Raw genomic sequence first — 55,880 nt, 5'->3', positions numbered from 1 at the left:
CGCCCTGTGCATCGACGGTGATCTTCTGCGACAGGTCGCCGCGGGCCACGGCGGTGGCGACCTGCGCGATGTTGCGGACCTGGGCGGTGAGGTTGGAGGCCATGAAGTTGACGTTGTCGGTGAGGTCCCGCCACGTGCCGGCGACGCCACGCACCTGCGCCTGGCCACCGAGCTTGCCTTCGGTGCCGACCTCACGGGCCACACGGGTCACCTCGTCGGCGAACGACGACAGCTGGTCCACCATCGTGTTGACCGTCGACTTCAGCTCCAGGATCTCGCCCCGGGCATCGACCGTGATCTTCTGCGACAGGTCACCCCGCGCCACCGCCGTCGCGACCTGCGCGATGTTCCGCACCTGCGACGTCAGGTTCGACGCCATGAAGTTCACGTTGTCCGTCAGGTCCCGCCACGTGCCGGCAACACCCGTCACCTGCGCCTGACCACCGAGCTTCCCCTCAGTGCCGACCTCACGGGCCACACGCGTCACCTCGTCGGCGAACGACGACAGCTGGTCCACCATCGTGTTGACCGTCGACTTCAGCTCCAGGATCTCGCCCCGGGCATCGACCGTGATCTTCTGCGACAGGTCACCCCGCGCCACCGCCGTCGCGACCTGCGCGATGTTCCGCACCTGCGACGTCAGGTTCGACGCCATGAAGTTCACGTTGTCCGTCAGGTCCCGCCACGTGCCGGCAACACCCGTCACCTGCGCCTGACCACCGAGCTTCCCCTCAGTGCCGACCTCACGGGCCACACGCGTCACCTCGTCGGCGAACGACGACAGCTGGTCCACCATCGTGTTGACGGTGTCCTTGAGCTCCAGGATCTCGCCCTGCGCGACAACGGTGATCTTCTGCGACAGGTCGCCCCGCGCCACGGCGGTGGCGACCTGGGCGATGTTGCGGACCTGGCCGGTGAGGCTGGACGCCATCGAGTTGACGTTGTCGGTGAGGTCCTTCCAGGTGCCGGCCACGCCCGGCACGTCGGCCTGGCCGCCGAGCTTGCCCTCCGTGCCGACCTCGCGGGCCACCCGGGTCACCTGCTCGGCGAAGATCCGCAGCGTGTCGACGAGCGAGTTGATCGTCTCGGCGAGCTCGGCGACCTCGCCCTTGGCCGTCACCGTGATCTTCTGCGACAGGTCGCCGCGGGCCAGCGCCGTCGCCGCGGTGGAGATCGACCGGACCTGGCCGGTGAGGTTGGCGGCCATCGAGTTGACCGAGTCGGTGAGGTCGCGCCAGGTGCCGGCGACGCCGGTGACCTGCGCCTGGCCGCCGAGCTTGCCCTCCGTGCCGACCTCGCGGGCCACCCGGGTGACCTCGTCGGCGAACGACGACAGCTGGTCGACCATCGTGTTGACGGTGCGGCCGATGGTGAGGAACTCACCGCGCAGCGGGCGGCCGTCGATCTCCAGCGCCAGCTGCTGCGACAGGTCGCCCTCGGCGACGGCGACGATGACCCGGGCGATCTCCGTGGTGGGCCGGCCCAGGTCGTCGATGAGGCTGTTGACCGCGTGGATGCGGTCCAGCCACGCCCCCTCGAAGCCCTCCTCGTCGAGGCGCTCGGTCATGCGGCCCTCGCGGCCGACGACCCGGCTGATCCGCATCACTTCGCGGGTGTGCCGCAGCTTGAGCTCGGCGAGCCGGTTGAAGCGCTCGACCACCTCGCCGGGCAGCCCGTCGCGGCGGCTCAGCCGAAACTTGAGGTCGCCGGACGCCAACCGGTCCAGACCGGCGGACAGCTCCTCGAGCAGCAGCGTCTCGGGACTCTTCTGGGTGACTTCTTCGACTGTGGTCATAGCGTCTCCACCGGTCTCGGGGGCAGGCGGTGTCCACCCATCGTCGTCTCCAGGTTGGATTGTTACCACCGTTCGGTAGAGACTGCGAGGTGTGAACGCCCCGACCGTCCGGAGGATCCGACTCCCGGCCGACCATAGCTCTCCTGGGCTGGCCCGCGAAGCGATCCGGACGATCGTGCACGAACGGGACCTGGGCGCGATCCTCGACGAGGCGCTGCTGCTCGTGACCGAGCTGACCACCAACAGCGTCGTGCACGCCCGCACCGAGGTCGACGTCGAGATGACCGCCATCGACACCTCGCTGACGGTCACGGTCCTGGACTTCAAGCCGGGCACCGTGACGCCCAACATCCCCGTGCCCGGCGCCACCGTCACGGATCTGGACGAGCGCGGGCGCGGGCTGCTGCTGGTCAACCAGCTGGCGTCCTCCTGGGGCACGCTGCACTTCGGCGGTGGCAAGGGCGTCTGGTTCCGGCTCGACAAGCCGGGCGCGCCTTTCGGGAAAAGCGACATCGCGCCACCCGCCTTCGAGGCACCCGTCGCGCCGGCCCCGGAGGCGCTCGGCGCGCTGGGCTGGTCCGGCACCGGCACTTCCCTGACCGAGGTCGCCGAGGAGCTGCTGCAGCGGCTCGTCGGCGTGATCAACGCGTCCGGCGCCGCGCTGACCCTCGACGAGGGTGCCGGCCCGCACACGGTCGCCGCCGTCGGCCGGCTCACCGGCACCGTCGACAGCGGACGGCGCGTCCCGCTGCGGGTCACCAAGCCGTGGCGGGCGGAGCTGCTCGTCGCCGGCGGTGGCGGCAACCCCTACGCGCGCCCACTGACCTCCCTCGCCGCCGACCGGCTGATGCTGCTGGTCGAGAACCACCGGCTGCGCCGCGCCGACTCGGAGCGGCGCACCTGGCTGACGTTCCTCGCCGACGCCAGCGAGCTGCTCGCCCAGTCCCTCGACGTCGAGCTGACCCTGGCGCTGATCCCGCGCCTGGTGGTGCCCCGGCTCGGCACCTGGTGCGCGATCCACGCCGCCGACGCCGGCGGTGAGCTGCGGCTGGCCGCAGCCGCGCACGCCGACGAGGCGATGCTCACCGAGCTGCTCGACACGCTCGCGGAGGCGGGCCCGCAGCTGAAGGAGGCGATGGGCACCGACGCGGTGGTGCCGCTCGGCCCTCCGCTGGAGGGTTATGTCGTCGCGCTCATCGCCCGCGGGCAGCACCTGGGCACGCTGACCGTCGGCGGCGGCCGGGACACGTGGCAGCGCAGCGAGGAGGTCGCCGTCGTCGAGGACGTGGCCCGGCGCGCCGCGCTCGCGATCGACAACGCGAACATCCACGCCGAGCGGCGCAGCATCGCCCAGGAGCTGCAGCGCTCGCTGCTACCGCCGCAGCTGCCGAAGGCCGACGGCGTGGAGTTCGGCGCCGAATACGTGCCGACCGGCGAAGGGGTCGACGTCGGCGGCGACTTCTATGACGTGGTGCCGCTGTCCGGCCGCCGGTGGCTGGTCGTCGTCGGCGACGTGTCGGGCAAGGGCGTGCAGGCGGCGACGGTGACAGGGTTGGTACGAGACGTGACCCGCGTCCTGGTGCGCGACGGCCGGCCGATGCCCGAGACGCTCAAGCGGATCAACGAGACGCTGCTGGAGCGCGGGGCCGGCCGCTTCTGCACCCTCTGCCTGGCGGAGATCCTGCGCCGGCCCGACGGCACGCTCGACGTGGCCCTGCACCTGGCCGGGCACGACCAGCCGGTGCTGCTGCGGGCCGACGGCAGCACCGAGCTGGCCGGCAAGTGCGGCACCGCCCTGGGTCTGCTCGACAGGATCAGCACCCCGCGCACGCAGATCACGCTGCGGCCCGGCGACACGCTGATCTTCTACACCGACGGCGTCACCGAGCGCCGCCGCGGCACGGAGCTGTTCGGCGTCGACCGGCTGCGTGAGGAGGCGGCGCTGCTGGCCGGCTTCCCCGCCGACGTGGTGGTGGCCCGCCTGCGCGCGACGACGCTGGGCTTCTCCCCGGAGTCCCCCCGCGACGACATCGCCATCTTCGCCGTCCGCAACGACACCTAGAAACCGCGCAGCCGTAGCAGCTCTTCGTAGACGTCGGCGGGGTGCGCGTTGAGGTCGTACCGGCTGAGCAGGAACAAATGCTCGCCCGCGTCGATTTCGAGGAGCTCGCTGCGCATGCCGCCCCGGGAGCGGGCGTCGACCCGCATCCGCTCCACCTGCGCCCAGTCGAGCCGGCGGCGCCCCGCGTAGCCGCTGACGACGGTGATCCCTTCGAGGTCCGCGGCGAGCCGGACGGGCGCGACGACGTCACGCAGCGCATAGACGGCGAGGATGACCGCGGCGATCAGCGCGGCGGCGAACGCCCGGCGGTCGCCTGCGGCGAAGAAGCCCGCGAGCAGCAGGCCGATCGCCGCGCAGCCTTTCAGCGCCGTGAACCCCTTCGACACCCGCCACCGCAGGTCGGTGCCGGCCTCGGCCGGCCGCGGTGTCGAGCCGGAGAAGGCGCCGCTGCGGATGTCCATGCCACCAGCATGCGCTATTTCGTCTTCGTGATCGAGGTGGCGGTGACCGTACCGTCGGCGTTCTGGCCGACGATCGTCACGCTGGAGCCGGCGGTGAGGTCCTTCAGCGCGCCGGGCGCCGAGACGGTGGTCGTGCCGCTGGTCTTCACGATCAGCGTCTGACCGTCGGCGGTCTCCACATAGACGGTGGTGCCGTCGACGAGCTTGACGGTGCCCGTGATCCCGCCGCCGCGGGCCCCGGTCTGCGTGCCGGTGCCGGCCTGCCCCCCGTTGTTGAACCCGCCGCGGCCCGCGAACTGGCTGGCCAGGGCGGCCGGGTTGGCGCCGCCGGGCACACCGGTCGCGGCCGGCGCGGTCCCGTAGCTCTTCTGCACCTGCGCGCCGCCGACGAAGCCCGCGACCAGCAGCGCCAGCCCGGCCAGGACGAAGGTTGCGCGGTTGGCCAGCCGGCGCGGCGCCGCCTTGGTGATCCGCTCGTTCAGGTCGTCGTCGAGCGGCTGCGCGAGAAGGTCGTCCGACTCCTCGAAGAGCACCGGTTCAAGGATCTCCGTGTCCGAATTGTCGATCTCGTCGATCGAGGCGGACGCGTTCGGCCGGCGAAAGGCGTGGCTCACAGGAATCTCCTCGTCGACTGCCGTGCGGAGCGGACCGGGTTGCGATGCCCGCGAGGGGTCAGGCACCACAACCCGGACCGGCCCGCACGGACGGACCTACTCATAGCGAAGTGCTTCGATGGGGCGCAGGCCGGCGGCGCGGCTGGCCGGGTAGCTGCCGAAGAACAGCCCGATCGCGACCGAGAACCCCAGCGCCAGGAAGACCGAGCTGGGCACGATGACAGGCTGGATGCTGACAATGGTGAAGCGGCTGCCGATCACCGCGGCGGCGACGCCCAGCAGCCCGCCTATCAGGCTGAGCACGGTCGCCTCGACCAGGAACTGGGTGAGGATCGTGCGCTTCGGCGCGCCGAGCGCCTTACGGATGCCGATCTCCCGGGTCCGCTCGGTGACGGTGACCATCATGATGTTGGTGATGCCGATCCCGCCGACCAGCAGGCTGATCCCGGCGACGGCGCCGAGCAGTAGGGTGAAGGTCTCCGCGGTGTTCGCCCGGGTCTCCAGCAGCTGCGAGGCGTTCTGGATGCGGTATGCGCTGGTGCTCGACCCGGTGATGTTGAGCTTGGCGTTGAGGATCGCGGTCACCTCGCTCTGCGCGTCGGTGACGTCCTCCGGCGAGGTGGCCTGGATCAGCAGCTGGTTCAGCGAGCCGTAGCCGGTCAGCGACTCCTGCACCGCGCTGACGGGCGCGACCGCGACGTCGTTGGGGTCGGTGAAGCCCGTGCCGCCCTTGTCGGCGAGGACCCCGACGACGGTGAAGAGCTTGCCGGCGACGGTGACCTGCTTCGACAGCGGGTCGACGGTGCCGAAGAGCTCCTCGGCGACGGTCTTGCCGATCACGACGACCTTGCGGGAGTCCTTGACGTCCTCGTCGGTGAAGAGCGAACCCTTGGCGACCTTGAAGTTCGAGGCCGCGACCCAGCCCGGGTACGTGCCGACGAACTGCGCGATCGTGTGGTCGGTGCCCTCGTAGGTGGCCGACTGGGAGCCGGTGACGACCGGCGAGACGCTGCGCACATGCGGCGCCTCGGCCTTGTCCTCCAGTGCCGGCACCAGGTCCATGTTGAGCGCGGTGCTCGTCGTCGAGGCCGCGCCGCGGGCGCCACCGCCACCGCCGGCGGTGACCGTCAGCGTGTTGGTGCCGAGCGCCTCGATCTGCCGCTGGACCGCCTGCGCGGAGCCGTTGCCGACCGCGACGAGCAGGATGACCGCGGCGACGCCGATGAGGATGCCCAGCACGGTGAGGCTGGAGCGCAGCTTGTTGGCGGTGATCGCGCGCAGCGCGAAGCGGATCGTCTCGAAGAGGTTCACTTCAGCCGCTCATCCTGGACGATGTGTCCGTCGACGAGCCGGATCAGTCGCTTCGCCCGCTCGGCGACGTCCGGCTCGTGGGTGATCAGCACGATCGTCCGGCCCGACGCGCTGAGCCGGTCGAAAACGGCGAGGACGTCGTTGGTGGACTGCGTGTCGAGGTTGCCGGTGGGCTCGTCGGCGAGGACGAGCGCCGGCGCGGTGACCAGCGCCCTGGCGACCGCGACCCGCTGCTGCTGGCCGCCGGAGAGCTGGTTGGGCTCGTGGTCGGCGCGGTCGGCGAGCCCGACCATGGCGAGCGCGAGGTTGGCCCGTCGGCGGCGCTCGGCGCCCTTGACCCCCGCGTAGGCGAGCGGCAGCTCGACGTTGGCGAGCGCGGTGGTCCGGGCGATGAGGTTGAACGCCTGGAACACGAAGCCGATCCGCCGGTTGCGCACGAGCGCGAGCTGCCGGTCGTTGAGCCGGCTCACGTCGACGCCGTCGAGGAGATACCTGCCGGTCGTCGGGATGTCGAGGCAGCCGAGGATGTTCATCAGCGTCGACTTGCCGGACCCCGACGAGCCCATGATCGCCACGTAGTCGCCGCGCTCGACGGTGAGCGACACCCCGCGCAGGGCCTGGACCTCGGTCTCGCCCTGTCCGTAGATCTTTCGGACGTGCTGCACGTCGAGCACCGGGCTCGGGCCCGTGCCCTGCGACGCCGCCGTCTCGTGCACCGGAACGCCCATGTCCACGGCTCCCATCAGTTGCCCGGGCGGGCGCCGCCGCCACCGCCGGTGAAGCCGCCTCCGCCGCCGGGGAAGTTGCCACCGCCGGGGAACTGGTTGGTGGTGCCGGTCGTGGAGTTCGTCGTGGTCGTGGTGATCACGACCTGTTCACCGGCGGTGAGGCCGGACCTGATCTCCACGAACGAGCCGCCGGTGATGCCGACCTCGACGGTCCGGGTCTCCACCTGGCCGTTGACCTGCACCTCGACCGTGCGCTGGCCGCCGGCCGTGCGGAGGGCCGCGGTCGGGATGCGCACCGCGTTCTGCGCCTCGGCGATCGTCACGACCGCGGTGGTGCTCTGTCCGAGCCGCACCCCCTCCGGCAGCGTGTCCAGCCCGATGACCACCGCGTAGGAGTTGACGTTGTTGGTGGTCGTGGCGGTCGGCGAGATCGCGCTGACCTTGCCGGTCGCGCGGGTGCCGCTCAGCGCGCTCCAGCTGATCTCCGCGGTCTGCCCGGCCTTGAGCTTCGTCGCGTCGGCCTCGGCGAAGCCGGCGTTGATCTGCAGCTTCGTGAGGTCGGCGAGCTGGATGAAGCCGGAGGAGGACGTCGAGGTGGTGCCGCCGGTGGTGGCGCCGCCGCCACCCGACGAAGAGCCCGACGAGGAGGAGGTCGAGCCGACCGCGCCGTTGACCGCGGTGACCGTGCCCGCGATCGGGGCGGTCAGGACCGTGCCGTTGACCGTCGTCTGCGCCGAGGTGACACTGGCCTGCGCGGTGGCGACCTGCGCCTCGGCGGACGCGATCGTGGCGTCGTCGGCGTTGTTGTTCTCCGCCCGCGTGAGCGCCGCCTTCGCCGCGGTCAGGTTGGCCTTCGCCGTGTTCAGCGACGCGTTCGCGGCCGTCGGGTCGACCTTGGCGAGGACCTGACCCTTGGTGACCACGTCGCCGACCTTCACGTCGACCTCGGTGACGGTGCCCGAGGCGGCGAAGTTGGCGCTGGCGGTCGCGGAGCTGGCCACTGATCCGGACGCCGACACCGTCTGCGACACCGTGCCCTGCGTCGCCGCGACGACCCGGGTCCGGGTGTTGGTCTGCGAGGCCTGAGCCTCGGCCGGACCGGAGACGATCTGGTAGGCCCAGAACCCACCGCCGACCGCGGCGACCGCGAGCGCGGCGTTGATCAGGCCCACGGAGTTGAGCCGTGGCAGAGACGGCAGCGACAAACGCATGAAGGGAATCGTGGAGGGTGCCGCTCGGAGCGACCCTCAGCTTCCCTCGGAGTTACCTCGGAATCTACTTTCCTCGGCTTCGTCGGAAAAGTCCTCGCTGAAGTCGGGTTCGTCCGTCGCCGGGAGCAGCACGCGGAAGCGCGCGCCCTCGCCGGGTGCCGTCCACAGCTCGACCCGACCGCCGTGCGCCTGCACGATCGCCGCCACGATGGCCAGGCCGAGCCCGGCACCGCCGTGCCTGCGCGAGCGGGAGCCTTCCGCGCGGTACAGGCGCTCGAACACGCGGACGGCATCGTCCTGCTTCATGCCGGGTCCCGTGTCGCTGACCTCGATCGCGGCGAGCGGCACCCCGTCCGGCGGCGCGCCGATGGTGGCGGTCGGCGGTGGCCCGCCGGGGGTGGCCCGCCCGACCCGCACGACCACCCGGGTGTCCTCCGGCGTGTGCTGCAACGCGTTGCTGACCAGGTTGGCGACGACCTGCCGGATGCGCGCCTCGTCGCCCTCCACCGTCACCGGCTCGAACGTCACCGACCGGTCGTCGAGCGCCGAGAGCTGCACGAAGCGCGTCGGCACCCGCACGTGCGCGTCCCTGACGGAGTCGGCGGCGACGGCGAGCAGGTCGACGGGGTGCAGTTGCAGCGCTCGCTCCTCGTCCATCCGGGCCAGCGTCAGCAGGTCGTTGACGAGCAGCCGCATCCTGCTCACCTCGGCCTCGATGCACTCCATCGCCTCGTCGAGCGCCGGTCCGGGCGGGGCGCCGCCGCGGCGGTACAACTCGGCGAAACCCTGCACCGAGGTCAGTGGCGTCCTCAGCTCGTGCGCGGCGTCGGCGAGGAACTGGCGCAGCCTGCGCTCCGAGTCGGCGCTGTCGTCGACGGCCTCCTCGATCCGGGTCAGCATCGTGTTCAGCGCGATGCCGAGCCGCCCTGACTCGGTGTGCGGGTCGGCGTCCACGATCCGGCTCGACAGGTTGCCGTCCGCGATCTCGACCGCGGTCTCCTCCATGCGGGTCAGCGGGCTCAGGCCGACCCGGACCAGGGTCGCGGTCGCCAGCCCGACGAAGCCCAGCAGGATCAGGCTGACCAGCAGCGAGTACTGCAGCATCCGGTCCCGGGTGTCCTGGACGTCGACCAGGGCGACCGCGTTGGCGCCGTAGCCGCCGTTGCCCTGGAAGTTGGCGGGGAACACGATGACCCGCCAGTCCTCGCCGGCGGGCGTGGTGACGGTGAAGGGCGTCGGCTGCGCGGCCCGCTGCTTCAGGTCCCCGAACAGCGCGGGATCCAGGACGACCGGCTCGGGGTTCTGCAGCTTGCCGGTGCTGTCGAAGCGGTAGATCTGATACAGCGGGCCGGGGAAGAACTCACCGCGCTCCCGCGGATAGCCGTCGCGGCGCACGCCCGCGCTCGGGCTCACGCTGGGGTTGACCGAAGGGGTCGCGAACGGGTTGGGGTTCGCGGTGCGGTTCGGGTTGACGAAGCCCGGCGGCCGGGCCGAGTGCTCCAGCTGGTCGTCGATGCGTTGCATCAGGTACCAGTTGAGCAGTCCGACGCCGATCGCGTTCGCGGCGATGAGCGCGACCCCGGCCAGGGCCACCACGGAGACGACGATCCTGGTCCGGACCGCCCACTGCCGCCAGGGCCTCATTTCTGTGGCAGGCGCAGCGCGTAGCCGACCCCGCGGACCGTGTGGATCAGCGGCGGGTCCCACTTGTCGACCTTGCGGCGCAGGTAGTAGACGTACGACTCGACGATGCGCCCGTCGCCGCCGAAGTCGTAGTTCCAGACGCGGTCGAGGATCTGCGCCTTGCTGACCACCCGGCCCGCGTTCGTCAGCAGGTACCGCAGCAGGTTGAACTCGGTCGGGGACAGGTCGACCCGGTGGCCGCCGCGGCGCACCTCGTGGGCGTCCTCGTCCATCTCCAGGTCCGCGTAGCGCAGCACCCCGCCGTCGACGAGCTGCTGCTGCTCGCCCAGGCTGCGCCGCAGGATCGCCCGGATCCGCAGCACGACCTCCTCCAGGCTGAACGGCTTCGCCACGTAGTCGTCGGCGCCGACCGTCAGGCCCGAGATCCGGTCCTCCACCGAGTCGCGGGCGGTCAGGAACAGCACCGGCACGGGCCGGTTGCCGCCGCGCAGCCGCCGCGCCACCTCGAAGCCGTCCAGGTCCGGCATCATCACGTCGAGCACGACCAGGTCGGGGGCGAAGTCGGCGGCGGCCGTGAGGGCCTCCCGCCCGCCCGTGGCGACCTTGACGTCGAAGCCCGTGAGCCGCAGCGTCGCCGACAGCAGGGCGCGGATGCTCGCCTCGTCGTCCACGACGAGGACCTTCGGCAGCGGCTGGCCGCTCGGCAGTTGTGCGGTCATCGGCTCCATCGTCACTGGCCCGCTGTCAGGATTTCGTCGCCTTCGGCAAGCCCGCTCTTGATCTCGGTGTTGACGTCGCCGCGCAGACCCGTCTCGACGGCGCGCGCCTCGTCCCGCCCGTTGACCCTCACCACGACTTTGCCGTCGTGCACAGCGGTGGAGGGCACCGACAGCACGCCGTCCGCGGATGCGGTGACCACTGCGACAGTAGCGCTCTGGCCGTACAGCAGCGTGTCCGGCACCTTGTCGAAGGAGATCAGCGCCGCGTAGCGCACCAGCCGGTTGGACACGGTGCCCGCCGGGTCGATCTGGATGACCTTGCCTTGGTACTTGGCGCTCGCGTTGTCCGGCAGCGTGATCCGCGCGACCTGGTCGAGCTTCAGGTGCGCCACCTCCGCCTCGGTGAACTGCGCCTTGACGACGACGTCGCCGGTGCCGGCGAGCGTGATGACACTCGAACCGGCGTTGGAGCCGACCGTGCCGTTCACCGCGAGGATCTTCCCGGCCACCGGAGCGGTGATCACCGTTCCGGCGAGTTTGGCGTTGGCCTGGGTCAGGGTCAGCTTGGCGTTGTTCAGCCGCTGCTGCGCGGACAGGAGGTTGTCGGAAGCGTTCTGCACGGCGTTGCCGCTGTTGGCGCCTTGCTGCTGCTGCCCACCACCCCCGGGTGCCCGGCTCGCCGACGCGGATGCCGACGGGGTACTGGTCGCGCTCGCCTGCGCGGTCTGGGCGCGGTCGAGGGCGTCCGCGGCGCTGTCGACGCTCTCCTGCGCGGCGTCCACCGACTCCTGCGCCGAGGTCGCGTCGATGCGGGCCAGGACCACGCCGGCGGCGACCTCGTCGCCGGGCTTCACGGTGAGCTCGGTCAGCGTGCCGCTGCTGGAGAACCCGAGCGTGCGGCTCTGCTGCGCCTGCACCGTCCCCGAGGCCGAGATCGTCGTGGTGACCGACCCGCGGGTCACCTTGGACGTGCTCACCTTCGCCGGCGCGGCCTTCTCGCCGCCGGTCAACATGACACCCACGACAACCGCGACCGCGAGCACGGCGGCCCCTCCGGCCAGCCACCAGACCTTCATGCCTGCAAGTGGACCGGTCCCGGCTCCCCGTCAGCTCGACCGGACCTCAAAGTTCCCTGGGAAGGCGTTATTACCGAATTTTGAGGTTCAGCCCACGCGCCGTCGAGGTTGGGGCCGTTCCATGGCGCGAGTGATGAACAAGCGGATCGGCGGCGTCGCGCTCGCGTTCGCCGTGGTGGCGGTCTTCGCCACGGCGTGCGGGTCGTCGGACCCCGCGGCGCCCGCAGCGGTCGCCTCGGGCGGCACCGACTATGCGTCGTGCCTGCGCAACAACGGCGTCAACCTGCCGCAGATGAACGGCTCGGGTCGCCCGACCGCCCGGCCGGACGGCAACGCTTCCGGTCGCCCGACGGCGTTCCCTTCAGGGCAGCCGCGGCCGTCCGGCAGCGGTGGCTTCCGTGGGGGTGGCGGTGGCTTCTTCGGCACCGCGGCGCCCGAGGGCGTCGACCAGCAGACCTGGGAGAAGGCGCAGAAGGCGTGCGAGTCGCTGCGCCCGACCGCGTTCCCCAGCGGCGGGTTCGGCGGCAACGGTAACGGCGGGGGTGGCGGCCGCGACGCCGCGTACCGCAACTGCCTGACCGAGCACGGCGTCACTGTCAGCGGCCCGGTCGACCAGCTCGACACCGCCGACGCGAAGGTCGCCGCCGCCGTGACCGCCTGCGCGCCGCTCAAGCCCAGCCCTCGCCCGTCCACGTCGTAACACCGGACAGGGTGTGCGCCGGTCTTGCGGTCGTGGTGGTGGCAAAAGGGACACTGTGGGAGCGTCCCGGCACTACGCCCGCAAGATCGGCGCTGAATCGGGTCGGCGACGCGTGTCGCTGAGCGCGAACCCTCGTTGCCTTCGGTATGGAGACGCTGGACACCTTCTCGTGCACCTTCCTGCCGGCCACGGCACTGGCGAGCCTGTCCGCCGCAACCATCCGCCGCCACGTGCAGGTGCTGCGTGGCTGCGCCGGCGACCGCGATTCGGTCGCCGTCGTCGCCCGCTGCACGTCCCGCGCCACCCGCCGCGGCGTGCTGATGCTGACCCGCAACCGGCTCGTGATCACCACCGAGTCGCCGCTGCTGCGCCGGGTCTCGCTGCACCTCAACGCCGACCTGCACCAGCTCGCCGACGTCACCTGGACGCCGGAGCCCGACCGCACCGGCATCCAGCTCGGCGTGACCGCCATCGACGGCGTCCGCGAGAACGTGTGGGTCCGGCTGCCGGACAAGGTCGAGATGTGGCGCCTCGACGAAGCCCTCAAGCAGGCCTTCCGCACTCCGTTCGGCGTGATCGCGGCGGCTTCGACCCAGCGGGTCCCCGCCCTGGCCCGAGCGGTCCTGCGCTTCGCCTAGCACCGAGGTCGGTCCACCCCATGCGGGCGCTGGCGTGCCGCAGGGGTGGACCGATCGATGTTCTTGTATCCGTCTGATCGCAGATCCAAACATCACCCGAACACCGCGGGGGCCGTGACGGCGGCAGAATGGGGCGGTGGATCAGGGCAAAGGGCTGGTGCTGGTCGTCGAGGACGAGCGGCCGATCGCCGATCTGCTGCGCATGTATCTGGCGCGCGACGGCTTCGGGGTGCACGTCGAGCACGACGGCACCGCCGGGCTGGCCGCGGCGCGGAAGCTGCGGCCGGTCGCGTGTGTGCTCGACATCGCGCTGCCCGGCCTCGACGGCACCGAGATCTGCCGGCGGCTGCGGGAGGCCGGCGACTGGACGCCGGTGCTGTTCCTGACCGCACGGGACGACGAGGTCGACCGGATCCTGGGCCTGGAGCTCGGCGGCGACGACTACGTGACCAAGCCCTTCAGCCCGCGGGAGCTGGTGTCGCGGGTCAAGGCGGTGCTGCGCCGCACGCAGGGGCCGCCGGACGTCGAGCAGGTCCGCACCGTCGGGCCGGTGACGCTCGACCCGGCCCGGCGGGAATGCCGGGTGGACGGCGAGCTCGTGGTGCTGACGTCGACGGAGTTCGCGCTGCTGGCGCACCTGATGAACCGGCCCGGCCGGGTGTTCACCAGGGAGGAGCTGCTCGGCTCGGTGTGGGGATACGCCGCGCACTCGGGGACGCGGACGGTGGACGTGCACGTGGCACAGGTGCGCGGCAAGCTCGGCGACGCGGCGAACGTGCTCAGGACGGTGCGGGGTGTCGGGTACACCGCGGGTGCTTAGGTCCATCGTCGGGCGCAGCGCGCTGGTGACCTGCGCGGTCGCCGTCATCTCGGTGCTGGTCACCGCGCTCGTCGGGGCGCCGCTGGCCATCCAGGAGGCGAACACGTCGGCGCGGACCCGGCTCGCCGACGAGGCGACGCTGACCGCGGAGCTGCTGCGACCGCGGTTCAACACCGCCAAGAGCGCCGACGAGCAGGTGATCGTGAAGCGGCTGCGGGCGCGCGGGATCGAGGTCTACCTGATCCGGGCGGGCCAGCCGGATCGGGCGGGCCTCCCCGACGGGGTGGTCAGGACGGTCGGGGCCGGACGCCAGGTGCCGGTCCGCCGGGCGATGGTCGACAAGAAGGTCCAGCTGGTGGTGGGCCGGCCGATCGGCAACGCCGGCAACGGGGTCGTGCTGACCGAGGAGCCGCCGTCGAGGACACTGGCCCGCCTGTGGGGGCAGTTGTGGATCGCCCTGCTGGCCGGGTTGGCGGCCGGACTGCTCGCCGGGGTGCTGCTGGCACGAAAGATCGCGCGTCCCATCCGTACCGTGGCAGCGGCCGCGAACAGGCTCAGCGCCGGAGACCGGTCCGTCACCCTCGACGCCCGCGGCCCGACGGAGGTCGCGGACCTGGCGCACGCGGTCAACGCGCTGACGGCGGCCCTGACCACGAGCGAGGGGCGGGAGCGGGAGTTCCTGCTGTCGGTGTCGCACGAGCTGCGGACCCCGCTGACGACGATCCGTGGCTACGCGGAGGCGCTCGCGGACGGCGTGGTCGGTCCCGACGGCGCTCAGCGGGCCGGGCAGACGGTGCTCGACGAGGCGGAGCGGCTGGACCGGCTGATCGCCGACCTGCTGGTGCTGGCCCGCCTGCAGGCCGCGGACCTGCCGATCGAGGTGGTCGACGTGGACCTGACCCAGCTGGTGGCGACGACGGCCGAGGCGTGGGGCGGACGGCTCGCGGCGGCCGGACTGCCGCTGCGCACGGAGCTGCCACCGATGCCGGTGCCGGCGCGCACCGATCCGGGCCGGATCCGGCAGATCGTCGACGGGCTGCTGGAGAACGCGCTGCGGGTCGTGCCGTCGGGGGCGCCGGTCGTGCTGGCGCTGGTGTGGCGGGCCGGCGCCGCCTCGATCGAGATCCGGGACGGCGGGCCGGGATTCACCGACGACGACCTGGCGGTGGCGTTCGAGCGTGGGGCGCTGTCGCGGCGGTACCAGGGCGAAAGGAAGGTCGGCAGCGGGCTGGGACTGGCGCTCGCGGCGCGGATGTCACGGCGGCTCGGCGGCGGCATCGAGGCCGGCCACGCCCCCGAGGGCGGGGCACGCTTCACGGTGACGATCCCGTTGTGACGCACGGTTTGGGCCTGGGCGATCGGAGGTAGTGCACCCGTCGGCCCAGTTCGAGGAGGTTCCCCCCCGATGCGACGCTCACGGGTAGGCCTGCTGGTCAGCGCGGTGATCCTGGTGGTCTTGGGCTCCCTGCCAGGGATCGCCCTGGCGGATCCGACGCCGTCGGGTCAGACCAGCCAGCACGACATGCTCTCGAGCGTGCTGCACGGTGAAGGCACCGTGCAGACGAAGAAGGGCCCGGTCAGGGTCGCCATGCAGAAGGGCACGGCGACCGCGGCCACGAGCAGGTCGCTGACGGTCCGGTCGGCGGACGGCTACACGAAGACGTGGGCCCTGGACAAGAACGTCAAGGTGCTCGACAAGCGCAAGGGTCCGCAGCCCGAGGCGTTGCAGGCGGGCAGCGACGTGGTGGTCGGCGGCCCGATCACGACGAGCGGCGGCACGGCGAAGCCCAGCACGATCTACACGGCGCAGATCGTGCTGGTGCAGTCTTCGCCCAGCGCCCCGGCCGGGTCGCCGTCTTAGACCCGCAACTCCGCGATACAGCACTTCACGCTGCCGCCGCCCTTCTTGAGTTCGGTCAGTTCCACCGGGACCGGCACGTAGCCGGCCTGGCGGAGCTTCGCCGCGAGGGCGGTGGCTTCGCTGTTGAGGACCACGCTGCGGCCGTCGGAGACGAGGTTGAGCCCGAAGGACAGCGCGTCCTCCTCGTCGGCGACGACCGCGTCCGGGAAGAGCTGCGCGAGCACCCGCTGCGACGCGGTGGAGAACGCGCCCGGGTAGTAGACGATCGTGCGGTCGTCCAGCGACGCCAGCGCCACGTCCAGGTGGTAGAAGCGCGGGTCGACCAGGCGCAGCGAGATCACCGGCCGGCCGAGCGTCTCCTGCGCCTCCGAGTGCGCGGCCGCTTCGGTCCGGAAGCCGTGCCCGGCAAGGATCACGCCGCCGCCGAGAGCGTCGGGCAGGTAGGCGAAGTCACCCTCGCCCTCGTTGGTCTCCACGGGCGCGACGAACTTCCAGCCGTGGTTGTCGTAGAACCGCCGGTGCGCGGCCGCCTCGGCGATGCGCTGCGGGTATTTGAACCGCGCGCCGTAGACGACGCCGTCGACGCTGAACGCGCCGTTGGCCGCGTAGACCATGTCCGGCAGGCCGATCTCCGGTGGGAGCACGTGCACCTGGTGGCCGAGCCGGACGAGGGTCTCGCGCAGGCCCTCCCACTGCTTCAGGGCGAGCTCGGTGTCGACCGGCGTGGACACGTCCATCCACGGGTTGATCGCGTATTCCACCACGAAGTGCTCGGGTGGCGACATCAGGTAGGTGCGCTCTCGCGGCAGCCGCTCGACGTGGGTCACGAGATCAAACGGTAGATTTGCGGGGTTGTACAAAACAGCTAAAAAACTTGCTTTCGAGGAGGGAATCGTTGCGCCTCGACCCGATCGACCAGCAGATCATTGCGTTGCTCCAGGAGGACGCCCGCTCATCGTATGCAGACATCGGATCCCAGGTGGCGCTGTCCGCGCCGGCCGTCAAGCGACGTGTCGACCGCCTTCGATCGACGGGAGTGATCCGGGGCTATACGGCGCTCGTCGACCCCGACGCGCTGGGCTGGACGACGGAGGCGTTCGTCGAGCTGTTCTGCACCGGGCGCACCTCGCCGCAGCAGTTGCGGGACGCCGCGAAGCGGCACTCGGCGGTCGTCGGCGCGTACACGATCTCCGGTGAGGCCGACGCGCTCGTGCACCTGCGGGCGGTCGACATGGCGGGCCTCGAGGAGGCGCTCGAGCGGCTGCGTGCCGAGCCCTTCGTGACGTCGACCCGCAGCATGATCGTGCTGTCCAGGCTGGTCGAGCGGCTCGCGCCGAAAGTCGTCACCGGGTCGAAAGTCGTCACCGGGCCGGGAACCGGATCGACACCCGCCACGTCCTAGCACGCATGAGACGCTCGCTCGCCGCGTTGAGTGCCCTTTGCCTGGTTGTCGCCGGGTGTACCTCCACCGCGCCGGAACCGGCTTCGCCCGCAGGCTCGACGGTGCCCGGGCCGGCGCCGGCGTTCAAGCTGGTCGCCTTCGACTCGTGCGAAGAGCTGCTGCGGTCGCTGCGGGGCGCCGCGGCGGACGCGGTCGGGCCGTGGGGCTTCGCCGCCATGGGCGGCATGTGGCGCGGCGGCGGGGTCGCGGACAGTCGCGCGGCGATGCAGGGCGACACCAACATGCTCAGCAAGGGCGCGGCGCCGGTGGCCGGGCAGGAGTATTCGGGCACCAACAACCATGAGGCCGGGGTCGAGGAGCCCGATCTCGTGAAGACCGACGGCAAGCGGATCGTGACCCTCGCGCACGGGTCCCTGAAGGTCGTCGACGTGGCGACCCGCGCCGTTTCGGGGTCGCTCGCACTCGGCACCGTCGACGACGCCAGCGGCAAGAGCGCTGTCAACGTCACCGAGCTGCTGCTGGCCGGCGACCGCGCGCTCGTGCTCGGCTACGACTACAAGTCGGACCTCGACGGGGTGCCGGGCGTCGCGGGCGCGCAGATGACGCTCGTCGACCTCGCTGGTGCGCCGAAGGTGGTCGGCCGCTTCACGATCGAGGGCGGCCTGCTCGACGCCCGGCAGGTCGGCGGCACCGCCCGGGTCGTCGTGGCGTCCCGTCCGCAGGTGGCGTTCCCCGACGTGTCGAAGTTCGACAGCGACGAGGCGCGGATCGCGGCGAACCGGTCGGCGGTCAACGCCGCGCCCGTCGACGCGTGGCTGCCGCGGTGGACCGCGACGGATGCCGCCGGCAAGCGCACCGAGGGCCGCGTCGACTGTGGCGCGGTGAGCCGGCCCGCCACCTATTCGGCGACGGCGATGCTGACGGTGCTGACCTTCGACCTGACCGGGGCGGCGCTCGGCGGTGGCGACCCGGTGTCGGTCGTGGCCGACGGCGACACGGTGTATGCCAACGGGCCCAGCCTGTACATCGCCAACGACCAGCGCTGGCGGGTCATGTCATTCAGAAGGACCGCGTCTCCTCCCGCTCCTGTGACGCAGGTCTTCAGGTTCGACATCAGCGGCGCGGGAAAACCGCGGTTCGTGGCGTCGGGTGAGGTGCCGGGCTGGCTGCTCAACCAGTATTCGATGTCCGAGTGGGACGGTCATCTGCGCATCGCGACCACCAACTCGCTGGACAACACGACATCGTCGGCGGTCTACGTGCTGCGGCTGAACGGTGGCCGGCTGACGCAGGTCGGGAAGGTCGACGGCCTCGGCAAGGGTGAGCGGATCTACTCGGTGCGCTTCATCGGCACGGCCGGCTACGTGGTCACGTTCCGGCAGACCGACCCGCTCTACACGCTCGACCTGCGCGATCCTTCGGCACCGAAGGTCGTCGGGGAGCTGAAGATTCCGGGGTACTCCGCATATCTCCATCCGGCCGGCGACGGGCGGCTGCTGGGTCTGGGGCAGGACGCCAGCGCGCAGGGCCGGGTGCAGGGCCTGCAGGTGTCGCTGTTCGACGTGCGGGACCCGGCGCATCCTTCGCGGGTGGCCCAGCACCAGCGGAAGGGCGGCGGCTCGGAGGCCGAATACGATCCGCACGCGTTCCTGTTCTGGCAGCCGCTGGGGCTGCTCGCGGTGCCGGTCTGGAACGATCGGCAGCCGAGCGTGCTGGTACTGAAGGTGAGCGAGACGGCGATCACCGAGGCGGGTGCGATCACCCACCCCGGTCGCTACACGATGATCCGTCGTTCACTGATCGTCGGTGGCACCCTGTGGACGCTGTCTGAGCAGGGCCTGAAGGCGACCGACGCGGCGACCCTGGCCGAACAGGCCTGGATCACGCTATAAACCGATTTTTCGGTTCTGCTCCTTTTACTTGGTCAGCGGGGTGACGACGTGCTGCACGAACGCACGCCACGCTGCCGCTTCGACGAAGATCTCGGGACTGTTCGCGTCCTTCGAGTCGCGGATGCCGACGGCCCTGGGGTCGAGCAGCACCTCGACGCAGCCGCTGGCTCCGCTGCGCGTGCTCTTCCGCCACATAATGCTCATGATCGTTCGTTGTCCCTTCGCGGAAATGCCCGGGCTACTCGTATTCGCGAATGGCCCGCTGAATGTATTCGAGTGTCTCGGCGTGACTCAGTGCCACCGTCCGCAGCGATTCGAACGCCATCAGATAGCGCCGGACCTCCTCCGGCCGGGTGCGGAACACCCCGCCGGTCATACCGTCGCAATAGACGATCGACTGCTCGGTCGCGCCGGCGAACTCGAGAATGGTGAACACACCGTCGATCCCGCGGTGCGCACCTGCCTCGAACGGCACCATCTGCAGCGTCACCGTCGGTCTGTCGGCGATCTCCAGCAGCCTCATGAGCTGCCGTTTCATGACGCTGGTGCCGCCGACGGGCCGCTTGAGGACGGCCTCGTCGAGCACTGCCCAGATCCTCGGCGGTGGGTCCCGGGTCAGGACCGCCTGCCGTGCCATCCGGACACTTACCCGCTGATTCACCACATCGGGCCGCTCCCCGGCGGACACCGAATTGATGATCGCCCCGGCGTATTCCACGGTCTGCAACAATCCGTTGAGAATGACCGCGTCGTAAATGAAGACGTCGGACGCCTCGGATTCGAACCCGATATACGTCTCATAGGCGCCGAGCAGTGCCTCACCATACGCTTCCCACCACGCCCGCTGGCGGGACTGGGCGGCGAGAGCGGTGATCCGGCTCCGATCGGTATCAGAGGTCTTGTAGAGGTCGAACAGCTTCACCAGGTCCGGGTTGCGGACACTGCTGTTGGCGGTCTCGATCCGGCTGACCTTGGATTCGGACCACTTGAGCTCGGCGGCGACCTCGGCCGCCGTCTTCCGGGCAGCCTCACGCAACCGTCGCAGCTCTGCCCCGAGCTGACGACGGAGCAGAGTCGGGCTCGGCTTCGACGACATCATGCACACCGTACCGCATCGACGCACAAAAACTGAGAACTTTCGGCACAGGGTTGCACTTGCATCTCTGGGCCAGTTGATGCGCAATAGATACAGAAGCTTACCGGTGAGACTGCATGATCCGCCTCACCCAGCGACGGCGACGCGAAAGCTTCTCCTGGACGGCGGCCGTCACCGTGGCCGGTTGCCGCCTCCTTTTTCGTCGCGTCGGCGTCCGCGATCCGGACGCCGACACAGCAGCAAGGAGCGCATCCCATGAGTTCCTACGCACCTCAGCGGCCCATCATCCACTTCAACCAGCACGGGATCCTGGTGACCGACCGGATCTTCGCCACTGACAGCGTCCGCTACGAGATCGCTGAACTGACGCGTCCGACGCACGGCACCGGCGCCCTGCACCCGGGGGTCCGGGCCTGCATCGCGGTCGGGATCGCCAACGTCGTAGTCCTCGGCGCGGCGGCGACCACCGGATCGGTCCCTGTCATCCTGGTCGCCCTGTCGGCGTTGCTGATCACCTGGATCGTGGGACTCGTCTACGCGCGCCGCTGGCCCCGGCAGCACATGCTGCTCGCCGACTACCGCGGCACGCGGGTCACCCTGCTGCGCACCCGGGACGCCGACCTCTTCGGGCGGGTGTCCCGGGCGCTGCGCCGCTCGTGCGGTCTCTAGCGTTCCGCTGGTTAGAGATACATCCCCGTGCGCTCGCCCTCGACCTGCTTGGGGGCGTCGTTCTCACCGAAGAAGCGCTTCCCGCCGAACTCGCCCTGCAGGCGGTCGTCGAGCTCGTCCGCGAGCCCGGTCATCACCTGCACGGCGAGCATCAGGTGGGTCGCCTGGAAGTCCCGGCCGAACACGGGCACCGACGCCCACACCGTGTCGTTGGTGCAATACAGCCGGCCGATCGGCATCCGGTTGGTGAGCTCGGACAGCTTCACGTAGAGCCGCTCGGTGGGCTCGATCTCGGTCAGGATCGGCGAGAACACGTCCACCAGCGGCGGGTTGTCCCGCACCCGGACGAACACCATCGCCGACCCCGACCGGATGCCGATGTCCCCGTCGGGGTCGATCGTCAGCTCTTCCGGCGTCGTCTTCATCAGCCGGGCGACGACCGTGATCACCTTGTCGTGCAGCGGCAGATCGTCCTGCTCCTCGCCGACCTGGTTGTGCTTGGCCCGCACCACGGCCACCGGCCCGTCACCGTCGGTCTCGACGATCGACGCGAGCGACCGCGCCACCCCGAGCGACGGCAGCGCCGCCACCAGCCCCTGCGCGTCGTGGGCGAGATAGGTGAGGAACGCGGGATGCGGCGTGCCGTAGATGTCGCGCAACGTCCGCATGATGAGCCGGCTGAGCTGCACGGCGTCGCTCTTCGGCACCCGGATCCCGAAGGCCTCACCCGACCCGGGCACCACACCGGGCGGCGACCACCCCAGCGCCACCGTCTGCGCGATCACGGTCCGGCCCAGCCGATAGGCCGTGGGCAGGTCCGCGTTGCCGACCGCGGTCGCGGCGAGCATGTCGCCGTCCTCACCGGTCACCTGCACCGAATAGATGGCGTCCCCGGTCCCCGACGCCGTCGGGTCGAGCGTCAGATCGAGCGTCGTGCCCGGGTCGAGCTGCCGCAGCGCGTCGACCAGGTGCCGCGCGAAGTCGCGCCAGGCCTCGGCAACCTTCTCCTTGAGGTCCCCGCCGATAGGGTCCTCATCGTCGAACAGCGCTGCCTCGTAGTCCTGATCATCCGCCATGACCGCCTCCAATCCCCCCGGGCCTCACCCTATCCAGACGATGCACTCCCCGTGCCCTCTGGGCCCTTCAGGCGTTTTCCGTCATCGCCACCAGTCGCGCCTGCGTTTCGTGCAGGTCGGCACCGCGCCCGACGGCGACGCCCAGCAGGAACGCCGTCACGGGCGCTCCCGGCCTGGCCACGTTGTGCGCCACGTCCCGCGCGAGGTCGAGGATCGCGGCCTGCGCCCCGGCCTCCAGCGGCTCCAACCCGAGCTCCGCACACGCCCGCACCACCCAGGCTCTGAGGTCCTGCTCCGTCGTGCCCTCACTCATGCGCTTGCTCCTTCTGCCCGGCGCAGGTCTTCGTCGGTGTCGCAGTCGTAGTACGGCGCCGGTCCTGCCCTGCCCCATCCGACCTCCGCCACGACCAGCCCTTCGAACACCGCTCGCATCGACTTTCCTTCGGCCTCTCCAAGCCGCTCAACCGCGCCTCGCAACGCCTCGGCGCGCCACACCCCACACAGCAGCTGCCGCTTCCCCCGCCCGTCGACGAACACCGCCCCGTCCACGCCGTCACTGATCGCGCCGATCAGCACTCCCACGGCCGCCGCGGTCAGGTGCGGCAGATCCGCGGCGAACACCCCGACCAGCTCCGGACCCTCGGGCGGAATGAGCGCGAGCGCAACCGCGGTGGCGGCCGCCGGCCCTGCTCCTGCCGGACTCTCCCTGACGGTGCGCACCCCTTCGGGCAACCCGTCCCTTGGCGGCCCGACCACGATCCGCAGCCCCGCCCCCGCGACCGCCCCGAGCACCGTGTCGAGCATCGCCACCCCGCCGACGAGCAGCGACGGCTTGTCCCTGCCCCCGACCCGCGTGCCACCACCCCCGGCAAGGATCACGGCCGCGAGTTCAGGCCATGCGGTGGCTGCACCCATGCCCAGAACGTACCGTCGACCGGGCAACGACCGGAACCACTCCCCGCTCCCCGGAGGCCCACCCATGGGACGCGTCACGCAACGGCGCACGATCGCCCGGGTCACCCTCACCCCGCACCAGGACGAGCCCCACCCAACGGCTCAAGGTGCGGTGCAGGCCCTCGGCCAGGTCGCGGACCACGCGGCAGGCCACGCTCAGAACCACGCGGCGGCCCCGGCCGGAAACCAGCGCGACCTCCGCGCCGCGCCGCGGGGCGGAGTTGTGGTCAAGGTAGGGCCGGACACACTGGTGGCGGAGGAGCCGCTCGAGATCAGGGTCGGGACGGGCGGCACGCCCAGGCCACCGCTGGCGGTCACCATGCGCACGCCCGGGGACGACCTCGATCTGGCCATCGGCTTCCTCATGACCGAGGGGGTCATCAGGGCGATCGACGACGTCCGGACGGCGCAGCTGTGTGCCGGGGATCAGGAACCCAACACGTACAACGTCGTGGACGTGGTCCTGGCCGCCGGGGTGCCGGCGCCCGAGGTCGATCCGGCCAGGAACTTCTACACCACCTCCTCGTGCGGCGTGTGCGGGAAGGCGAGCATCGACGCGGTGCGGACCCGGTCACGGTTCGACGTGGCTGCGGACCCGGTCACGGTCGAGCCGGTCGTGCTGGCCGCGCTGCCGGACACGCTGCGGGAGGGACAGCGGGCCTTCAAGACGACGGGTGGGCTGCACGCGGCTGGGCTCTTCGACGCGAACGGAACGCTGGTCTGCCTCCGGGAGGACGTGGGGCGGCACAACGCGGTGGACAAGGTCATCGGGTGGGCGGCGCGCCAGGGAAGGCTCCCGCTCGCCGGTCACGTGCTGATGGTGAGCGGTCGGGCCAGCTTCGAGCTGGCCCAGAAGGCGTGGATGGCCGGCATCCCGGTGCTCGCCGCGGTGTCGGCGCCGAGCACGCTCGCCGTGGACCTCGCCGCGGAGGCCGGGCTGACGCTTATCGGCTTCCTGCGCGGGCCGACCTTCAACGTTTACTGCGGCGCACAACGCGTCGCCGGGCTGGAGCAGGTCGCCGGTCCCGTCGCACGATCGGCGGGAGCGACTGCGGCGACAGCCCCCGGTCCAGGATCTCGGCCATGAGCCTGGCGGCGCGATAGCCGGGGTCGGCGTCGAAGGCGCGGTCCAGCGCGATGCGGGAGCGGACCCCGTTGCCGGAGCGCCAGGCCGCGTAGGCGACGAGCATCGCGGCGGGCGCGGCGAAGGCGGGCACGCAGCGGCGCAGCACGTCGGTCCACAGCCGCTCGTGGACCTCGAGAGCGGTGTCGAGGTCACGGTCGATGCGCATCCACGCCTCGTCGCGCAGCGCCAGGTTGTGGATGAGGAGGGCGACCCAGGCGACCTCGTCGTCGGTGAGGCGGTCGCCGGACCGGGTGTGTCGAAGTGCCGCGTCGAGGGCGGTCTCGCCGTCGGCCGGTGCGCCGGCGGAGCGGGCGAGGCGGGTCTGGGCGTGCCGGGTCGCGCGCTCGGCCGTGTCCAGGGCCGGGCCGGTCGGGCCGGCGAGGCTGTCGACGAGGGTGGCGCGGTCGGGCAGCGCGACCATGCCGATCAGCGTGGCGGTCGCCGCGACCGACGATGCGGACACGTCATAGGGCTGGCCCTCCGCCGGGCAGCAGTGCGGCGACTCGCAGATGAACGACCGATAGCGCCCCTCGTGCGCCCAGAGCATCTCGTGCACGGCGATGCCGTGGCGGCGCATCGCCGCGGTGGTCGCGGCGATGAGGGGCTCGACGCGCTCGGGCGGCCCGTAGCCGATGAGGACGACGTGGTCGACGTGCTGGCGCCCGAACATCGCGCCATAGCTCTCGGCGCGGGGCCCGATGTCGTCGCCGGGGTCGGGCAGGTCGTCGCGCATGTGGAAGCACAGCCGCTTGTCGCGCACGCCGAGGGCGACGAGGCTGTCGGCCGGGTGGAACCCGAAGAGGTAAGGCGTGCCGGCGAGGATGTCGGCGGGTGTGCGCAGCCGCAGCCGGGGCTGCGCGAGGGTGGAGGACACGGTCGTCATGCACCCGAGCCTGGCGGTCGCCGCCACGCACGGGAACTAGCGGTTTTCGGCTGTGGACAACGTCCGATTTGATCCACAGTCACGAAGAACCAGTTGACACCTAATACCGGAAGCGCTGCTCGTGCAGGTCGATACCGTCCTGCCAGTCCTGCCCGCCCGGGTGCAGGTCGATGGCGAGCGTGACCCTGGCCAGCGCGTCGTATCCCGCCGCGTGCAGGCACCGGATGGCGTCGAGGTTGCGGGCCGCCGGCGAGATGCTCAGCTGCCCGAGGCCTCGCCGCCGCGCCTGATCGGCGACGTGCGACAGCAGTGCCCGCCCGATGCCTTCCCCGCGCCGGGCCGACGCCACGACCAGCGGCTCGACCTGCCCGCCGCGGCCGTCGAGGATGAGGCCGACCATGCCGACCACCCCGACCCCGAGGATCTCGGCGACCCACATCCCCGACAGGTCGAGCCGGGTGAGGTACTCCTCGAACGCGGCACCCGGATCGCCGCTCGCGGGCGGTGCGGCCGGGTAGAGGTGGTGGTGCTCCTCGGTCAGTTCGGCCCACAGCTGGCGGCACTCTCGATGGTCCGTCGGTCGGTACGCCCGGATCGTCGGCTGCAGCGTCGCGACACTGCCACCCACGCCGTGATCTGCGCGAACAGTCACCATGCATCCATGCTTACTCCGGTGCGAGCCTCCGCGACACCCACATCGCGGTATTGCACCCGGGCTGACCGCCCCCCGACCGTTTCACGCCTTTTGTAGCATCACGCGGATCGCGACCAGAAGGTTATGGATCAGGCCGGTTAGCGATAACATCAGAAACGGCTCGCAGCTACGACGAAGGGACCGCCGGTCGGGGCGGCCCCTTCGCTGTTTGCTCAGACTGGTGGTGAATAAGGCGGACCTACGGCAGGCGGAATTCACCGTCGGTGTCGACCGCGGCGATGAAGGTCTCCCATTCGGCGCGGGTGAAGCGCACCGACCCCGCGTCCGGGGCGTTGGAGTTGCGGACCTCGACGACGCCGTCGACGAACCGTGCTTCGACGCACTGTCCGTTGTTACCGCTTCGGGTGGGCTTGTGCCACCCCTCGTTCAGCGCAGCCATCTGCGCACTCCTTCGTTGTCAGGCCGTCTCAGCACCCACGGACTCGATCAACTTGACCGACTCGAATGGGCTGAGCGCGGCGGCTCGCAGGCTTTCGAACACGTCGTGATACCGCTGGACATCCCCGGCTTCCTGGTAGATGTCCCCTGCCATGGCTTCGGCATACACGACACTTGGTGCACCTTGGAACTTGAGGATCGCGAAGGACCCAGCCATGCCGGCATAGGCCCCTCCGCTGAACGGAAGGATCTGGACCGTCACGTTCCTCGCCCGGCCCATGTCGGCCAGGTGCTTGAGCTGCGACCGCATGACGTCGGGTCCGCCGATGAGGCGCCGGATGACGCTCTCGTCGAGGACCGCGATGAACTGCAATGGATCTTCGGCCTTGGTGAGCAGCTCCTGCCGCTCACGACGGGCGCTGACGTGCGCCTGAACGGCGTCCTCCGACTCGCCCGAGGGGGACGCGGCGGCGAGCAGCGCCCGGGTGTACTCCTCGGTCTGGAGCATGCCCGGCACGACCAGCGCCTCGTAGTCCCGCATCTCGATCGCGTTGGACTCCAGCCCGATGTAGCGGGAGTAGTGGCTCGGCAGGTCGCCGAAGCGGGCGAACCACCCCCGCGTCTTGCCTTCCTTCGCGAGTGCGATCAATGTCTCCGTGAGATCGCGATCATCAACGTCGTAAATCTTGAGCAACTGTTCGAGGGTGCTGCGGCGGATGCCGACCTTCCCGCCTTCCATGCGGCTGATCGTGCTGGGCGAGCAGTCAAGTTGCAGGCCGACGTCCTCGGTGGTGAGCCTTGCCTGCTCACGCAGTCGCCGGAGCTGTTTGCCCAACTGGAAGCGGGGGAACGTGGGGCTGTGCACCTGCGACACCACTCACCTCCATTACTCAGGACGAGTGTGTCCGTTACCGGGTTGTCGCGCAAGCACGTCCGTCAGTGAGCGATTGGGTTGCTCTACTCAACTTTGACGGAACGTATTGCCGGGCGAAACCTGCACATGCATTCTGAGGCGGTCAGAGATGGTTCCTCTGCCGGAGGGAGATCCGTCGTGATCGAAGACGACGTGATCCTGCTCGAAGGCGCTCCACGGCTCTTCGGCATTGTCGCCGATCCCTGCGACGACGACCACCCTCAAGTTGTCGCCTGGGGTCACGAGCTGCCGGATCAGGCCGTGCTCACGTGGCGTCTGGGGAATGGGAAGTCCGAGATCGCCGTTTTCCAGTCCGCGGAGGCCGCGCTCGCGACCGCCCAGCAGCTCTATCCCGCCCGGATCCTGTGGACCGCGCCAGCCGCGCAGGGGTTCTGATGGCCGTCATCTACGACCACGCCGTGACCGACGCACGCCGCCTCGTGGCACGTCACCAGCCGTTGCGGGTCCAGCAGGTCACCCGCTGCGCGGCCGGCTGCGCGCACTGGCCCTGCAAGCCGTTCTCCACCGCCTGGGCAGTGGTGACCCGCAACTCCAACACCCGCGCCGGCCGCTGACCCGCGCGCACAAAATCACCCAACGCTAAACACGGTCCGCCGGATCTGACTGATCGGCCGACCCCGTTCGGGGCCGCTGACCACGGTGCAGTTTCACCGCTTCCTTCTTGCCCTTGAGCTTGCCGTCCCAGCCCGGCCACGCCTTGTTCTGGATCGGATCCCGGGCGGGCGGCGGAGGGGTGGTGGCCGGCGGCGCCTCCGCCTCGGGCGCGGGCGGCGATGGAGCCGGTGCCGGTGCGGCCGGCACCTTGACAGGCGTCTTGCCACCTGTACCGACGGAGAAACCACCACCGGAGCCACCCGAGGCACGCACGCTCGCGCGCGACCTCGAGATGGTCACCGGGGGCTGCGGCGCGGTCGGCTCCGCCGCGAGCGACGGCACGTCCGTGCTGTGCAGCCCACTGCTGGGCGTCGGCGCGAGCACGAGCGGGCCGGGGCGCGGCTCGGCGACGATCGGCGGACGGACGGATGGCGCCGTGTCCAGCGAGGCGCTGCCGGCGGCGACCACGATGAGGGTCGGCACCGAGGTCAGGGCCACGAGCAGGGCGGAAATGAGCAGCGGGCGCCGGTTCGGCGAGAGTATGCGGTGCGTGCGGACGTCGGATTCCAACTCGGTGCGCTCCAGTGTGCGGGGGAAGGCAGTACGAAGCTCATAGGGACAACTGCCGCACGCCGGGCGGGGATCTGCCCGGTCTGGAGGGATTTTTTGACCTTCAACCCCTAGTGAAGGCGGACTCCATGGTGTCGATCGACACGGCTTCTGCGATGCTGGACACACACCGGCAACGGGGCTGAATCGTCCGCATACCCTGCGACTGAGCCTCAGGGCCGGCTCCCGGGCGTGATCCAGTCACACCCACCGCGACGCGCCGGCCTCAACAGGGCAGCCGCGTAGCAGCCACCCCCGCTGCGCGGCACGGTCACCCCCGCTGCCGACGCGAGAGACGACAGGGAGAAACGGATGGCGAAGGGCGAAGCAAAGGCCCGGACGCACACAACACGGGCCGCGCCTGAACCCGCGTTCGTGCAGCTGCTCACCCCTGAGGGAGACCGGGTCGAACACCCCGACTACTCGGTCGACTTCACCGATGAGGAATACCGCTCGCTCTACCACGACCTGGTCGTGGTCCGGAAGCTCGACGCCGAGGCGACCGCCCTGCAGCGCCAGGGCGAGCTGGGCATCTGGGCGAGCCTGCTGGGCCAGGAAGCCGCGCAGGTCGGCTCGGGCCGGGCGCTGCGCAAGCAGGACATGGCGTTCCCCACCTACCGCGAGCACGGTGTGCTCTACACCCGCGGCGTCGACCCGATCGCTCCGCTGACGCTGTTCCGCGGCGTCGACCAGGGCGCCTGGGACCCGAACGAGTTCAACTTCGGTATGTACACGATCGTCATCGGCGCACAGACGCTGCACGCGACCGGATACGCGATGGGCATCACCAAGGACGGCAAGGTCGGCTCCGACGACGGCGAGGCCGTCATCGCCTACTTCGGCGACGGCGCGACCAGCCAGGGCGACGTCAACGAGGCGTTCATCTGGGCCTCGGTCTTCAACGCCCCGATGGTGTTCTTCTGCCAGAACAACCAGTACGCGATCTCCGAGCCGCTCGAGCGGCAGACGCGCGTCCCCCTGTATCACCGGGCCAGCGGCTTCGGCTTCCCCGGCCTGCGGGTCGACGGCAACGACGTCCTCGCCTGCTACGCGGTCACCCGCAAGGCGCTCGACGACGCCCGGCACGGCCAGGGCCCGTCGCTGATCGAGGCGTACACGTACCGGATGGGCGCCCACACGACGTCGGACGACCCGACCCGCTACCGCATCGCCAGCGAGGTCGAGGCGTGGCAGGCGAAGGACCCGATCACGCGGCTGCGCGCGTTCCTGGCCAAGCAGGGCATCTCGGGCGACGACTTCTTCGCCGCGATCGACGAGGAGGCCCGGGTCGCCGCGGCCGACCTGCGCGAGCGCGTCCTCAACATGCCCGACCCCGACCCGCGGACCCTGTTCGACCACGTCTACCCGCACGGCTCGCCGGAGCTCGACCAGCAACGGGAGCAGTTCGACAAGTACCTTTCGTCGTTCGAGGGGAGTGGGCACTGATGGCCGAGACCCTGACGATCGGCAAGGCGCTCAACACCGGCCTGCGCCGGGCGATGGAGCGCGACCCGAAGGTCCTCATCATGGGCGAGGACGTCGGCAAGCTCGGCGGCGTCTTCCGCATCACCGACGGCCTGCAGAAGGACTTCGGCGACGAGCGCGTCATCGACACGCCCCTGGCGGAGTCGGGCATCATCGGCACCGCCGTCGGCCTCGCGATCCGCGGCTACCGGCCGGTGTGCGAGATCCAGTTCGACGGGTTCGTCTACCCGGCCTACGACCAGATCGTGTCGCAGGTCGCGAAGATGCACTACCGCTCCCAGGGCAAGGTCAGCCTGCCCATCGTCATCCGGATCCCCTTCGGTGGCGGCATCGGCGCGGTCGAGCACCACTCCGAGTCACCCGAGGCCTACTTCGCGCACACGGCCGGCCTCAAGGTCGTCTCCTGCTCCAACCCCGACGACGCGTACTGGATGATCCAGCAGTCGATCGAGTCCGACGACCCGATCATCTTCATGGAGCCCAAGCGCCGCTACTGGGAGAAGGGCCAGGTCAACGTCGACACCGCGAGCGCACCGCTGCACGTCTCGCGGACCGTGCGCCCCGGCACCGACGCCACCCTGCTCGCCTATGGCCCGATGGTCCGCACCGCGCTGGACGCCGCGACCGCCGCCGCCGAGGACGGGCGCCAGCTGGAGGTCATCGACCTGCGCACGCTCTCGCCACTGGACATGCGCCCGGTGTACGAGTCGGTGCGGCGCACCGGTCGCGCGATCGTCGTGCACGAGGCGCCCGGCAACCTGGGCCTCGGGTCGGAGATCTCGGCCCGGATCACCGAGGAGTGCTTCTACTCCCTCGAGGCGCCGGTCCTGCGCGTCACCGGCTTCGACACGCCCTACCCGGCGGCCCGCGTCGAGGAAGAGTATCTGCCCGACCTCGACCGGGTGCTCGACGCCGTCGACCGCTCGTTCGGGTTCTAGGGGGACGCGCGGTGACACGGGTCAAAGAGTTCAACCTTCCCGATCTGGGCGAAGGCCTCACCGAGGGCGAAATCCTGAAGTGGCTGGTCAACGTCGGCGACACGATCGAGCTCAACCAGCCGATCGTCGAGGTCGAGACCGCCAAGGCCGCGGTCGAGATCCCCGCCAAGTGGGCCGGCCAGGTCGCCAAGATCTTCCACCCCGAGGGCACGACCGTCGAGGTCGGCGCCCCGATCATCGCGATCGACACCGACCCCGGTGGCGCGCCGGTCGAGTCGGCCGCGATGCCCTCCGCGGCGTCGCTGGCGGCCGTCGAGATCGCCGGTGACCAGCCGGTCGAGCCCGGGATGATCGGCGGTCCCGCACCGGGCGGCCGCACCGCGGTGCTCGTGGGCTACGGCCCGAAGACGGCTGCCGCGAAGCGCCGTCCTCGAGCGGCCGCAGCAGGTGTACAGCCTGCGCCCGCCGCCCCGCCCGTAGCGTCGCCTCCGGTCGAGGCGGAGCGCGTGGCCCCGACGGAGGATCCGGTGCCTACGGTTCAGGCGGAGCCCGTGGGCCGGACCGGGGTTCAGGCGGGACCGGTGCTCGCCAAGCCTCCCGTCCGCAAGCTGGCGAGAGACCTGGGGATCGACCTGGCCGGCATCTCCGGCTCAGGCCCGAACGGCTCGATCACGCGGGACGACGTCATGTCCGTCTCGGCCGCTCCGGCCGCGCCGGCTCCGGCTGTCACGGCGGCGCCCCGGGTCGGCCGCGAGGAGCGGATCCCCGTCAAGGGCGTGCGGAAGCTGACCGCCGAGAACATGGTGGCCAGCGCGTTCACCGCGCCGCACGTCACCGAGTTCCTGACGGTCGACGTCACCCGGTCGATGAAGGCCCTCGAGCGGCTGAAGGGCAAGCGCGACTGGCGCGACGTCCGGGTATCGCCGCTGCTCATGGTCGCCAAGGCGGCCCTGGTCGCGCTCAAGCGCCACCCGATGGTCAACTCGTCGTGGCAGGGCTCTGAAATCGTGGTCAAGCACTACGTCAACCTCGGCATCGCCGCGGCGACGGAGCGCGGCCTGATCGTGCCCAACGTCAAGGACGCCGACGCGCTCACCACACGGGAGCTCGCCGACGCGCTCAACGCCCTGGTCACCACCGCCCGCGAGGGCAAGACGTCCCCGGCGGCGATGAGCGGCGGCACGTTCACGATCACGAGCGTCGGCATGTTCGGCATCGACACGGGCACACCGATCCTGCCCCCGGGCGAGTCGGCGATCCTGGTGTTCGGCGCCGTCCGCGACACCCCCTGGGTCCACAAGGGCAAGATCAAGATCCGGCAGGTGACGACGCTCGGCCTGTCGTTCGACCACCGGATCATCGACGGCGAGCTGGGCTCGAAGTTCCTGCGCGACGTCGGCGCCTTCCTCGAAGACCCCGAGGGATCGCTCCTGGCCTGGAGCTGAGCAGTCCAATTCACGGCAGGTGGCCCGGCGCTTCGGCGCCGGGCCGTTGTCATATGGCCGACGAACTGGGCATTTGCGCAGCCCATGTGCCTACGAATCGTCGGTACGTGCGCCGCATCACCTGCTATTCGCTGGCTATGGATCTTCCGCCGGGCGTGTAATGGATGCGAGGCAAGTTTCGTCCTTACATCCTGAGGAGCCAGCCGTGAGCACCTTCATCGAGCGTTACCGCGCCCGCCGCAGCGCCGCCCGTCGTCTCGACGCGATCGAGCGCGCCATCGCCAAGAACCCGTCCAGCGCCCTGCGCGACGAACTCCACGCCATGCTCAGCAGAAGTTGAGCCTGTTGCGCCGCCCTCTTGCCGCCCTGGTCCGCCCTCCCCGGACCGGGGCGGCTCCTCTTTGTTCACCTATCCTGGGAGCGCAGCTCGTGCGAACCTGAGCCTCCGATCTGCCATGTACGGTTCGGGTCTACTACGGTCGCAAGGGTCTGACCCACAGGAGGCACGATGACGCCCGACCAGCCCCACCCGTCCGAAGCGGACGAGAGTGCGGCGAGCGCGCCGAGCTCACCCCCGCCCGGCACGCCACCGGCGGCCGGCACCGTGCGAGCCACCGCGTCGGTCCCGATGCCTTCCAGGCCCCCCGCCCAGCCGACCTCCCCGGCTGCGCCTCCTGTGCCGGCCACGTATGGCTCTCCCGCCGCCCCTTCGGGTGAAACCGCCGAAGACGACGAGCAACCTGCGCGGCCTGGGCCGTTCCCGCCGGCCGGGCCGTTCGCCCCGCCGGTCAGCCCGCTGCCGGCCCGCGTGCCGCCGCCTGTGCCGGCGGGTCCGGCGGGCAGTTTCCCCGGTTTCACACCCGCTCCGCAGGCCTCTGACACTCCACCGCCACCATCCGCTCCGCCCGCCCCTCCGGCCGACGTCCAGGCTCCGGGCGCACCGGCTGGACCGGCGCTGAGCAGCCCGGCCTCCGGCCCGCCGTTCGGCCCCGCGGCTTCCGGTCCGGCTTTCGGGGTCGCTTCCGGCCCGGTTTCCGATGGTGTTTCCGGTCCGGCTTTTGGTGGTGGTTCCGGTCCGGCTTTTGGTGGTGGTTCCGGCGGTGCGCAGGTGCCCGCGGCCGGCTCCGCACAAGTGACCGGCGGCTACGCCCAGGTCCCCGGTTATCCGACCTCCGGCGGGCCGGGCGGCACCGCCCAGGTCCCCGGCCAGCCGGCCTCCGGCAACAACCCGTCCGGCGGCTACGCGCAGGTCCCCGGCTACCCGGCGTCAGGCGGCCCGGCCGGCTCCGCACAAGTGCCTGTCCAGCCGGCCTCCGGAAACAACCCGTCCGGCGGCTACGCCCAGGTCCCCAGCTACCCGGTCTCCGGCGGGCCGGCGTCGGGTGGGTCGGCTGGCGCCGCTCAGGTGCCCGGCGCGCAGCACGGCAACGCTCCCGTCTCCGCCGCCCCCGTCTCCGGCAGTGCCCGGACCTACGGCACCGCCCAGGTTTCCGGCAGCGCTCAGGTCCCGGGCGCCATCCAGCCGCCGACGTCCGGCGCGCCGCAGACCCCGGGCCAGCCGTCGTCGTACGGCACCGCTCAGGTCCCCGGCTCCGCCGCCCCGCCGACGTCCGCGCCGCCTGCCACGTACGGCACCCCGCCGACGTCCGCCCCTCCGGCGACGTATGGCACGCCGACCCCCGCCGCGTCCGCGTACGGCGCCCCGCCCGCCGCTGCCCCGCCGATGTCCGCACCGCCCGCTTCAGCGCCGCCCGCCGCGTACGGCGCCCCGGCCTACGGCGCCCCGATCTCCGCTCCGCCTGCCGCCGCCTACGGCTCCCCGACCTCCGCGCCGCCGGCCACGTACGGTTCGCCGACGTCCGCGCCGCCCGCGTACGGTTCGCCCACGTCCGCGCCGCCCGCGGCCTACGGCGCCGTTGAGGAGTCCGCCGGAGCGGTCCCGGCACCGCCGAACCTCGGCAAGATCCCGCCGGCGGCGTACGCGGCACGCGCCCAGGTCTCGGTCCCACCCGCGAGCGGCCCCCCGGCGGCCGGTCCGACCTCGGCACCGCCCGCGACCGGCATCTACCAGGCCGCCCCTCCCCCGGCGACCGGCGTGTATCAGGCCTCCGTGCCGACCGCGCCGGCCGGGCCGCACTACAGCGACCTCGTCACCATGCCCGGTGACCCACCGCCGCCGCAGGCAGCGCAGCCGGCGGGCGGGGATCCGGTCGTACCGACGCCGCCGCCGGCAACGAAGAGCAAGCGAGGACTCGTGCTCGGCCTCGTCGTGGTGGTGGTCGTGTTCCTTCTCGCGGTCGCCGGCACCGGGATCGTGGTGGCGCTGAACAACGCCGGCAGCACCAGCTTCGCGGTCAACTCGTGCGTCAAGCAGGACGGCGGCTCGGCGAAGAAGGCCAGTTGCTCGGACAAGGACGCGTTCACCATCGTGCAGAAGGTCGAGAAGCCGGAGAGCTGCTCGGACGCCAGCCAGCCGTACGTCGTGCTGCAGCACAAGGGGCAGAAGGACGAGGTCCTCTGCCTACGCCCCGCAGCGGCGAAGTAGACAGATCGTGACGCGAGCGCCCTGGTCCAGCATCGGACCGGGGTGCTCGGGCAGACTTGGGGCATGACCGACCCGGCGCAGTCGCCACTGCTCAAGGCCCGCGTCCGCGCTCCCGAACTGCGGGGCCGTGGATGGCTCAACACAGACGGACTCACCCTGTCCGATCTGCGCGGAAAGATCGTCCTGCTCGATTTCTGGACCTTCTGCTGCATCAACTGCCTGCACGTCCTGGATGAGCTGCGCCCCCTCGAAGAGCGCTTCGCCGACGTGCTGGTGACCATTGGTGTGCACTCGCCGAAGTTCGAGCACGAGAAGGACGCGGCGGCGCTCGCGGCGGCCGTCGAGCGATATGGGGTCGACCACCCCGTGCTGGACGACCCCGAGATGGACATGTGGCAGCAGTATGCGGCGAAGGCCTGGCCCACACTGACCGTCATCGACCCCGAGGGTTATGTCGTGGCGACGATGGCCGGCGAAGGACACGCCGAGGGGCTGGCCCGGCTGGTCGAGGAGCTCGTCCGCGTCCACGACGCGCGGGGCACCCTGCGGCGGGGCTCCGCACCGCACGCCGCGCCCAGCACGGAGCAGACAGTGCTGCGGTTCCCCGGCAAGGCGCTGGCGCTCGCCGACGGACATTTCCTGGTCGCCGACTCGACGCACCAGTCCCTCGTGGAGCTCGACGCCGACAACGAGACCCTGGTCCGCCGGATCGGCACCGGTCAGCGCGGAAGCAAGGACGGCACGGATCCCGAGTTCTCCGAGCCCGGCGGGTTGTGCCTGCTGCCCCCGCACGTGGCCGACGTCGCGGGCTATGACGTGGTCATCGCCGACACCGTCAATCACCTGCTACGCGGCCTGAAGCTGGCCACCGGCGAGGTCACCACCGTCGCCGGCACCGGCCGCCAGTGGCGCGGCAGCGTCGACTTCGACGCCCACGACTCCCTCGCCGTCGACCTGTCGTCGCCGTGGGACGTGGCGTGGTTCGACGACCGGGTCGTGATCGCGATGGCGGGCATCCACCAGCTGTGGTGGTTCAACCCGGTGCAGCGCACCGCCGGCGTCTATGCGGGCACGACCGTCGAGGCGCTCCGCGACGGCCCGTTGCACGAGGTGTGGATGGCGCAGCCGTCCGGCCTGTCCGTGCCGCCCGACGGCACGAAGCTGTGGATCGCCGACAGCGAGGCCAGCGCGGTGCGGTATGTCGAGGGCAGCCAGATGCACACGGTCGCCGGGCAGGGCCTGTTCGACTTCGGGCACGTCGACGGTCCCGCCGCGCAGGCGCTGCTGCAGCACCCGCTCGGCCTGCTCGCTCTCGCCGACGGCAGCGTGCTGGTCGCCGACACGTACAACGGCGCCATCCGCAGCATCGCCGGCGACGCCGTCACCACGGTCGTCGAGGGCTTGAAGGAGCCGAGTGACCTGGTGCTGAGCGCGACCGGCGACATCGTGGTCGTCGAGTCGGGCGCCCACCGCCTCGTCCGCCTCGCCCCCGGCGCCCTGACCGCGGCGGGCGTCGACGTCGCGGGCGTCCGCCACCGCACCGAACGTCCCTCGACCGTGCTCTCCCCCGGCGAGGTCGAGCTCGACCTCATCTTCGAACCGGCCCCGGGCCAGAAGCTCGACGAGTCGTTCGGCCCGTCGACCCGCCTGGAGGTGTCGGCCTCGCCGCCGGAGCTGCTCCTGGAGGGCGCCGGCGTGACGCAGACCTTGCGCCGCCGCCTGGTCCTCTCCCCCGACGTCGCCGAGGGTGTCCTGCAGGTCGTCGCTCAGGCCGCAACGTGCGACATCGACGCGGAGTTCCCCGCCTGTCACCTCACCCGCCAGGACTGGGGCGTCCCGATCCGGGTGACGAAGGACGGCGCCGCCCGCCTCCCCTTGGTCCTGCGAGGCCTGGACGCCTGACGACCCCGAGCCCCGCCGCCACCCGTCCCGTGATCCGGAAGACTTTTTGCTGTTCTGGCGACAAAGAGTCTTCCGGATCACGGGTGACACGCTGGCCGGGCGGAGTGAGTCAGGCGAAGGGGGTCGGTGGGAGGCCTGCGGCGATGAGGGCGGCGCGGACCGCGGTGGCCATCGCGACCGCGCCTGGGGTGTCGCCGTGGACGCACAAGGATTCGAACGGCAGATGCAGCACGGAGCCGTCGACCGCGACGACCTCGCCGTCCCGGGCCATGCGGACAGCGCGTTCGGCGACGGCGGCGATGTCGGTCAGGATCGCGCCGTCGGTGCCGCGGGGGACGAGGCGGCCGTCCGGGAGGTAGCCGCGGTCGACGAAGCCCTCGCCGACGACTCGGAGACCCGCGTCGGCCGCGAGGCGGGCCAGCACCGAACCTGGCTGGCACAGCACCGGAAGCCCCAGCGTCGCAGCACTCCCAACGCTCGCGTCACCTACTCCCGCGACACTCGCTGCGGCTACTACGGCGGAGGCGTGGGCGGGGTCGGTGGCGGCGGTGTTGTAGAGGGCGCCGTGGGGCTTGATGTAGGAGATCGGGGCGAAGGCCGACAGGGCTCCGATCTGGTAGCGGAGTTCGTCGGTCAGGGTCTGGGGATCCACGTCGATGCGGCGGCGGCCGAAGCCGGCCAGGTCGCGGTAGCTGACCTGGGCGCCGACGCGGACGCCGAGGGCAAGGGCGCGGGTGCAGACGCGGCGCATCGTGGTGGGGTCGCCGGCGTGGAAGCCGCAGGCCACGTTGGCGCTGGTGACGAGCTCCAGGAGGGCGTCGTCGTCGCTCAGGGTCCAGATACCGAAGCCTTCGCCGAGGTCACTGTTGAGGTCCACGAAAACGAACGGTATCTCCCAGGGCGAGCGACAGTAGATCCCCACGACCGGGACCCGCCGCCGGCGAACGCCGAGGTCACCGGCGGGGGGCACCGAAACGGACGGTCCCGCCGGGGCGAGCGATAGTAGATCCCCACGACCGGGACCCGCCGCCGGCGAACGCCGAGGTCACCGGCGCGGGGCACCGAAACGGACGGTCCCGCCGGGGCGAGCGACAGTAGATCCCCACGACCGGGACCCGCCGCCGGCGAGCGCCGAGGTCACCGGCGGGGGGCGCGGAAACGGACGGTGTCGCCGGGGCGGGCCTGGGCGAGGAGCGGCAGGTCCGAGGGGTCGACGACGGCGACGACCGGGTAGCCGCCGGTGGTCGGGTGGTCGGCGAGGAAGACGAGCGGCTGGCCGGAGGCCGGGACCTGCACGGCGCCGAGGACGATGCCCTCGCTCGGGAGTTCGCGGTGGTGGGCTCGGGTGAGGGTGGGGCCGCTGAGCCGCGCGCCGACCCGGTTGCTGTCGTTGCCGATGGTGTACGAGCCAGTCAGCAACGCGGACGCCGCGGTGAAATAGTCGTCGCGGGGACCCCAGGAAAGGCCGAGCACAATCGGGCCGCCGAGGGCGGGGCGCGGGGCGACGTCCACAGTGGATGGTTCGTCGGCACGTGGGCCGACGGATAGGGAGGCGGTCGGCCGCACGACCGCGGGACCGAGCGCCGAAAGGGTGTCGGTGGAGCGGCTACCCAGTACCGACGCCGCGGAAAAGCCTCCTGAGACGGCCAGGTATCCGCGCAACCCCGCGACGGCACGACCGACCTCGATGCGGTCGCCGCGACGGAAGGCCACGGGGGCGTTGAGCGGCGCGGGGCGGCCTCCGACGCGCAGCGGGGCGGCGGCGCCGGTGAGCGCGAGGGTGCCGGCGAAGGACATCGTCGCGGCGAACGGGCCGAGCGTGATCTCCAGGGCGGCGCTGGAGGGTGGGTTGCCGACGAGTCGGTTGCCGAGCAGGAGTGCGGGCTGGTCGAGGGCGCCGGACCGCGGGACGCCGAGGTGCGCGAAGCCGGGCCGGCCCAGGTCCTGCACGGTGGTCAGCGGGCCGGCGACCGTCACGGAAAGCGTTCTCATGATGCGACAAATCGCACGCAAAGCCCCGGGGTCAGCAGGGCAGGCGGGTCGCGGTCGATGCCGAACAGGACGGTGTCGGTGCGGCCGACGAGCTGCCAGCCGCCCGGGGACGCGGTCGGATAGATGCCGGCGAACTCCGCGGCAAGCGCCACCGACCCGGCGGGGACCCGGGGTCGCGGGTTGTCGAGCCGCGGCACCGACCACGGCAGGCCGCTGAGATATGCGAACCCGGGCGCGAACCCGCCGAACGCGACGGTGAACGTGGTCCCGGTCAAGGCCGCGATCAAGGCGTCGACCGAGAGGTCGGCACAACGAGCCACCGTGGAGAGATCCGGTCCGTCGAACGTGACCGGGATGCTGATCGCGTCCGCGTCCCGCGCGGAGCGGGGCGGCGGGGGCCAGGAGCGCAGGGTCGCGGCGACGGCGGCGATCGAGGACACCCCGTCGAGCAGGACGGTCCGCGCACCGGGGACGATGTCGGTGACCGCGAGACGCCCGGCGGCCCGCTCGGCGTCCAGCGCGGCGAACCACGCGAGGGGATCGTCGACCTCGATCAACAGCGCGGATCTCCCGACAGGGCGGATCTCCATGACCGACACCATAGTTGGTCGCCACTTCTATACTTGCCAGTAACCTACGGTACCGTAACCTGGAGGGCGTGACCATGAACACCGAGACCCGCCTGCGCCCGGTCGACCTCGGCAAACCCAGAATGCGCGGCTGGCTGCACACCTATGCGTTCGGCGTCGCGATCATCTGCGGCATCGTGCTGTGTTCGCTGGCCGCCGCGCGTCCGGGTTGGTCGCCGTTCGCGAGTTGTCTGGTGTACAGCCTCACGGTGTGCGCACTGTTCGGCACGAGCGCGCTGTATCACCGTCGGGTCTGGTCACCCAAGGGCTACAAGCTGATGCGCCGCCTCGACCACTCGATGATCTTCGTGTTCATCGCGGGCACGTACACGCCGTTCAGCGTCCTGCTGCTGTCGGGGCGCACCGGCGACGTGATCCTGGCGGTCGTCTGGGGCGGGGCACTGCTCGGCGTCGGCATGAAGCTGATCTGGCCGCACGCGCCGCGGTGGCTGTCTGCGCCGCTGTACATCGCGCTGGGCTGGGTCGCCGTCGTGGTCCTGCCGGACATCCTGCACGCGGGCGGCGTGACCGCGCTGGTGCTGACGATCGTGGGCGGCGCGTTCTACACGATCGGCGCGATCTTCTACGCGCTGCGCCGGCCCAACCCGTGGCCGACGGTGTTCGGCCATCACGAGTTCTTCCACGCGTGCACGCTGGTCGCGGCGATCCTGCACCACATCGCCATCTACTTCGCGCTCTATGCGAAGTAGATGGCGATGTGGTGGTGAAAAGTCCAAGTAGCTGGTGACAGGGAAGGACCGTCAGTAGGTGCGGCGCTGCTCGATGACCTCGTCCGCGGACGGCGGGATCACGGTGCCGCCGGCCGGGGGCGGCGGCGGGACCTGACGCACCACGGTGCGCCGGCGGGTGTTCCAGAAGTAGAGCGTCAGGAGCAGGCCGAACAGGCCCGCGAGCTGGAAGATCCAGCCGATCGTGTCCAGATTGAACGGCCCGAGATCGGTGTCGTCCAGGCCGAACGTCAGGATCGCTCCGACGACGATGAGAAGGATGCTGCCGCCGATACCCATCGAGGGCCTCCAGGGCGTTGGGTAGGTAACCGTCTGTATGGCCGGGTTACCCACCTACGACGCCGCTCAATCGGGCACGCTTGAGCACATGACCGACCGCACGCTGATTCTGCTCCGGCACGCGAAGTCCGTCGACCCGGACCCGTTCCCCACCGACCTCGAACGACCGCTGAGCCCGCGCGGCCGCCGGGACGCCGCTGCGGCCGGCGACTGGCTGCGTGAGCGGAGCCTCCTGCCCGACCTGATCGTGTGCTCGACGGCGGTGCGCACCCGGGAGACCCTGGAGGGGCTCAAGCTCGGGGACGTCCCCGTCGTCTTCGAGCACCGGGTGTACCTCGGTCCGGCGCACGACACGCTCGACCTGCTGCAGGGCTCGCCGGACGTGGCGACGCTGCTGCTGATCGGCCACAACCCGACGCTGTCGATGCTGTCGGACCTGCTCGCTCCCGACGCGCTGCCGGACGAGGGCCTGGCCACCAGCGGGATCGCGGTCCACACGGTCGCGGGCGAGTGGCGCGATCTGGAGACCGCACCGCTGAGGACGCATCACACGGCCCGCGGTTGAAACAGAAAAGCGGGAGGGCGCCATTGCCCTCCCGCCAGCTTTCTGTTTCGGCGAGCCTTAGAACGCGTCCTCGGAGAGGTCCATCGCGTCGAGGGTGGTGGCCTCGACGATGCGGCGGTCCGAGCCGGTCCGCGGCAGCACCTCGCGGGCGAAGAACTTCGCCGCGGCGATCTTGCCCTCGTAGAAGGCGGTCTCCGTGGTCTCGCCGGCCAGTGCCGTCAGTGCGACCTCTGCCTGCCGCTGCAGCAGCCAGCCGACGACGACGTCGCCGAGGGCGAGCAGGAAGCGGCGGCTGTTGAGGCCGACCTTGTACAGCGCCCGAGGGTCGCCGGCCTGGGCCTCGCCGAGCCAGCCGGTGAAGATGCCCAGCATGTTCTGCACCTCGGCGAGCGCCTTGCCCAGCGCGACCCGCTCGACCTTGAGCTGGCCGTTGCCGCCCTCGGCTTCCAGGAACTGCTGGATCTCGGCGGCGACGGTGAGCAGCGCCTTGCCCTGGTCCTTCACGATCTTGCGGAAGACGAGGTCGAGGCTCTGGATCGCGGTCGTGCCCTCGTAGAGCGTGTCGATCTTCGAGTCGCGGATGTACTGCTCGAGCGGGTAGTCCTGCAGGAAGCCGGAGCCGCCGAAGGTCTGCAGCGACTCGTGGCCGAGCAGCTCATACGCCCGCTCGGAGCCGACGCCCTTGACCAGGGGCAGCAGCAGGTCGTTGACCCGCTTCGCGATCTTCGCGGCCTTCTCGTCGCCGGCCGCCTCGGCCAGGGCGACCTTGTCCTGCCACGACGCGGTGTAGAGGACCAGCGCGCGCAGGCCTTCGGCATAGGACTTCTGCAGCAGCAGCGACCGGCGCACGTCGGGGTGGTGGGTGATCGTGACGCGCGGCGCGGCCTTGTCGGTGCTGGCGAGGTCGGCACCCTGGACGCGGCTCTTGGCGTAGTCCAGCGCGTTGAGGTAGCCGGTGGACAGGGTGGCGATGGCCTTCGTGCCGACCATCATCCGCGCGTATTCGATGATGAGGAACATCTGGCGGATGCCCTCGTGCACGTCGCCGAGGAGCCAGCCCTTGGCCGGGACGCCGTGCCCGCCGAAGGTGACCTCGCAGGTCGTGGAGACCTTGAGGCCCATCTTGTGCTCGACGTTGGTGACGAAGGCGCCGTTGCGGTCCTTGAGCTCACCGGTCTCGCCGTCGAAGTGGAACTTCGGCACGACGAAGAGCGAGAGGCCCTTGGTGCCGGGGCCGCCGGCGCCGGGCGTGTCGACCGGGCGGGCGAGGACGTAGTGGATGATGTTCTCGGACAGGTCGTGCTCGGCGCTGGTGATGAAGCGCTTGACGCCCTCGATGTGCCAGGAGCCGTCGGCCTGCGGGATCGCCTTGGTGCGGCCGGCCCCGACGTCGGAGCCGGCGTCGGGCTCGGTGAGCACCATGGTGGAGCCCCACTGCCGGTCGACGAGGATCTTCGCCCAGCGCTTCTGCTCCTCGGTGCCCTCGACGCGCAGCGTGTTGGCGAAGGAGGGGCCGGACGCATACATCCAGATGGGGGCGTTGGAGCCCAGCACCATTTCGGCGAGGGACCACCACAGGGCGCGCGGCGCGGCGGTGCCGTCGAGCTCGGCGGGCAGGTCGAGGCGCCAGAACTCGGACGCCATGAACGCCTCATACGACTTGCGGAACGACTCGGGCATCTTCACCGAGTAGGTCGCGGGGTCGTAGACGGGCGGGTTGCGGTCGGCGTCGGTGTAGCTCGCGGCGAGGTCTTCGCGGGCGAGCCGGTCGACCTCCGCGAGGATGCTGCGGGCGGTGTCGACGTCGATGTCGCCGTAGGGACCCTGGCCCAGGACCTTGTCGACGCCGAAGACCTCGAAGAGGTTGAACTCGAGGTCCCGCAGGTTGCTCTTGTAATGGCTCATCGCGGAGTGGCCCCCGTCTCTGGGTCGCTTTTGTAGATCGAGCATGGACGACCGAGGTTACCAGTCGGTAACAGGAATCTTATTACTTGCGAGTAACCTCCGGCAACCCGCCCAGGCGGGTGACAGCGGTCACACCCTCCTGAGTCGAGGTGTCACCTATCTCGGCAGGTCAGGGTGATCCATGAGTAGCGGAGGGTGGCAGATGAGTAGCACAAGGGGGTTACGTGCGCACGACACGCCGTCACCCGCGGGTGACGTGATCGTTGAGCGGTTACTCGCAGTCAACAGGAGGGCACCGCGATGATCGTCAGGATGATGGGCTCTCTGTTCGCACCCAAGTACCCGCGCTTCTACACGGGCCGGCACCGGGCGCCGATGCGGCGCTTCGTCTCACGCCCCCGGGTCGTGACGGACTAGTCAGCCGACGGCTGTCGCTCCGGCGCCGCCGATCTCCCAGCTGGGGACCGTCGCCGGAGCCTTGACACCCTGGTATTCGACCAGGACCAGCGCGATGTCGTCGTCGAGGCGGCCGCGCACCCACTCCAGCAGCGCGCTCTCCAGCGAGGCCAGACCGTCGCCGACGGTGCCGTGCCCCAGCAGCCGCTGCGCCCGCTCCGCCGTCGGGAAGAACTGCCCGTCGCGCCGCGCCTCCGCCAGACCGTCGGTGAAGAACAGCAGGCGGTCGCCCGGCTCCAGGCGCTCGACGCGCGGCTTGACCACCGGCATGAAGCCCAGCGGCGGCGCATTGGAGGGCGGGTCGAGCGGGATGACCTGCCCGCGGCGCAGCAGCAGCGGCGCCGGGTGCCCGCAGTTGACGATCGTGAGGGTGCCGCCGCGCTCCTCGATCAGTGCCGCGGTGACGAAGTCCTCGTCACCCACGGACCGCGCCACGGCCCGGTCGAGGTCGGCGACGATCGCGCGCAGGTCGGCCCGCTCGAAGGCCACGTGCCGGTAGGAGCCGAGGACGATGCTGGCGAGCCGGACCGCGTCGAGGCCCTTGCCGCGCACGTCACCGATGATCATGCGGACGCCGTACGGGGTGTCGAGCGCCTCGTACAGGTCGCCGCCGATGTCCGCGGCCGCGCTGGCCGAGATGTAGCGGGCGGCGATCGTCAGCGGTCCCAGCTGCGGCCCCAGCGGGCGCAGGACGGCCTGCTGCGCCACGGAGGCGAGCTTGGACAGCTCGGCATAGCGGGCGATCTGCCGCTGCCTGATGGCGCCGACGGCGGAGGCGATGCCGGCGGCCAGGATGACCGCGCCGAGGTTGAGCAGCATCACCAGGGTCCGTTCCCGGGTGTGCATGAGCTCGACGCTGCAGAACACGACCGCGAGCACCGTGGAGGCGCTGCCGACGGCGAGGACCTCGGGCCAGGACGCGAACGCGGCGGCGAGGAACGGCGCGGCGGCGAGCAGGCCGACGTAGTTGGCGTCGACGCCGTCGGCGACCTCAGCGGCCAGGACCAGGCAGAGCAGCACGAAGGCCGCGCCGACTCCGGCGCGGGCTTCGGGAAGCAACGGTCGTTTCATAGGTCCGATCGACAGCATGCCACCAACCGGCCGCTGAACCGCTCAAACAAACGGCCGGTCTCGCGGTTACTTGAGTACCTCGTACTGAGCGTTGATCACGCCGGCACTCACCGAAGCGATCGTTACGAACGCGCCGCGGGACAGGTCGAGACAGCGCCCGGCGACGAACGGCCCGCGGTCGTTGATCCGCACGACGACCGACTTCCCGTTGGCCGTGTTGGTGACCTTGACCTTCGTGTTGAACGGCAGCGTCTTGTGCGCGGCGGTGATCCCGTCGGGGTTGTAGCTCTCACCGTTGGCGGTGCGTGACCCGGTGGCGTAGTAGGACGCCTTGCAGGTGCCGGTGCTCGTCACGGTGGTCGGCACCGGCGCCTTGCTCGTCGTCGATGTCGACGGCTTCTTCGTCGGCGTCTTGGTCGCCTCGGGAGACTTGCTGACCTGCGGCGATGCGGACGGGGACGCCGACGGCACGGCCGAGTCCGAAGGGGACGGCCGGTCGCCGCGGTCCGCTCGGGTGTCGGCGCTGCGGCTGCCGTCGATCAGGTCGCTCGCCGCGGCCGGCTTCCCGTCATCGGATCCCATATTGACGGTCGCGACTGCGCCGCCGATCAGGGCGACCGCCGCGACGGTGCCGGCGATCAATGGAATGAGGTGACGTCGGCTCATTGCGATGTGTCGGCCGGACAACGTCAGCACCCTTCGTCGACAGCAAGGCCGTGACCGAACGTATCGGTCTCTCCCAGGCGCCAGTCAAACCGAAGTGCCGTACGTGCGGGGATTTGGCGGGATAGGTCCGACCGAACGGCTGATCCGACAAGGAGCCGAACGGCCGACCCTTCCTGCGCTGTCACCGCTCTGTCACGCAACGCGGATGATCCCGGCGATACGCTCCGCAGCGCCTTCGGCCGGGATCTCCTCTTTCTCGCCGGTCTTGCGGTCGCGGATCTCCACCATGCCGTCGGCCAGCCGCTTGCCGACCACGACGATCGTCGGGACGCCGAGCAGCTCCGAGTCGTTGAACTTCACCCCGGGCGAGACGTCCTTGCGGTCGTCGAGCAGCACCTCCAGGCCGGTCGCGGCGAGCGCGTCGGCGAGCTGGGCGGCCCCGGCCTTGATCTCCTCGGTCTTGCCGGCGGCGACCACGTGCACGTCGGCGGGCGCGAGCTCGCGGGGCCAGCACAGGCCGCGGTCGTCGGCGGTCTGCTCGGCGATGACGGCGATGGCGCGGGACACGCCGACGCCGTAGGAGCCCATGGTGACCGTGACGGCCTTGCCGTTCTGGTCGAGCACGGTCAGACCGAGCGCCTTGGCGTACTTGCGGCCGAGCTGGAAGATGTGGCCGATCTCGATGCCGCGCTCCAGGGCGAGGGTGCCGCCGTCGACGGGGCAGCGGTCGCCGTCCTGGATGCGGACCGCCTCGACGGTGCCGTCGGGGGTGAAGTCCCGTCCGGCGACCAGGTGCATCACGTGCTTGCCCGGCTGGTCGGCACCGGTGATCCAGCTGGTGCCGTCCACGACCCGGGGGTCGACGAGATACCGGATGCCCGACGACGCCTTCTCACCGAGGACGCCGGGGCCGATGTAGCCCTTGACCAGCGCGGGGTGCTGCTGGAACTCCGCCTCCGACATCGGCGCGACCTCGGCGGGCGCGACCTGGGCCTCGAGCCGGCGCAGGTCGACCTCGCGGTCGCCGGGGACACCGACGGCGAGGGGCTCGCGCTTGCCGTCGGGCAGCGTCAGCATCAGCATGACGTTCTTCAGCGTGTCGCCGGCCGTCCAGGCGCGGTCGTCGCGGCGCAGGTCGTCGCGCGCGTTGAACAGGTCGACGAGCGTCTCGATCGTGGGTGTCTGCGGGGTGTCGACGACCTGGGCGGCGGGCTGGCCCTCGATCGCGACAGCTTCGAGCCTGGGCGTGGTGACCGCCTCGACGTTGGCGGCGTAGTCCCCGTTCGTACAGCGGACGAACGTGTCCTCGCCGATGTCGCACACCGCGAGGAACTCCTCCGACGCGCTGCCGCCCATCGCGCCGCTCGTCGCCGAGCAGATGACGTAGTCCAGGCCGAACCGGTCGAAGATCTTGCCGTACGCGACCCGGTGCCGCTGGTAGGCGGCGCTCAGCCCGTCGTCGTCGACGTCGAAGGAGTAGGAGTCCTTCATCACGAACTCACGGCCGCGCAGGATGCCGGCCCGGGGGCGCGCCTCGTCGCGGTACTTCGTCTGGACCTGGTACAGCGTGAGCGGCAGGTCCTTGTAGGAGGAGTAGAAGTCCTTCACAGCGAGCGTGAACATCTCCTCGTGGGTGGGGCCGAGGAGGTAGTCGTTGCCGCGGCGGTCCTTCAACCGGAACAGGTTCGCGCCATACTCGGTCCAGCGGCCGGTCGCCTGGTAGGGCTCGCGGGGCAGCAGCGCGGGAAACGTCAGCTCCTGCCCGCCGATGGCGTCCATCTCGTCGCGGATGATCCGCTCGACGTTGCGCAGCAGGCGGAGACCCATCGGCAGCAGCGTGAAGATGCCCGGGGCGACGCGGCGGACGTAGCCGGCGCGCACCAGCAGCCGGTGGCTCGTCACCTCGGCATCCGCGGGATCCTCACGGAGCGTCCGCAGGAACAGCGTGGACATCTTCAGCACCATCGGGTTTCCGCCTTACTTCTCAAACAGGCCTTCGGCGACGATACCCGTACGACTCCGGTGCGTGACTATCGGGTTTTCCCCGACAGCCACGCCACCGACCTCAGATTCGCGCCGGGTCGATCACCTTCAGCCGGTCCCCGTCGGTCACCCACGCCAACGGATGAGCCACCTGCTGCCGGAAGGAGTCACCCCCGTCCTCATACGTGCCGACCAGCCCGGTGCGCAGGTCCCAGAGCGCCCGCGGTTTCGGATCGTTCGGATGCAGCCAGTTCTTGACGTTGCCGGCGACGAACCGGCCGCCGTTAATGCTCCTCGCGTCGAACCAGCTGGTGGTCACCTGCCACGAGCCGTCCGTGGCCTGGGCGAACGTGAGCCCGTTGTGGTCGAGCCCGAGCCACACGTCCTGGTCCGCGACCGTCCACCAGCGCGTCGGCTGCGGGCGCTGCTTCGGGGTGCGCCGCTCGCCGGTGACCAGATTCCACGCCACCGGATCGTCGGTGCCCATCGGCGCCGCGGAGACCGCCCACGGCCAGCTCGTGATCTCGAAGCCTTCCGATCCGGCGACCTTCTGCGGCGTGCCACCGGTGACCGGCATCCGCTTGATGCCCCCGCGGTTGACGTCCGAGCCATACAGCGTGCCGTCGACGACGATGACCCGCTCACCGACGCTCGCCTGCAGGGACCGCCGCTTCCCGGTGCCGTCGTCGCGCATCGTCCAATACTCGGTCGTCTGCGAGCCGTCCTTGCCGTAGGCATACGCCGTCCAGACGATCATCCCGTCGCCGGCGGTGAAGGCACCCGGCCAGTAGCCGCGCACCCCCGGCGGGTCCGGCAGGTCGGTCAGGACCTTCTCCGTGCGGTTGCGTGCGTCGTAGACGGCGAGGGACACCACCTTGTCGGCGCTGACCCGGACCGCCAGCAGCATCCGGTGCTCGTCGAGCATCGTGATCGGCTCGTTGGCGCCCGCCCCGAACTTCGCCGGGATCTCGATCACCGCCTGCGGCCACACCACGTCCGCCCGCGGCGCGTCCTTCGCGGCCGGCTCGTGCACCGACGGCGACGGGGTCGGGGTCGGGGTCGTGCTCACGACGGGGTCCGTCGTGGGACGCGGCAGCAGCACCGCCGCCCCGGCGACCGCGAGCGCGGCGACACCGGCGACGGCGCTCCAGCCCGCCTGCCGGTTCCGACGACGGCGGCGATGGCCGGACTCGACCCGCTCCAGCAGGTCGACCGGTGGCGGCGGCCCGTCGGTCGAGGCCCGCTCCAGGGTCATTCTGAGTTGCTCTTCCATCATCATCGGCTCCTGACCTCGGCCGGGCGGTGCGCGTCCAGCCGCGCCCGCAGCGTCTCCAACCCGCGCGCCGCCTGGCTGCGCACCGTGCTCCTCGCGATGCCGAGCAGCACCGCGATCTCGTCGTCGTCCAGGTCCTCGTAGTAGCGCAGCACGAGCACCGCCCGCTGGCGCCGGCCAAGGTCCCGCAGCGCCACCCACAGCGTGTCGTCGGCCTCCACCCGCGCGAACGGGTCCTCTGGCGCGACGCGATCGGGTGGCACCTCGACGAGCTGCTCCCGCTTCCGTCTGCGCCAGATCCTGATGTACTGCCGGGCCATCGACCGCCGCACGTAGGCCTCGACGGCCTCCTGCTTGCGGATCTGTGCCCACTTCGCGCGCAGCCCGATGAGCGCCTCCTGCAGCAGGTCCGCCGCGTCGGCCTCGCTGCCGCTGAGCAGGAACCCATACCGCATCAAGGTCGCCCCGCGCATTCGCACGAACTGCACGAACGCCTCATCGGCCGTGTCGCTCACTCGCATCGCCTCCCCCATGTAGAGACCTGCCTCCACCGATCTGCTGCACGTCCGCCGAGGCGAATTCCTCAAGTGGTTGCGGCCCGCGGCCGATGGGCGGATGTGAGCTCTCCGCTGCGGCCCGATCTTTCCGTGGCGATCGCCGCCGCTCGCAACGCCGAGTTCGTGACCCGGCGCGACATGCCGGACCTCGCGCCGCGGCCGAGCCGCCGGGAGCGCCGGAACAAGCCGAAAAGCGCCGGTGCCGGCCCGATGCGGCTGTGCTACCTCATGCCCCGCACCGACGTCGGCGGCGGGGCGCGGGTCCTGTTCGAGCACGCGAACCGGCTCCTCGATCGCGGGCACGAGGTGACGGTGCTCAGCCATTATCAGCCGCCGCGTTGGTACGATCTGCGAACGCCGTTCGTGCGGGTGCCCTTCGGTGTGGACCTCGCGGAGGCCGTGCCGGCGTGCGACATGATCGTCGCGGGCTACTGGGACCAGATCATGGCCGCCCGGGCCCTGGGCATCGCCCCGGTCGCGCACTTCGAGCAGGGCTACTTCCACCTGTTCGAGGAGATCGAGCCGCCGACGCACGCGATCGTGGCCCGGCACCTGGAGGCCGCCGACCTGACGCTCACCGTGAGCGGCACGGTCGCCGACGTGATCCGCGACCGGTACGGCGTCGCCTCGAAGGTCGTCGGCAACGCGGTCGACCCGTCGGTGTTCCACCCCGCCGTGCCGGGTCCCTCCGGCGGGACGCCGTATGTGTTGTTCGTCGGGTGGGACGGCAAGGACTTCAAGGGCATGGCCGAGATGCGGCAGGTCTGGGCGGCACTCAGCGCCGAGCGGCCCGAGCTGGCGCTCGTCTGGGTCACGCCGAAGCCGCCCCTGGAGCCGCTGGAGCCGCGCTGCCGGGTCGTCGTCGCCCCCGACCAGGCGCTGCTCGGCGAGCTGTACCGAAACGCCGCCGTCTACGTGTGCTGCTCGCATTACGAGTCGTTCTCACTGCCGTGCCTGGAGGCGATGGCGTCGGGCACTCCGGTCGTGTCGACGAGGAACACCGGCGTCGGCGAGTACGCGCGCGACGGCGACAATGCGCTGCTCGCCGACGTCCGCGACGCCGAAGGGCTGCTCACGCGGCTGCGGCGGGTCCTCGACGAGCCGCGGCTGGCGGCGCGGCTGCGCGACGGCGGGCTGCTGACCGCGGCCGGCTACTCGTGGGACACGATCATCACCCGGATCGAGAGCGCCTACCGGGCGATCCGCACCGCCTGGGCGCCCCCGCAGCCCGGCGACTGGCATTTCGACCTCTCCGGCCTGCACCTTCCCGAAGCGTCCTTCGAGCTTCGGCTCAGGGAGCGGGCCGCGGCGACGGCCGCCGGTGCCATCGCCGTGCCGGTGGCGTTCCCCGCGTTCGGGGGGCACCGGGCCGTGCGGTGGCGGATCGTGGGACGCCGGTCCGGCGGCACCGGCGTCGCCCGCGCCTACCTGCCGGCCCACGCCGACGCCCTACCGTCGGGCATGCCGCACGCGGCCGCGCTACGGGACCTCGCCGAGGGCCGGATCGACGCCGCGCTGGAGGGGTTCCTCGCCGTCTACCGCGGCGGTGACCACGCGGTCCGCCCGTCCATCAGCCGGTGGATCGTCCTCACGCTGCTGGAGCTCGGCCTCGGCGAGCAGGCGGCCGCGGTCGCCGCGTCCGGGGTCGAGACCTACCCGGGTAACAGCGATTTCCATTACCTGCGGGCGCTGGCGGGGCTGCGCAGCGGGCAGGAGGTCGACGGCGCGGCGTACGTCACCGCCGTCGAGACCCTAGGCCCGGCCACGCACGCCGACGAATGGTTCGAGGCACCGGACGCGCTCATCCGGGAGCGGCTGCTCGCTGATGCCACACCGCGTACGGTGGCCGGCCCTTGACCGCCGACCACCGCACACCCCCGTTCGGGTCGTCGTTGACCATCACGAATATGGAGGCAGTCGCTTGCGCCACGCTTGACACGCCCACGCCGGACCGGCCAAGACGACCGGCTACGGTGTGCCGCTGTGAGGTTCCGGCTGCTGGGTCCGCTGACGATCGACTCGTCCGACGGCCCGGTCGTGCTTCGCCGCCGCCGTGAGCGGTGCCTTCTTGCGGTGCTCCTGCTGCACAACCACGCGCCCGTTCCCGTGGAGCGTCTGGTGTACCTGTTGTGGGACGGCGAACCGGCGCCGACCGCCCGTCAGCAGTTGCACAGTCACGTCTCGCGCGTCCGGGGCGCCCTGCGGGACCCGGTGGTGACGCTGAGCAGCACCGGGACCTCGTACCAGATCGACGTCGACGACGACGAGATCGACGCCCGGCGCTTCAGCGCGATGGTCGCGGCGGCCCGCGGCGTGACGGACCCGGCGGACCGCGGCGCGCTGCTGCGGGACGCCCTCGCGCTGTGGCGCGGCGACGCGCTCGACGACACCGTGTCGCCGTGGCTGCGGCCCCGGCTCGTCGGCGACCTCGACGAGCTGCGGCTGGTCGTGACCGAGGAGTGGCTGGCCTGCGAGATCGCCGTCGGCCGGCACGCCGGGGCGCTGCCCGAACTGACCCGGCTGACCGCCGCGCACCCCACCCGGGAAGGGCTTCTCGGCCTGTCGATGCGCGCGCTGCACGCCACCGGGCGCAGCATCGAGGCGCTCGCGGCGTACCGGCGGCATCAGCAGCGACTGGCGGACGAGTTCGGCCTGGATCCCGGCCCCGAGCTCCAAAGCCTGCACCTGGCGGTGCTGCGGGGCCGGCCGCCGGCCGCCGCGCCGCGGCTCGTGCCCGCGCAACTGCCGCCGGCCGTGCGCGGGTTCGTCGGTCGCGGCAGCGAGCTCGCCCGCCTCGACGCGCTCGTCGCGCAGACCGGGCGGCAGACCGTGATCTGCACCGTCGCCGGCACCGCGGGCGTGGGCAAGACCACGCTCGTCGTGCACTGGGCACATCAGGTCGCCGAGCAGTTCCCGGACGGTCAGTTGTACGTGAACCTGCGCGGCTTCGACCGTGCCGCGCCGCCGACCGACCCGGCCGAGGCCGTCCGTGGGTTCCTCGACGCGCTCGACGTGCCGCCGCAGCGGGTGCCGGCGGGCTTCGACGCGCAGGTCGCGCTGTTCCGCAGCCGACTCGCCGGCCGCCGGATGCTCGTCGTGCTCGACAACGCCCGCGACTCCGAGCAGGTCCGGCCGCTGCTGCCCGGCGCCGGCGGCAGCCTGGTGCTGGTGACCAGCCGCAATGAGCTGTCCGGGCTGCACACCGCGGAGGGCGCCGAGCCGCTGCCGCTGGACCTGCTGCCCGGCGGCGACGCCCGGCAGCTCCTGGCCGCCAGGCTCGGCGCGGCCCGGATCGCGGCCGAACCCGCGGCGGCCGACGAGATCGTCGAGGCATGCGCCGGGCTTCCCCTCGCGCTGGCGATCGTGGCCGCCCGCGCCGCTCATGTGCCTTTCGCTGAGATTGCGGCGTCGCTGCGGACCGCCGCGCGGCAGCTCGACGCGTTCACCGGCGCCGAGCAGGACGTCAACGCGCGGGCGGTGCTGTCGTGGTCGTATGCGGCGCTGAGCCCGGCGGCGGCCCGGCTGTTCCGGCTGCTCGGCCTGCACCCGGGCCCGGACTTCACCGCGGCGGCGATCGATGCCGTCGGCTCGGGTGACGTGGAGGTGCTGCTGCTCGACCTCACCCGGGCGCACCTGTTGACCTCACCCGTCCCGGGCCGGTACACCTTCCATGACCTGCTCCGCGCCTACGCCGGCGAACTGGCCGAAGCGGTCGACGCACCCGCGGACCGGCGGGCCGCGCAGGAGCGGATGCTGGAGCACTACCTGCACACCGCCTACGTGGGTTCGCGGCTGCTGAGCCCGCACCGGGAGACCCTCGACCTCGACCCCCTGCTGGCTGCGCCGTTGGCTGAGCAGGGTCTCGCGTGGTTCATCGCCGAGCGGTCCGTGCTGCTCGCCGCCGTCGACCAGGCCGCCCGGCTCGGATTCGACGCGCACACCTGGCAGCTGGCATGGTCGCTGGCGACGTTCCTGGACCGGCAGGGCCTGTGGCGGGAGTGGCTGCAAACGTCGCTGCTCGGCCTCGCCGCCGCCGAACGGGCCGCCGACCGGAAGGGCGCCGCGCACCTGCACCGGCTCCTCGCCCACGCCTACCTGAAGCTCAGCCGGATCGACGACGCCCACTCGCATTCGACGCAGGCCCTGGCGTTGTACGAGAAGCTCGGCGACCCCGGCCCTCAGGCGCAGGGTCACATGGGCCTCGCCGAGATCGCCGTCCACCAGGGCCGGCACGACGAGAGCTTCCAGCAGGCGGCACAGGCCCGCACGCTCTTCCACACCGCCGGCAGCCGCAGCGGCGAGGCGAACGCCCTCAACGCGATGGGCTGGCTGCACGCCCAACTCGGCAACCACCGGGAGGCGGTGGCGAGCTGCCGTCAGGCGCTCGCGCTGCACCAGGAGCTCGACAACCGCCAGGGCGAGGCGGAGACCTGGGACAGCCTCGGCTTCGCCCACCACCACCTCGGCGAACACGCGGACGCCGCGGCCTGCTTCGACCGCGCCCTGGAGCTGTTCCGGGTCACCGGCGACCGCGGCTTCGAGGCCGACACCCTGCACCACCTCGGCGACACGCAACTGGCCGCGGGCGACGCGAAGACCGCCCGCGCCACGTGGCGCCGCTCCCTGGAAATCTTCGACGAGCTCGACCACCCCGACGCCGCCGAGGTCCGCGCCAAACTCAGCAGCTGACGTCGGACAGCCGTTTGCCGGCGGCGAGGCATTGCCACTTCCGCCCTGACCAGTGCCCCTTCGTCCGACTGGAGGAAATCTCCGAACGCCTGACGTAATGGCACGCCGTCTCCGCTGCGGCAGCCGTCGTACGATCTGAGAGAGGTGGAGTAGGAGGAAGCCATGACGGCTGGGAGGGTCGCACCGCCCGGGTCGACGTATGCCGATCAGCGGCACTACATGGTCCCCGCCCGCCTCGCCGACCTGCGCGGACCCACAACTGGTGTGGTCGCTCTGAATCAGCAACTGGACTGGTCGGGCGACGCTCGATACGACCTCGACGACCCAGGTGACCTGCAGCTCATGTACCAGACCGTCCTCAACCAGGCCTCCGCCGCGGACGAGCTCAGTCGATGGATCGACGAGGCCACGCTGCGCCGGGTCTGGCACGACCTCTGGCTTCCTGGCCGGCTGCGAGCGCTCTGGCAGGCCCGCTTCCCGGAACTCGGGGCACCTCCGACGGCACTGGCCGACTAGTGGAGCCAGTCCATCTCCGGCTGGCGGAAATCGGGCTGCAGGTCGCCGGTCAGTACGGATTCGCGCTCGCCGGCGGTTACGCCGTGCAGGCACACGGCATCCTGCACAGGCCAAGCGAAGACGTCGACCTGTTCACCGCCTGGGAACGTCGTGCCGACTTCGCAGCCGCGGTCGAAGCCGTGGTCGGCGCCTACACTCAGCATGGTTACGCCGTCGAAGTCACCCAGCGATTCGAGACTTTTGCGCGGCTCATGGTTGCCGAGTCCACCGACCCTGTGCACTCATACAAGGTCGAACTGGCCGCGAACTGGCGAGCCCGACCGCCCGTCCAAATGGACATCGGCCCAGTCCTGCACGCCGATGACGTCCGTCGCCGGCAAAATGTCCGCCCTCTACACCAGAGCCGAACCACGCGACTTCCTCGACGTCGACGCCGCAATCACATCGGGCCGCTACACCCGGCAACGCCTCTGCGAACTCGCCGAACAGGCAGACGCCGGCTTCGAGCGCCGTATCCTCGCAGACCTCTTCGCCATGCTGGAGCGCTATCCCGACAAGCGCTTCGCGTTCTACGGCGCCGACCCAGACCACCTCACCGCCCTCCGAGCCCGCTTCGCCGACTGGCGCCACGAACTGCTCGATGTCGATCCGACCGCTTCCAGTTAGATGCCTGCACCCGACTCGCGAGGGCGAGGCAAAGTACGGCCAGCCACGACGGCGAGGACCACAGATCGTGTGATCTGGGCCTCGGGCCCCGGGCTGGAATAGCGAGATCCCAGTTCGTGCTTTCCGCGAACAGAGGGCCTCTAGGTCCGACCGGGTGAAGGGAATCGAACCTCACTGTCAGCTTGGGAGCCGTACAGGTGACCCTCACCAGACGCGGGAAGCCTCCACGTCACGCCTGCGGCGAGCGACCTGGAGCGGCCAGCCTTCGCCTGGGCTGATGGCCCGGCATGTCTCGGGCGCCTGACAACCGCACCGTCATGACAAGCTAAAGCAGGCGAGCAATCTTGGCTGCTCCGCCACCGGCTACACATCGATCATTTGCCGTAGCACGGTCTTCACGGCTGTTACCTCGTCATCGGTGAGCACCCACGCTGGCCGCTGTCCCTGCAAACCCGACCGGGCGATCGTTCGCACCTGCTCAGTGATGACGAACCCGATTGGGCGGCTGGCCGGGTGCACCGGAGGGCGGTTCAGCCAGCCGGAGTGCTCCCGCGTCGTCACCGGGAGCACGGTAACCAGGGCCTCCCCGGTCAGCCGGAGGTGGAACGCACTGGAGACCACCAGCACCGGACGACGTCCGGCTTGCTCGCGGCCCTCGGTTGGGTCGAGGTCAGCCCACCAGACCTGCCACGGCTGGATGACCGTCATGCAGCCTCGTCCCACGGGTCGGCTGCTGACACGAAGGCTCGGTCCTCCCGGTCGGCCTCGGCTACGTATTCGGCCCAGCCCTCCGGGTCACTTGCCCGGTATGCGTCCAAGGCGGCGACGGCCTTCATCTGCCAGTGCTCGGCCAACAGCCGACGGATTGCTTCATCCGTCCCCACTCGGCCTTGCCGTAATGGCACGTCGGGTCCGTCGAGCCCCGTCCTGTCTCGAACGCTGATCCCGCACCCCAGAGTCCCGGCCGGCAATGTCGGCACCTCCGCACGACATTGAAGGGCGTTGTCAGTCGACCTCGATGCGCTCCACTTAGATCGAATGATCCTGCTCATCTACCTGCTAATCAGGATGGTTAGCAGGATGGTGGCGTTGTGAACGCGGAAGAACTTGCGGAGATCATCGAGAACCTCCGCGTGCTGGCCGTAATGGCACGCTAATGGCACACACCGAGTTCATCATGCCGCGTCAGGCCTGGCTTGGAAACCAACCGCCAGCTCGACGTCGAGCGCGCGCGCCAGACGTTCGAGAACCGGCAATGTCGGCACGGTCCCACCGGCCTCGAAACGTGCAATCGCGGACTGCGTCATGGACGCCGCCTGCGCCAACTCGGTCTGGCTCCAACCGCGCCGCTCGCGGAGCTCACGGACCGCCCGACCCAGCTCGAACGCAAGCTTCGTCGACTCGTAAGCCTCAGCTGCGCCGGGCTCAGCCATACGCTGGCTACGCAGCTCACTCCAGTCGCCGCGACCGCTCATCCCCTGTCCCCCTCTTCGACGGTGTGCATCTCAGCGATGCATCGCGCCAGCGCCCGCCGGGCCCGATTGACCTCACTGGTCTCGCGGTCGCGGGTCTTCCGGAACACCGCGAGGAGAATGATCCCC

At 70.8% G+C, this 55,880-nt stretch carries 55 protein-coding genes and 1 pseudogene (1 of these 56 running past the window's edge); 24 read left to right on the top strand and 32 right to left on the bottom strand.

Going from position 1 to position 55,880, the window contains the following annotated elements:
• Positions 1 to 1,795 carry the 5' end (the start) of a HAMP domain-containing protein gene (locus ABZS58_RS25495; RefSeq protein ID WP_354785513.1) on the bottom strand. Its footprint begins 2,585 nt before the window's first position, so 1,795 of the gene's 4,380 nt are visible here — the first part of the coding sequence; it begins with the start codon at positions 1,793 to 1,795; its stop codon lies off the left edge, out of view.
• Between the two features lie 91 nt (positions 1,796 to 1,886).
• On the opposite strand from ABZS58_RS25495, the gene ABZS58_RS25490 reads away from it, so the two are divergent.
• Positions 1,887 to 3,857, top strand: coding sequence for a SpoIIE family protein phosphatase (locus ABZS58_RS25490; RefSeq protein ID WP_354785511.1), 1,971 nt, complete (start codon positions 1,887 to 1,889; stop codon positions 3,855 to 3,857).
• On the opposite strand, the gene ABZS58_RS25485 is transcribed toward ABZS58_RS25490, so the two are convergent.
• The 8 genes from ABZS58_RS25485 to ABZS58_RS25450 form a co-directional block, all read right to left on the bottom strand.
• Entirely contained in the window at positions 3,854 to 4,318 is a 465-nt protein-coding gene (locus ABZS58_RS25485) for a PH domain-containing protein (RefSeq protein ID WP_354785509.1), read from the bottom strand. The two genes, ABZS58_RS25490 and ABZS58_RS25485, sit on opposite strands and share 4 nt — an antisense overlap.
• 14 nt (positions 4,319 to 4,332) lie before the next feature.
• The gene (locus tag ABZS58_RS25480; RefSeq protein WP_354785507.1) at positions 4,333 to 4,932 is read right to left on the bottom strand and encodes a hypothetical protein; all 600 of its coding nucleotides are present in this window, start codon (positions 4,930 to 4,932) and stop codon (positions 4,333 to 4,335) included.
• A 96-nt stretch (positions 4,933 to 5,028) separates the two neighbouring features.
• Positions 5,029 to 6,243: an ABC transporter permease gene (locus tag ABZS58_RS25475; RefSeq protein WP_354785505.1), complete on the bottom strand. Its 1,215-nt coding sequence runs from the start codon at positions 6,241 to 6,243 to the stop codon at positions 5,029 to 5,031.
• A complete protein-coding gene (locus tag ABZS58_RS25470; protein WP_354785503.1) occupies positions 6,240 to 6,971 on the bottom strand; it encodes an ABC transporter ATP-binding protein in 732 nt (243 codons plus the stop codon). Before ABZS58_RS25470 ends, ABZS58_RS25475 begins: the two co-directional genes overlap by 4 nt.
• 14 nt (positions 6,972 to 6,985) lie before the next feature.
• A complete protein-coding gene (locus ABZS58_RS25465) occupies positions 6,986 to 8,182 on the bottom strand; it encodes an efflux RND transporter periplasmic adaptor subunit (protein ID WP_354785501.1) in 1,197 nt (398 codons plus the stop codon).
• 36 nt (positions 8,183 to 8,218) lie between these two features.
• Positions 8,219 to 9,826 (bottom strand): HAMP domain-containing sensor histidine kinase, encoded by a 1,608-nt coding sequence (locus ABZS58_RS25460; RefSeq protein ID WP_354785499.1) that lies wholly within the window; start codon positions 9,824 to 9,826, stop codon positions 8,219 to 8,221.
• Positions 9,823 to 10,545 carry a response regulator transcription factor gene (locus ABZS58_RS25455; protein ID WP_354785497.1) on the bottom strand — a complete coding sequence of 241 codons (723 nt, stop codon included), beginning with the start codon at positions 10,543 to 10,545 and terminating at the stop codon, positions 9,823 to 9,825. Before ABZS58_RS25455 ends, ABZS58_RS25460 begins: the two co-directional genes overlap by 4 nt.
• Before the next feature lie 11 nt (positions 10,546 to 10,556).
• Positions 10,557 to 11,621: an HlyD family efflux transporter periplasmic adaptor subunit gene (locus ABZS58_RS25450; RefSeq protein ID WP_354785495.1), complete on the bottom strand. Its 1,065-nt coding sequence runs from the start codon at positions 11,619 to 11,621 to the stop codon at positions 10,557 to 10,559.
• Between the two features lie 121 nt (positions 11,622 to 11,742).
• Between ABZS58_RS25450 and ABZS58_RS25445 the strand changes: the two genes are divergently transcribed.
• The 5 genes from ABZS58_RS25445 to ABZS58_RS25425 all read left to right on the top strand — a co-directional run bounded on the left by ABZS58_RS25445 (position 11,743) and on the right by ABZS58_RS25425 (position 15,640).
• Positions 11,743 to 12,321 carry a hypothetical protein gene (locus tag ABZS58_RS25445; RefSeq protein WP_354785493.1) on the top strand — a complete coding sequence of 193 codons (579 nt, stop codon included), beginning with the start codon at positions 11,743 to 11,745 and terminating at the stop codon, positions 12,319 to 12,321.
• Between the two features lie 146 nt (positions 12,322 to 12,467).
• Entirely contained in the window at positions 12,468 to 12,959 is a 492-nt protein-coding gene (locus ABZS58_RS25440) for a hypothetical protein (protein WP_354785491.1), read from the top strand.
• Positions 12,960 to 13,095: 136 nt separating this feature from the next.
• The gene (locus ABZS58_RS25435) at positions 13,096 to 13,779 is read left to right on the top strand and encodes a response regulator transcription factor (RefSeq protein WP_354785489.1); all 684 of its coding nucleotides are present in this window, start codon (positions 13,096 to 13,098) and stop codon (positions 13,777 to 13,779) included.
• Positions 13,772 to 15,115 carry a HAMP domain-containing sensor histidine kinase gene (locus tag ABZS58_RS25430; protein WP_354785487.1) on the top strand — a complete coding sequence of 448 codons (1,344 nt, stop codon included), beginning with the start codon at positions 13,772 to 13,774 and terminating at the stop codon, positions 15,113 to 15,115. Before ABZS58_RS25435 ends, ABZS58_RS25430 begins: the two co-directional genes overlap by 8 nt.
• A 69-nt stretch (positions 15,116 to 15,184) precedes the next feature.
• Positions 15,185 to 15,640, top strand: coding sequence for a hypothetical protein (locus ABZS58_RS25425; RefSeq protein WP_354785485.1), 456 nt, complete (start codon positions 15,185 to 15,187; stop codon positions 15,638 to 15,640).
• Here ABZS58_RS25425 and ddaH read toward each other — a convergent pair.
• Entirely contained in the window at positions 15,637 to 16,467 is an 831-nt protein-coding gene (ddaH, locus tag ABZS58_RS25420) for a dimethylargininase (protein WP_354785483.1), read from the bottom strand. The genes ABZS58_RS25425 and ddaH overlap by 4 nt on opposite strands.
• A gap of 68 nt (positions 16,468 to 16,535) precedes the next feature.
• On the opposite strand from ddaH, the gene ABZS58_RS25415 reads away from it, so the two are divergent.
• Positions 16,536 to 17,042 (top strand): Lrp/AsnC family transcriptional regulator, encoded by a 507-nt coding sequence (locus ABZS58_RS25415; RefSeq protein ID WP_354785481.1) that lies wholly within the window; start codon positions 16,536 to 16,538, stop codon positions 17,040 to 17,042.
• A gap of 5 nt (positions 17,043 to 17,047) precedes the next feature.
• Positions 17,048 to 18,934: a beta-propeller domain-containing protein gene (locus tag ABZS58_RS25410; RefSeq protein WP_354785479.1), complete on the top strand. Its 1,887-nt coding sequence runs from the start codon at positions 17,048 to 17,050 to the stop codon at positions 18,932 to 18,934.
• A 24-nt stretch (positions 18,935 to 18,958) separates the two neighbouring features.
• Here the strand turns inward: ABZS58_RS25410 and ABZS58_RS25405 are convergent, their stop codons facing one another.
• Both ABZS58_RS25405 and ABZS58_RS25400 read right to left on the bottom strand, forming a co-directional pair.
• On the bottom strand, positions 18,959 to 19,129 hold the full coding sequence (locus tag ABZS58_RS25405; protein WP_354785477.1) for a DUF397 domain-containing protein: 171 nt from the start codon (positions 19,127 to 19,129) through the stop codon (positions 18,959 to 18,961).
• Positions 19,130 to 19,172: 43 nt separating this feature from the next.
• On the bottom strand, positions 19,173 to 20,030 hold the full coding sequence (locus ABZS58_RS25400; protein ID WP_354785475.1) for a helix-turn-helix transcriptional regulator: 858 nt from the start codon (positions 20,028 to 20,030) through the stop codon (positions 19,173 to 19,175).
• 255 nt (positions 20,031 to 20,285) lie between these two features.
• Here ABZS58_RS25400 and ABZS58_RS25395 point away from each other — a divergent pair, with 255 nt between their 5' ends.
• Entirely contained in the window at positions 20,286 to 20,699 is a 414-nt protein-coding gene (locus tag ABZS58_RS25395; RefSeq protein ID WP_354785473.1) for a DUF6232 family protein, read from the top strand.
• An 11-nt stretch (positions 20,700 to 20,710) separates the two neighbouring features.
• Here ABZS58_RS25395 and ABZS58_RS25390 read toward each other — a convergent pair whose 3' ends face one another.
• The 3 genes from ABZS58_RS25390 to ABZS58_RS25380 form a co-directional block, all read right to left on the bottom strand.
• Positions 20,711 to 21,775 (bottom strand): hypothetical protein, encoded by a 1,065-nt coding sequence (locus ABZS58_RS25390; protein ID WP_354785471.1) that lies wholly within the window; start codon positions 21,773 to 21,775, stop codon positions 20,711 to 20,713.
• A 67-nt stretch (positions 21,776 to 21,842) separates the two neighbouring features.
• Positions 21,843 to 22,088 carry a DUF6457 domain-containing protein gene (locus ABZS58_RS25385; protein ID WP_354785469.1) on the bottom strand — a complete coding sequence of 82 codons (246 nt, stop codon included), beginning with the start codon at positions 22,086 to 22,088 and terminating at the stop codon, positions 21,843 to 21,845.
• Positions 22,085 to 22,690 (bottom strand): NTP transferase domain-containing protein, encoded by a 606-nt coding sequence (locus tag ABZS58_RS25380; protein WP_354785467.1) that lies wholly within the window; start codon positions 22,688 to 22,690, stop codon positions 22,085 to 22,087. Before ABZS58_RS25380 ends, ABZS58_RS25385 begins: the two co-directional genes overlap by 4 nt.
• A 64-nt stretch (positions 22,691 to 22,754) precedes the next feature.
• Between ABZS58_RS25380 and fdhD the strand changes: the two genes are divergently transcribed.
• Complete coding sequence (fdhD, locus tag ABZS58_RS25375; protein ID WP_354785465.1) at positions 22,755 to 23,816, top strand: formate dehydrogenase accessory sulfurtransferase FdhD; 1,062 nt, start codon at positions 22,755 to 22,757, stop codon at positions 23,814 to 23,816.
• Here the strand turns inward: fdhD and ABZS58_RS25370 are convergent.
• The 4 genes from ABZS58_RS25370 to ABZS58_RS25355 all read right to left on the bottom strand — a co-directional run bounded on the left by ABZS58_RS25370 (position 23,701) and on the right by ABZS58_RS25355 (position 26,705).
• On the bottom strand, positions 23,701 to 24,738 hold the full coding sequence (locus tag ABZS58_RS25370) for a DUF4192 domain-containing protein (protein WP_354785463.1): 1,038 nt from the start codon (positions 24,736 to 24,738) through the stop codon (positions 23,701 to 23,703). The two genes, fdhD and ABZS58_RS25370, sit on opposite strands and share 116 nt — an antisense overlap.
• A gap of 100 nt (positions 24,739 to 24,838) precedes the next feature.
• Entirely contained in the window at positions 24,839 to 25,393 is a 555-nt protein-coding gene (locus ABZS58_RS25365; protein WP_354785461.1) for a GNAT family N-acetyltransferase, read from the bottom strand.
• A gap of 238 nt (positions 25,394 to 25,631) precedes the next feature.
• Positions 25,632 to 25,832: a DUF397 domain-containing protein gene (locus ABZS58_RS25360; RefSeq protein ID WP_354785459.1), complete on the bottom strand. Its 201-nt coding sequence runs from the start codon at positions 25,830 to 25,832 to the stop codon at positions 25,632 to 25,634.
• An 18-nt stretch (positions 25,833 to 25,850) separates the two neighbouring features.
• Positions 25,851 to 26,705, bottom strand: coding sequence for a helix-turn-helix transcriptional regulator (locus ABZS58_RS25355; RefSeq protein ID WP_354785457.1), 855 nt, complete (start codon positions 26,703 to 26,705; stop codon positions 25,851 to 25,853).
• 177 nt (positions 26,706 to 26,882) lie between these two features.
• Here ABZS58_RS25355 and ABZS58_RS25350 point away from each other — a divergent pair, with 177 nt between their 5' ends.
• Complete coding sequence (locus ABZS58_RS25350) at positions 26,883 to 27,140, top strand: hypothetical protein (RefSeq protein ID WP_354785456.1); 258 nt, start codon at positions 26,883 to 26,885, stop codon at positions 27,138 to 27,140.
• The gene (locus tag ABZS58_RS25345) at positions 27,140 to 27,319 is read left to right on the top strand and encodes a hypothetical protein (RefSeq protein WP_354785454.1); all 180 of its coding nucleotides are present in this window, start codon (positions 27,140 to 27,142) and stop codon (positions 27,317 to 27,319) included. Before ABZS58_RS25350 ends, ABZS58_RS25345 begins: the two co-directional genes overlap by 1 nt.
• A gap of 25 nt (positions 27,320 to 27,344) precedes the next feature.
• Here ABZS58_RS25345 and ABZS58_RS25340 read toward each other — a convergent pair whose 3' ends face one another.
• Entirely contained in the window at positions 27,345 to 27,929 is a 585-nt protein-coding gene (locus tag ABZS58_RS25340) for a hypothetical protein (protein WP_354785450.1), read from the bottom strand.
• A gap of 351 nt (positions 27,930 to 28,280) precedes the next feature.
• Between ABZS58_RS25340 and pdhA the strand changes: the two genes are divergently transcribed.
• The 6 genes from pdhA (at position 28,281) to ABZS58_RS25310 (ending at position 36,283) form a co-directional block, all read left to right on the top strand.
• Positions 28,281 to 29,414: a pyruvate dehydrogenase (acetyl-transferring) E1 component subunit alpha gene (gene pdhA / locus ABZS58_RS25335; protein ID WP_354785448.1), complete on the top strand. Its 1,134-nt coding sequence runs from the start codon at positions 28,281 to 28,283 to the stop codon at positions 29,412 to 29,414.
• A complete protein-coding gene (locus tag ABZS58_RS25330; RefSeq protein WP_354785653.1) occupies positions 29,411 to 30,391 on the top strand; it encodes an alpha-ketoacid dehydrogenase subunit beta in 981 nt (326 codons plus the stop codon). The genes pdhA and ABZS58_RS25330 overlap by 4 nt, the downstream gene beginning before the upstream one ends.
• A gap of 11 nt (positions 30,392 to 30,402) precedes the next feature.
• On the top strand, positions 30,403 to 31,836 hold the full coding sequence (locus ABZS58_RS25325) for a dihydrolipoamide acetyltransferase family protein (RefSeq protein WP_354785446.1): 1,434 nt from the start codon (positions 30,403 to 30,405) through the stop codon (positions 31,834 to 31,836).
• A 205-nt stretch (positions 31,837 to 32,041) separates the two neighbouring features.
• Positions 32,042 to 32,176 (top strand): hypothetical protein, encoded by a 135-nt coding sequence (locus ABZS58_RS25320; protein ID WP_354785444.1) that lies wholly within the window; start codon positions 32,042 to 32,044, stop codon positions 32,174 to 32,176.
• Between the two features lie 768 nt (positions 32,177 to 32,944).
• Entirely contained in the window at positions 32,945 to 34,381 is a 1,437-nt protein-coding gene (locus tag ABZS58_RS25315) for a hypothetical protein (protein ID WP_354785442.1), read from the top strand.
• Positions 34,382 to 34,444: 63 nt separating this feature from the next.
• A complete protein-coding gene (locus ABZS58_RS25310) occupies positions 34,445 to 36,283 on the top strand; it encodes an NHL domain-containing thioredoxin family protein (RefSeq protein ID WP_354785440.1) in 1,839 nt (612 codons plus the stop codon).
• Between the two features lie 109 nt (positions 36,284 to 36,392).
• On the opposite strand, the gene ABZS58_RS25305 is transcribed toward ABZS58_RS25310, so the two are convergent.
• The 3 genes from ABZS58_RS25305 to ABZS58_RS25295 all read right to left on the bottom strand — a co-directional run bounded on the left by ABZS58_RS25305 (position 36,393) and on the right by ABZS58_RS25295 (position 38,865).
• Positions 36,393 to 37,160, bottom strand: a complete 768-nt coding sequence (locus ABZS58_RS25305) for a 5-oxoprolinase subunit PxpA (protein ID WP_354785438.1) — start codon at positions 37,158 to 37,160, stop codon at positions 36,393 to 36,395.
• A 260-nt stretch (positions 37,161 to 37,420) separates the two neighbouring features.
• The gene (locus tag ABZS58_RS25300) at positions 37,421 to 38,275 is read right to left on the bottom strand and encodes a biotin-dependent carboxyltransferase family protein (protein ID WP_354785436.1); all 855 of its coding nucleotides are present in this window, start codon (positions 38,273 to 38,275) and stop codon (positions 37,421 to 37,423) included.
• A complete protein-coding gene (locus ABZS58_RS25295; protein ID WP_354785434.1) occupies positions 38,272 to 38,865 on the bottom strand; it encodes an allophanate hydrolase subunit 1 in 594 nt (197 codons plus the stop codon). Before ABZS58_RS25295 ends, ABZS58_RS25300 begins: the two co-directional genes overlap by 4 nt.
• Before the next feature lie 68 nt (positions 38,866 to 38,933).
• Here ABZS58_RS25295 and ABZS58_RS25290 point away from each other — a divergent pair, with 68 nt between their 5' ends.
• Complete coding sequence (locus tag ABZS58_RS25290; protein WP_354785432.1) at positions 38,934 to 39,614, top strand: hemolysin III family protein; 681 nt, start codon at positions 38,934 to 38,936, stop codon at positions 39,612 to 39,614.
• A 51-nt stretch (positions 39,615 to 39,665) separates the two neighbouring features.
• Here the strand turns inward: ABZS58_RS25290 and ABZS58_RS25285 are convergent, their stop codons facing one another.
• The gene (locus ABZS58_RS25285; RefSeq protein WP_354785430.1) at positions 39,666 to 39,932 is read right to left on the bottom strand and encodes a DUF6458 family protein; all 267 of its coding nucleotides are present in this window, start codon (positions 39,930 to 39,932) and stop codon (positions 39,666 to 39,668) included.
• 88 nt (positions 39,933 to 40,020) lie between these two features.
• On the opposite strand from ABZS58_RS25285, the gene ABZS58_RS25280 reads away from it, so the two are divergent.
• Positions 40,021 to 40,497, top strand: a complete 477-nt coding sequence (locus tag ABZS58_RS25280) for a histidine phosphatase family protein (protein ID WP_354785428.1) — start codon at positions 40,021 to 40,023, stop codon at positions 40,495 to 40,497.
• 57 nt (positions 40,498 to 40,554) lie between these two features.
• Here ABZS58_RS25280 and ABZS58_RS25275 read toward each other — a convergent pair whose 3' ends face one another.
• From ABZS58_RS25275 to ABZS58_RS25250, 6 genes are all read right to left on the bottom strand, one after another.
• A complete protein-coding gene (locus tag ABZS58_RS25275) occupies positions 40,555 to 42,402 on the bottom strand; it encodes an acyl-CoA dehydrogenase (RefSeq protein WP_354785426.1) in 1,848 nt (615 codons plus the stop codon).
• Positions 42,403 to 42,819: 417 nt separating this feature from the next.
• A complete protein-coding gene (locus ABZS58_RS25270; protein WP_354785424.1) occupies positions 42,820 to 43,929 on the bottom strand; it encodes a PP2C family protein-serine/threonine phosphatase in 1,110 nt (369 codons plus the stop codon).
• A 66-nt stretch (positions 43,930 to 43,995) separates the two neighbouring features.
• Positions 43,996 to 44,616, bottom strand: coding sequence for a septal ring lytic transglycosylase RlpA family protein (locus ABZS58_RS25265; protein WP_354785422.1), 621 nt, complete (start codon positions 44,614 to 44,616; stop codon positions 43,996 to 43,998).
• Between the two features lie 171 nt (positions 44,617 to 44,787).
• Positions 44,788 to 46,560, bottom strand: a complete 1,773-nt coding sequence (locus ABZS58_RS25260; RefSeq protein ID WP_354785420.1) for a proline--tRNA ligase — start codon at positions 46,558 to 46,560, stop codon at positions 44,788 to 44,790.
• Positions 46,561 to 46,660: 100 nt separating this feature from the next.
• On the bottom strand, positions 46,661 to 47,857 hold the full coding sequence (locus tag ABZS58_RS25255; RefSeq protein WP_354785419.1) for a hypothetical protein: 1,197 nt from the start codon (positions 47,855 to 47,857) through the stop codon (positions 46,661 to 46,663).
• Entirely contained in the window at positions 47,854 to 48,372 is a 519-nt protein-coding gene (locus ABZS58_RS25250) for a SigE family RNA polymerase sigma factor (RefSeq protein ID WP_354785417.1), read from the bottom strand. The genes ABZS58_RS25255 and ABZS58_RS25250 overlap by 4 nt, the downstream gene beginning before the upstream one ends.
• A gap of 96 nt (positions 48,373 to 48,468) precedes the next feature.
• Between ABZS58_RS25250 and ABZS58_RS25245 the strand changes: the two genes are divergently transcribed.
• The 4 genes and pseudogenes from ABZS58_RS25245 (at position 48,469) to ABZS58_RS25230 (ending at position 54,279) form a co-directional block, all read left to right on the top strand.
• Positions 48,469 to 50,265, top strand: a complete 1,797-nt coding sequence (locus tag ABZS58_RS25245) for a glycosyltransferase family 4 protein (RefSeq protein ID WP_354785415.1) — start codon at positions 48,469 to 48,471, stop codon at positions 50,263 to 50,265.
• 126 nt (positions 50,266 to 50,391) lie between these two features.
• Positions 50,392 to 53,097, top strand: coding sequence for a BTAD domain-containing putative transcriptional regulator (locus ABZS58_RS25240; RefSeq protein ID WP_354785413.1), 2,706 nt, complete (start codon positions 50,392 to 50,394; stop codon positions 53,095 to 53,097).
• A gap of 162 nt (positions 53,098 to 53,259) precedes the next feature.
• The gene (locus tag ABZS58_RS25235) at positions 53,260 to 53,613 is read left to right on the top strand and encodes a hypothetical protein (protein ID WP_354785411.1); all 354 of its coding nucleotides are present in this window, start codon (positions 53,260 to 53,262) and stop codon (positions 53,611 to 53,613) included.
• Positions 53,613 to 54,279, top strand: a pseudogene (locus tag ABZS58_RS25230) (nucleotidyl transferase AbiEii/AbiGii toxin family protein). The gene ABZS58_RS25235 and the pseudogene ABZS58_RS25230 overlap by 1 nt, the downstream one beginning before the upstream one ends.
• Positions 54,280 to 54,642: 363 nt before the next feature.
• Here the strand turns inward: ABZS58_RS25230 and ABZS58_RS25225 are convergent.
• Together ABZS58_RS25225 and ABZS58_RS25220 are read right to left on the bottom strand one after the other, a co-directional pair.
• Positions 54,643 to 54,987: a type II toxin-antitoxin system PemK/MazF family toxin gene (locus ABZS58_RS25225; protein ID WP_354785409.1), complete on the bottom strand. Its 345-nt coding sequence runs from the start codon at positions 54,985 to 54,987 to the stop codon at positions 54,643 to 54,645.
• 467 nt (positions 54,988 to 55,454) lie between these two features.
• Positions 55,455 to 55,754 carry a helix-turn-helix transcriptional regulator gene (locus tag ABZS58_RS25220; protein ID WP_354785407.1) on the bottom strand — a complete coding sequence of 100 codons (300 nt, stop codon included), beginning with the start codon at positions 55,752 to 55,754 and terminating at the stop codon, positions 55,455 to 55,457.
• Between the last annotated feature and the right edge of the window lie 126 nt (positions 55,755 to 55,880).

Source organism: Dactylosporangium sp. NPDC005555, assembly GCF_040605635.1.
GTDB lineage: Bacteria > Actinomycetota > Actinomycetes > Mycobacteriales > Micromonosporaceae > Dactylosporangium.
The sequence above is the reverse complement of the archived record's forward strand: the minus strand, read 5'-3'. Positions and strand labels throughout refer to the sequence as shown.

Coding starts and splice junctions, on each gene's coding strand:
- ABZS58_RS25450 (WP_354785495.1), bottom strand. CDS start 11,621: ATGAAGGTCTGGTGGCTGGCCGGAGGGGCCGCCGTGCTCGCGGTCGCG.
- ABZS58_RS25370 (WP_354785463.1), bottom strand. CDS start 24,738: ATGACGACCGTGTCCTCCACCCTCGCGCAGCCCCGGCTGCGGCTGCGC.
- ABZS58_RS25380 (WP_354785467.1), bottom strand. CDS start 22,690: ATGGGTGCAGCCACCGCATGGCCTGAACTCGCGGCCGTGATCCTTGCC.
- ABZS58_RS25360 (WP_354785459.1), bottom strand. CDS start 25,832: ATGGCTGCGCTGAACGAGGGGTGGCACAAGCCCACCCGAAGCGGTAAC.
- ABZS58_RS25235 (WP_354785411.1), top strand. CDS start 53,260: ATGACGGCTGGGAGGGTCGCACCGCCCGGGTCGACGTATGCCGATCAG.
- ABZS58_RS25220 (WP_354785407.1), bottom strand. CDS start 55,754: ATGAGCGGTCGCGGCGACTGGAGTGAGCTGCGTAGCCAGCGTATGGCT.
- ABZS58_RS25445 (WP_354785493.1), top strand. CDS start 11,743: ATGGCGCGAGTGATGAACAAGCGGATCGGCGGCGTCGCGCTCGCGTTC.
- ABZS58_RS25255 (WP_354785419.1), bottom strand. CDS start 47,857: ATGATGATGGAAGAGCAACTCAGAATGACCCTGGAGCGGGCCTCGACC.
- ABZS58_RS25425 (WP_354785485.1), top strand. CDS start 15,185: ATGCGACGCTCACGGGTAGGCCTGCTGGTCAGCGCGGTGATCCTGGTG.
- ABZS58_RS25250 (WP_354785417.1), bottom strand. CDS start 48,372: ATGCGAGTGAGCGACACGGCCGATGAGGCGTTCGTGCAGTTCGTGCGA.
- ABZS58_RS25440 (WP_354785491.1), top strand. CDS start 12,468: ATGGAGACGCTGGACACCTTCTCGTGCACCTTCCTGCCGGCCACGGCA.
- ABZS58_RS25400 (WP_354785475.1), bottom strand. CDS start 20,030: ATGTCGTCGAAGCCGAGCCCGACTCTGCTCCGTCGTCAGCTCGGGGCA.
- ABZS58_RS25285 (WP_354785430.1), bottom strand. CDS start 39,932: ATGGGTATCGGCGGCAGCATCCTTCTCATCGTCGTCGGAGCGATCCTG.
- ABZS58_RS25310 (WP_354785440.1), top strand. CDS start 34,445: ATGACCGACCCGGCGCAGTCGCCACTGCTCAAGGCCCGCGTCCGCGCT.
- ABZS58_RS25225 (WP_354785409.1), bottom strand. CDS start 54,987: ATGACGGTCATCCAGCCGTGGCAGGTCTGGTGGGCTGACCTCGACCCA.
- ABZS58_RS25410 (WP_354785479.1), top strand. CDS start 17,048: ATGAGACGCTCGCTCGCCGCGTTGAGTGCCCTTTGCCTGGTTGTCGCC.
- ABZS58_RS25395 (WP_354785473.1), top strand. CDS start 20,286: ATGAGTTCCTACGCACCTCAGCGGCCCATCATCCACTTCAACCAGCAC.
- ABZS58_RS25300 (WP_354785436.1), bottom strand. CDS start 38,275: ATGAGAACGCTTTCCGTGACGGTCGCCGGCCCGCTGACCACCGTGCAG.
- ABZS58_RS25270 (WP_354785424.1), bottom strand. CDS start 43,929: ATGAAACGACCGTTGCTTCCCGAAGCCCGCGCCGGAGTCGGCGCGGCC.
- ABZS58_RS25365 (WP_354785461.1), bottom strand. CDS start 25,393: ATGGTGACTGTTCGCGCAGATCACGGCGTGGGTGGCAGTGTCGCGACG.
- ABZS58_RS25385 (WP_354785469.1), bottom strand. CDS start 22,088: ATGAGTGAGGGCACGACGGAGCAGGACCTCAGAGCCTGGGTGGTGCGG.
- ABZS58_RS25275 (WP_354785426.1), bottom strand. CDS start 42,402: ATGAGCCATTACAAGAGCAACCTGCGGGACCTCGAGTTCAACCTCTTC.
- ABZS58_RS25465 (WP_354785501.1), bottom strand. CDS start 8,182: ATGCGTTTGTCGCTGCCGTCTCTGCCACGGCTCAACTCCGTGGGCCTG.
- ABZS58_RS25345 (WP_354785454.1), top strand. CDS start 27,140: ATGGCCGTCATCTACGACCACGCCGTGACCGACGCACGCCGCCTCGTG.
- ABZS58_RS25295 (WP_354785434.1), bottom strand. CDS start 38,865: ATGGAGATCCGCCCTGTCGGGAGATCCGCGCTGTTGATCGAGGTCGAC.
- ABZS58_RS25485 (WP_354785509.1), bottom strand. CDS start 4,318: ATGGACATCCGCAGCGGCGCCTTCTCCGGCTCGACACCGCGGCCGGCC.
- fdhD (WP_354785465.1), top strand. CDS start 22,755: ATGGGACGCGTCACGCAACGGCGCACGATCGCCCGGGTCACCCTCACC.
- ABZS58_RS25405 (WP_354785477.1), bottom strand. CDS start 19,129: ATGTGGCGGAAGAGCACGCGCAGCGGAGCCAGCGGCTGCGTCGAGGTG.
- ABZS58_RS25470 (WP_354785503.1), bottom strand. CDS start 6,971: ATGGGCGTTCCGGTGCACGAGACGGCGGCGTCGCAGGGCACGGGCCCG.
- ABZS58_RS25260 (WP_354785420.1), bottom strand. CDS start 46,560: ATGGTGCTGAAGATGTCCACGCTGTTCCTGCGGACGCTCCGTGAGGAT.
- ABZS58_RS25280 (WP_354785428.1), top strand. CDS start 40,021: ATGACCGACCGCACGCTGATTCTGCTCCGGCACGCGAAGTCCGTCGAC.
- ABZS58_RS25390 (WP_354785471.1), bottom strand. CDS start 21,775: ATGGCGGATGATCAGGACTACGAGGCAGCGCTGTTCGACGATGAGGAC.
- ABZS58_RS25455 (WP_354785497.1), bottom strand. CDS start 10,545: ATGACCGCACAACTGCCGAGCGGCCAGCCGCTGCCGAAGGTCCTCGTC.
- ABZS58_RS25460 (WP_354785499.1), bottom strand. CDS start 9,826: ATGAGGCCCTGGCGGCAGTGGGCGGTCCGGACCAGGATCGTCGTCTCC.
- pdhA (WP_354785448.1), top strand. CDS start 28,281: ATGGCGAAGGGCGAAGCAAAGGCCCGGACGCACACAACACGGGCCGCG.